The sequence below is a fragment of the Rufibacter psychrotolerans genome, from assembly GCF_016924645.1.
Classification (GTDB): domain Bacteria; phylum Bacteroidota; class Bacteroidia; order Cytophagales; family Hymenobacteraceae; genus Nibribacter; species Nibribacter psychrotolerans.
The window spans coordinates 1-57,671 of sequence record NZ_JAFFJV010000004.1 but is presented as its reverse complement, the minus strand read 5'-3'; the positions used below and the strand labels follow the sequence as shown (position 1 = coordinate 57,671).

Below are 57,671 nucleotides of genomic sequence, written 5' to 3'. Positions count from 1 at the left end.
CTGGAACAGAAACTCACGCTCTCAGAAAACCAGTTCGACTTTGGCGATGGCCTGGCCCAGAAACTGGAGAAGTTCTTCCTCACCAAGCTCACCCAGGCCCACGAGCGCTTTAAATTCGCCCACCCCACCTCCCTCCAGTTCAATGAGGTGTACAGCTACGCCGAAAACATCTTCGCCGACAAAGCCGCCTTCCATGAGAACACCCGCAGCATTGCCCGCCACCTGTTTGAGAGCACCACGCATCCCAAGATAAAACCCGGCGAGCTGTACGTGGCGCACTTCATCAATTGCGAGATTGAGGAGCGCGTGGTAGAGGCCGTGGGCATTTTCAAGACCGAGGTGAAGAGCGGCTATTTTGACGTGTCGCGCAAGAACCGCGATTTCACCATGGAGTACCTGGAGGGCATTGACTCCAACAAGTTTGACAAAGGCTGCATCATCTTCAACACCAAGCCCGAGGAGGGTTTCCTGGTGGCCATCATTGACAACCAGAACCGCGGCGAGGAGGCCCAGTACTGGCGCGAGAATTTCCTGGGCCTCACCCAGATCAACAATGAGTTCCACCAGACCAACCACGTGCTCAACCTGGCCAAGGAGTTTATCTCTGAGCGCCTGTCAGAGGAGTTTGAGGTGGAGAAAACCGACCAGATCGTGCTCCTGAACAAATCAGTGGAGTACTTCAACAAGCACGAGACCTATGACAAGGAGGAATTCGTGGCCGAGGTGTTCGGGCAACCCGACCTGATTGAGTCCTTCAACAACTACGACACCGAGTACCGCCAGAACTACGACATTGAACTGGAAGACAGCTTTGAGATCTCGCCGCAGGCTGTGAAGAAGCAGGCCCGCGTGTTCAAGAGCGTGCTCAAGCTGGACAAGAACTTCCACGTGTACATCCACGGCAACAAAGACATGATTGAGAAAGGCGTGGACGCCGATGGCCGCAAATTCTACAAGCTCTACTACGAAGACGAGGAATAAGCCCGTTTTAGGGCAGTTTTCCTGAAAAAGAACCAAAAACTAAAGTGGCTTGCTCTCCTTAAAAGCAAGCCACTCTTTTTATAGATAAGGTATCCAGATTTGGAGCCGTTTTTCAAGAAACCGGCCCAAAACCACCCCTGTTACGCCTGGTACCTCCGCAGCACCAGGGTGGCATTGTGCCCGCCAAACCCGAAGGTGTTGCTCATGGCAATGTCAATGGTTTTCGCCAGGGCCTTGTCGCGCACCAGCGGGAAGCTGGGGTTGATCTCGGGGTCCAGGGTTTCGCAGTTGATGGTGGGCGGCACCTTGTTCTCTTGGATGGCCAGGACGCAGGCAATGGCTTCGGCGGCCCCCGCAGCGCCCAGCAGGTGCCCGGTCATAGACTTGGTGGCGCTGATGGCCACCTTGCCAAAACTTTCCCCAAACAGACGTTCAATGGCCTTGGCCTCGCTTTCGTCGCCCAGCGGCGTGGAGGTGGCGTGCGGGTTCAGGTAATCCACGTCGTCGGCGGTGATGCCGGCTTCGTTCAGCGCATCCTGCATGCCCAGCAGCGCGCCGGCTCCCTCGGGGTGCGTGGCGGTAATGTGGTAGGCATCGGCGCTCACGCCCCCTCCTATCACCTCGGCCAGAATGGTAGCTCCCCGGCTGAGGGCGTGCTCCAGTTCCTCCAGCACCAGGGCGCCGGCTCCCTCACCCAGCACAAAGCCATCGCGGTTCTGGTCAAAGGGCCGCGATGCCGTGGCCGGTGAGGCATTGTTCTGCGACAAAGCCTTAATGGCGCTGAAGCCCCCAATGCCGGTTTCGGTCACCACCGCCTCCGAGCCGCCGGTCACAATGGCATCGGCTTTGCCCAGCCTAATGTAGTTGTAGGCGTCAATGATGGCGTGGCTGGAAGAAGCGCAGGCCGACACCGTGTTGAAGTTCACCCCCTGGAACCCGTGCTTGATGGAAATCATGCCCGAGCTGATGTCGCCGATGATCTTGGTGATGAAGAACGGATTGAACCGCGGGTTCATGTGGTTGGCCGCCAGGTTCAGCACCTCCTCCTGGAAGGAAATCATGCCGCCCATGCCGGTAGACCAGATCACGCCCACCCGCTGCCGATTCACCGTACTCTCCAGCAGGCCCGAGTGCGCCAGGGCCTCGTCGGCCACCACCAGGGCGTACTGGCAGAAAAGATCCGTCTTGCGGGCCGACTTCTTGTCAAAGTGTGCCAGCGGGTAATAGCCTTTCACCTCGCAGGCGAATTTGGTTTTGTACCGGGTGGTGTCAAAGCGGGTGATGTTGCCGGCTCCGCTCTGTCCTTCAAATAAGCCCTTCCGGTATTCGGCCAGGTTGTTGCCAATGGGGGTCAAGGCTCCCATGCCGGTAATGACTACGCGTTTTAATTGCATATACTTAGTAGTAAGTAAGTTTATTTTTCTCTTGAATTAAGTTTTCACCACCAGCTGGTTCCATAGCTGCTGAACGGTGGCAGCGTAAAAGCTTTCGCCGCCAATGCGGGACAACTGCAAGGCCCCGGATATGGCACTGAGGAACACCCCCGCCATTGCCCGCGCCGAGCCGTTGAAGTTGAACTCCCAGTTTTCCCGCCCCTCCTCTAAGGTACGCGCCAGCCACTCCAGGATTTGACTGGTCATTGCCAACACCTCCTGCTGCATGCCCGGCGGCAAAGCCGGAAAAGCCGCCGCCGAACTACCCACCAGGCACAGCCGAATACCGCGTTCCAGGTTTTGCCGGTAATACACGTCCATAAAGGCAGAGAGCCTTTCTTTAGCAGTTACCTGCTGCATGGACTCCTGCTGGCACCAGTCCAGAAAGCGCTGCCCTGCCCGCTCTATGATGGCCTTGCCCAGATCTTCCTTGGAGGGAAAATGGTAGTGCACTGCCGCGTTCTTGATGTTCAGCTCCGCCGAAAGGTGGGCGTAACTGAACTCGCCAAAACCTTTCTCCTGCATCAGGGCCTCGGCCAGGTCCAGAATCTTTTCTTTGGTGTCGGTACGGGTTGTCATAGGCGCTTTCCTTTTGCTCAAAGATACTTACTAACTGGTAAGTAAACTATAAGAGAGCTTTCTTTTCTCTCCATCTACTTCCGCAGCGCCCCATATCTATGCTAACATATTTAGTAAAACATAAAACAAGCTGGCCTCCCTTGTTTTCGGCCTCTTTTGCCGAAAAGTGCGCAAAGGTAGGAGAATTTATTGGGCTTCGCCTCAGCGGCCCCAGATAGCGTGCAAGAAAGCACCCAGTAGGCCAAAATTTCAGCGGAAAGGGCTTACCTTGGGGCACCGGACCAACCCTTACGCGTAATGCACCTTTTCATTTACTCAGAGCTGGACCAGCACCAGCAGGCTTATTTATTGGAACACCTCCCCACCGGCATCACTCCTTTTCTCTATTCGGCGGCGGACCCGCAGCAAGGCCGGGAGGCTTTTTCGGGCGCTGACCTGCTGTTGGGCAACCCTCCGGCCGATTGGTTTACCGGCGGAGCGCCTTCTTTGAAATTCTGGCAATTGGATTCGGCGGGGTTTGACCAGTACCAGCGGGTGCAGGTCAGCGCCACGGTGGCCAACATGGGCAACTTCTTCGCCGAGGCGTGCGCCGAGACCATGGTGGCCGGCATCCTGGCGCTCTACCGTGGGCTGCCCACTTTGGTGAAACTCCAGCAGGAGAAAGTCTGGCAGGGCAAGCAGGTGAGGTTCACCCTGGAGTTACTGAGCCGCAAATCGGTGGTTATTCTGGGTGCCGGTACCATTGGGCTGGCAGCCAAAAAGATGCTGGAGGGGTTTGGGGCCAATGTTCTGATGACTGCCCGGCACAACCCCACCGCCCAAATTCACTCCCGCGAAAAGCTCCTCCAGCACCTGCCCCACACCGACATTGTGATCAATACGCTGCCGGGCAACCTGCACCACTATGTCAACGCCGACTTCATTGGGCAGATGAAAAAAGGCAGCCTGTACGCGAACGTGGGCCGGGGCAACACCACCGATGAAACGGCCCTGATCAAGGCGCTGGAGGAAGGCCACCTGGGCGGCGCCGTGCTGGACGTTACCCAGGTAGAGCCTCTGCCCCAGGAAAGCCCGCTCTGGCAGATGGAAAACGTGCTGCTCACCCAGCACACCGGCGGCGGACAGGCCCACGAAGTGGAACGGAAGATAGACCGCTTTCTGGCCAACCTACAGAGGTTCAGCTCCGGACAGGAAATCAGGGACCAGGTAAGCTTATCTCAGGGCTACTAACCTGTGCCCGTTGACCCGCGCGGTGGCATGGAGTTAGGGGTAATAAGCTGGTTTGACCAAGGTGCAGCCCCGCCGTGTTTCGGCCCTATTTTTCTGAAAACAGCCTGAAAACTTAGGCAGGCCGCTGCGGCAAAGTGCGTTTCAGGGCAGTTTTCCTGGATTAAACGCAAAAACGCGGGCCTCTTGCCAGAAGCCCGCGTTTTTAGATAAAGGTATTGGGGAGGTTAGGCGATTGCCTCAACCGGCTGCACCGGCAGGGAAGAAATCTCCTCCCGGTCCTCGCTGGAGCGGTTGATGAAGGTACTGGCCAACGACAGGGCAATGGCAATGACCAGCGCCGGCCAGAAGCCTTTGATCTCAAAGTTGCGCACCAGCTTGTCGGCGATCTTCAGCACGATGGCCGATACGATCAGTTTCACCACAAACTCCAGCAGGAAGAACGTGACCAGGTTCAGGATAAAGGTGAGAATCCAGCCGATGAGCACACTCAGGATAGACACCAGCAGGGCCACCCAGAGGGCAGTCCAGAAGCTTTTAATGGTGACCTGCGGCAAGATGTACGCCATCAGCAGGATCACCCCCGCATTCACGAGCAGTTCAAGAATCCAACTCATTTTTTCATAGTTTTAGTGTACGATAGATCAGCGCCCGGTTAAGTCCGGGGTTGGTACATATACTGCCTTTTAGGGGGTTTGGTTAGAGCACTTGCGTAAAAGTATGGACCAGCCCTTCCTGCACCTGGCGCCAGTGCACGGGGTCTCCTTCCGAGAACTTCTGGTTCACCTCCAGCTCCAGGCCGGCATACTGTCTATTGGGGAAACGCCTGCGCAGGTAAGTTACAAACCCATCGGCGGTGCCTTTGTAGGGGTAGTTGTACCGGATCTTAAACCGGGGCAGCGCGAGCTCTAGCCGCTGCCGCCAGAGCGCCGCAAACAACTGCTCCCGTTCGCGGCGCGGGTCATAGAGCAGGCCCACATCGGCGGTGCGCACCTTCCCGTTCAGCTCAGGCGTGAAGCTGTGCACCGACAGATGCAGCACCGGGTACTCCTGCCCCACCCATTCCCTGATCTTGTCTTCTACCTGCTGGCGGAAAGGGTAATAATACTGCTCCAGCACCGCCTGGTGCTCACCGGCCGAAAGCGGCTGCATGAACTCTGAGAACAGCTTTGGGTGGTGCAGGGATCGGTTCAGCTCCACCACCAAACGACTGGTGGTGCTGTACACAGAAAAATCGGCGGTGTCTTTGAACCGGTGGAACAGCTCCAGAGCCCCCAGGTCGTACCCGCGGTGGGTGGCCAGCACGGCTTCTGCCCCCGCGAAAAGCGGGGCGTACTCCGGCGGAACCTGGTTGCCGCCGTGTTCACACGTGAGCAGTACTTTTAACCGCGGGGCATTCACGGGGCGAATAGTTTATTCTGCGCCAGGCACTCGGCCAGTTGCTGGTATACGGCTTTGATCTGTTCCGGGGAAGGGTCCGGTCCCAAAGCCCGCAGGAGGCGCTGCGCCAGCGGGCCTTCCCGCAGGATGGTTTCGATGGCCTGGGTAACCTCGGGCGTAAACACGAGGCTCTGCTGCACCCGCGCCCATAAGTGGGACCAGACTTCCTGCAGCGTGGCCTCGGGCTGCGGGTAGCCCAGCAGGTGCAGGTAGGCGGCGTGCCTGATTTCCGTTTCGGGGCCGTTTTTCAGGGAATCCAGGAAAACTGAGGCCAACTCCTCGGTAGAGGCTTTCTGCTGGTTTTCATAGCTGCTCCAGGTTTCAGCCACCAGCTGTCTGAGCACCTCGGTTACCAACGTTACTATAGCCACATCGGCCAGGGGGCACTCCTGGTTGTCGATGATCCGGATCTCGATGGCGCCCCGGCTGAACCGGGCAATGGCGCCGCGCGAGTTCAGGAACTCGTCCTGCAGGTCGCCCTGTGGGTCATGGGGGGCAATGGCCCGGAACATGGGTTGGAAGATCTCCGCCTCGTACTGCGCCTGGGAAAACACCGCCTCGGGCACCACCTGTCCGGCAATGAGCGGGATCTGCTGCTGGTTGGTGCGGTACACCTCCAGCCGGGTATCCAGCAGCCCAGTGGGTCGGCCATCCAGCACCGGCGAGGCGGCACTGAGCGCGGGGATGAGCGGCAGCACCAGCCGGATGGCCGCGTGCAGCCGGCCAAACTCCTGGTCTGACCCGAACGGCAGGTTCAGGTGCGTGCTCTGCAGGTTAGACCAGCCGTGCCCCTGACAGTTGAAGATGCGGTTGTAGGCCTCGTAAATCTCGCTGGCCTCGTGGGGCCACAGCCGGGTTTCCCGAAAAGGGTCCATAAACGGGTGGGCGCCGGTGGGCAGCAGCATGGCATGATGGGGCCGCAGCAACTCGTTCACCCGCTGCACCTCGGCGTGGAACAGGTGGGCCAAAGGAGCTAGCTCCGGAGCCGGTCCGTTGGTCTTCAGCTCCAGCACGTGCAGCACCAGCTCGTTGGACCAGGCCATGGGGCCCCGCTCCACGTCAGACGTGAGCTGGCCCGCCTCGGCGTTCAGGACCTCATCGGCGATGGGTTTCACCGCCAGGGTGTCGCGGTCCACGATCATGTACTCCATCTCCACCCCGAAGCCTTCAAACAACCTTAATCTTTTAGCCTGGCTCATGGGTTCTCAAATTTCTTCTGGTTGTCAATGCGTCGCTTTATGGACTTGAGAATGGTGTGGTACAGGTCTTTTTTCAGGATTTTGTCTTCCACGCCGTGGTCAATGTTGGGGTTGTCGTTCACTTCAATCACGTAGGCTTTGCCGTCAATTTCCTTCAGGTCTACGCCGTACAGGCCATCACCGATGAGGTTGGCCGCTTTAAGGGCGGTGTGCAGCACAAAAAACGGCACCTCCTCAAAGGGCACAGTTTCAAAGGTGCCGGTGATGTCTTTCTTCTTGCCTTCCCAGTTGTAGATCTGCCAGTGGTCTTTGGCCATAAAGTACTTGCAGGCGTACAGGGGCTGCTTGTCCAGCACGCCAATGCGCCAGTCAAACTCGGTGGGCCGGAACTCCTGCCCGATGATCAGGTCAGACTCCGCCAGCATTTCCTTCAGCTGCTCGGCCAGTTCCTCCTCGGTCTTTACCTTCACCACCCCTTGAGAGAAAGAGGAATCGGGCTTTTTGAGGACGCAGGGCAGGCCCAGTTCCCCCACCACCTTGCAGCAGTTGTCGCGGTGGATGATCATGGACTTGGGAATGTTCACCTTGGCCTTGGTCAGCAGCTCGGCCAGGTACACTTTGTTGGTACACCGCAGGATGGACACCGGGTCGTCAATCACCACCAGGCCCTCGGCGTGCGCCCGGCGGGCGAAGCGGTAGGTGTGGTGGTTCACCGAGGTGGTCTCCCGGATGAACAGGGCATCAAACTCTGACAGGCGGCGGTAATCTTCCTTGGTGATGAGCTCGGTATAGAACCCCAGCCCCTCGGCCGCTTCCATGAAGTTCTGGATGGCCCGGTCGTTGGAAGGTGGGTCACTGTCGGCGTGGTTCACCAGGATGGCCAGGTCGTAGATTTTCTTGTTGGTGCGCTGGCTGGAGAAGCGGTTGCGGGCAAAGTAGGCCTTGGCAAACCGGTAGAGGTCGCGCAGGTGGTGCTCGGGCACTTCGTTCACCGGTATGGGGTTGATGCTCTCCAGCACCCACTCTTTGTTGTACACAAACTGCGCCCTGAGCAGCGGCGCCTGGAACAGGTCATGCAGCTGCTTGCTGAGTTTTTCGTACTGTTTGGCTACATTTTGCCCAAAGTAAATGCTGAGCGTGAAGTTCTTGGACTTGAGCTTGGATAGACTTTTCTGGATGGTCTCGTTGATCTCATCGGTGATGGCCCGCACAATGGTCTGCGACTTCAGGTCCTGGATGGTGGTCACGTTGGGGATTGCCCGGTGGCCCCTGGCCTCGGCCAGCAGCGAGACGTAGTAGCCGCTGCTCTGGTATTTGTAAGACCGGCAAAGGTTGAAAATGCGGGCGCTCTTCAGTTCTGTGTAGGCGGGGTCCGTTAAGTACCGTTGCGCGTCTACCACTTCTACATCCTCTACATCAAGATCCCAGTCTTTGGGATTATTGACCACTACTAGTTTGCGCATGAAGGTTGATCGGTTCTTTTGGGTTGGTTTTGGTTGAAGGTGGTTGTATGGCCAGCAGGTTGGCGTCATAGGTGACAATGCCCAGCATAATGGCGTTGATGAGCCGGGAGACCGGCACGTTGTAATAGTTGTTGCCCACCAGCGGGTTCTCCTGGTAGGGGTCGGCCACAATTACGTGCTCCTTCTCCTGCTCGTTGTCAAAGCCCGCCAGCACCACAAAGTGACCCAGGGGCTCGCCACGCACATCGTCGTACACAGCCTCGCCTCGCTCATTGGTGCGCTCACGGGCGCAGTTGTAGAGGTAGGTGGCGCTCAGGCCCGTGAGCAGCGGAATGCCCCGGGAGAAATACTGGTCCAGCAGGCTAAGGGTTAAGTCTTTGTGCAGGATCTCACCCCCCAGCTCCAGAAACTCAATGTAGGCATGGGTGGCCACGTGCAGCTTGGCGTCTGATTTGTAGATCATCTGCTCGCGCAGGTTGGCAATCAGCTGCTCCTTGCCCAGCTTGAACCAGGTGGGGTCAAACACGTGCAGGTTGTAGGTGTAAATGCGCGCCCGGTACCCCCGGCGCAGGGCGTGGCAGCCCAGCAGCACCGCCAGCGTGCCGCCTTCCTCCAGGAAAGACACCTCGGCAATGACCTGCTCCAGCGGCACTTGGTCCTGGTAGTACTGGTAGACCGCGTGCAGGCTGGTGGGGCCGCAGGTGGAATCATCTGGTTGGGTGAGAATCTTGAGCGAATTGAGTAGCGTTACCGGAAGCACGTTTTATGGATCTTTTTGTGCCTCTTATACGTGGTTTCTGGCCGGAGTTACCTGCCTTTCTGGCCCCACCCCCCGGCAACAGGGGCAAACGGCGGGGCAGAACCGCGTCTGGCTGGCCTGCAGGCCCCTGCGGCTTGCCTTGTGAAAAGCCAATTAGTAACTTTAGACAGGGTTTATAGCAAGGAGCCCGATGATTTTTATACCTTTGGCGCAGAACCGCTGTTATTAAGTGATACTTAGCTAGAAAAACTTTTGAAGAAGGAGACTACCTATCGCGCAATAATTATAGATGACGATGAGTTAAGCCGGATGATTCTGGAGCGTCATATCAAGTCTACCCCCTCCCTTGAGTTGGTTCAAACCTTCAATTCCAGCGTGGAAGGATTGGCCTGGCTCCTGAAGAACGATGGCGTAGACCTGCTGTTTCTGGACGTGGAAATGCCCGAGATGACCGGGCTGGAGCTGCTGCGCACCCTGCCGCACAAGCCCCTCACCATCCTCATCACCTCGCACAAAGATTTCGCCATCCAGGCCTTTGAGCTGCAGGTGGCCGACTACCTGCTCAAGCCCGTAGACTTTACCCGCTTCACCCAGGCGGTGCTCAACGCCACCAAAAAATTGGGCATGAACGGGCACGCGGTGCCGGTGGCCGCCCCCCAGGTAAGCCAACCCGATGAGTTGTTTGTGAAGGTAGACAACAAAATCGTAAAGCTGAACCTGAACAGCATCTCGTTCATTGAGGCCCGCGGCGACTATGTGGTGATCAATACCGAGAACAAAAAGCACATTGTCTACACCACTATGAGCGCCATTGACCAGAAACTGCCCTCAGATCAGTTTCTGCGCATTCACCGCTCCTTCATCATCAACCTCAAGAAAATAGAGCTCATTGAAGACGACTCGGTGCTGATGCAGGACAAGTACATCCCCATTGGCGGCTCTTACCAGTCAAAGTTCTACAGCCGTATTAACAAACTTTAACAGACACGCCTTTTTCTATCACTCCCGTTTTTGGCCCTTTTCTTCAAAAGAAAGCCAGAAACGGGAGTTTTTTTTGTGACTTGGCGCAACTTAGTTGTTGAACAAGCGTTCAATCATTTAATAAATGAACAAACGTTCACTCAATGACTTCTAAGAGAACTTTACAACGGGAGGCCAGTGCGCAGGGAATGGTAGACGCGGCCCTCAGCTTGTTTGCCGAGCAGGGATATGACCGTACCTCTATCCGGCAGATTGCCGAACGGGCGGGCGTGTCGCTGGGACTGCTCTATAACTATTATAAAAGCAAAGAAGACCTGCTGAAAGATATTCTGGTAAAAGGCCGTCAGGACATCCTCACGTCGTTTGAGAAACCCGAGGGGCTTACCGGTTTTGCGTACCTGGAGCACTACATCCGCACCACGTTCCAGGTGCTGGAACAGAACAAGAACTTCTGGCGCCTTTACCATAGCCTCAAGCTACAGTCTGAGGTACTCAAAGCCCTTGAGCAGGAAGTGCAGGCAGAAAACCAGCTGGTGCTCCTCCAACTCACCCAGAACCTGGCGGCGGCGGGCTCCACCTCCCCTTCGGCCGAGGCCGTGCTCATGTTTGCCACCATTGACGGCATTGCCCAACATTATTTGATGCTCCCCAACTATCCATTACAAGACGTGATCATCCGGTATATTGTGCAACTGAAGAATCATCTGGCTTCTTAACCCATTACCGCATGCAACCTCCTACCTGGCTTGACCAAACGGCGTACCCTTTTAAACATAATGTTTTGCCCGTTCCCCAGGGCCACCTCCACTACGTGGACGAAGGCCATGGTGAGCCCATCTTGTTTGTGCACGGCACGCCCACCTGGTCGTTTCTGTGGCGGCACCAAATAAAAGAGCTCAGTACCTACTACAGATGCATTGCGGTTGACCACCTGGGTTTCGGGCTTTCGGCAAAGCCCCGGGCTTTCTCCTACTCCCTGGAAGCGCATCGCCAAAACCTGACGCAGCTGGTAGAGCATCTGCACCTGGACAAGGTAACGCTGGTGGTGCATGATTTTGGAGGGCCCATTGGTTTGGGCTGGGCCACGCAGAACCCAGACAAGGTGGCGCGGCTGGTGGTACTCAACTCCTGGATGTGGCCGCTCACCCATGTAAAACCCATGATGCAGGCAAGCAAACTCTTCGGCAGCCGGTTAGGGAAGTTCCTGTACGTGAACCTGAATTTCTCGCCCAGGTTTCTCCTGCCCAAAGCTTTTTATATGAAAGAGAGGCTCACCAGGCAGATTCACCAACACTACCTGGCCCCTTTCAAGGAAAGAAAAGAAAGATTGGGCACCTGGTACTTTGCGAAAGCCCTGGCCGGAGAGACCGGGTATTTTGAGGCCCTTTACCGCCAGAGAGACCTTTTTCTGGACACTCCTTCCCTGCTCATCTGGGGCCGGCAGGATAAACTGATTCCGGCCCATTTTCTGGAAAAGTGGCAGGAAACGCTTCCGTTATCGAAGGCTCTAAAACTAGAGACAGGGCACTTTGTTCAGGAGGAAGCGCCTGAGGCCGTGACTAACGCCATTCAGGAATTCCTGGAAGCCACCCGGTAGTCTCGCCCAGTGCCGTGCAATAGCGGCGGAGGCGGCCCCTAAGCCTCCTTGGCCGCTTCTTTTTTGAGGATGCCTTTCTCCAGGCTAGTGTCAATCAGGGCTTTGGCGAAGTCCCATAGCACGGTAGACCCTTTCTGGATGTGCTGGGTTTTACTGATGACTTTCTCATACGGCACGTTGTACTCCATCCAGGTGCCGCCGGCGTTGGAGACATTTTGCAGAATGGGCTCCAGGCGGTCAATGGATTTGGCGAACCTGGCTTCGGGAGTTTCGCCGGCTTCAAACTCCTCCCAAACGGCTATCAGCTCCTCCTTTTGGTGCTGGGGCAGCAAACCAAAAATGCGCTGGGCGGCCTTTCGTTCTGCCTCGGTGTTGGTGTGGTTCAGCACGGCATCAAACAGGAAGGTGTCCCCCGCGTCAATCTCCACCAGGTCATGCACCAGCAGCATCTTGATCACCTTCAGGATGTCTATCGGCTCATTGGCGTGTTGCGCCAGGACCAGGGCCATGATGGTCAGGTGCCAGCTGTGCTCGGCATCGTTCTCATGGCGGTCGCTGTTGAAGAGGCGCGTCTTACGGGTGATGTATTTGAGTTTGTCTACCTCGTGGATGAAGGCCATCTGCTGGAGGAGGGTGTCAAAATTTTCCATGTCAAAAGAGCTTTGCCGCGAAGGTAAGCAAGTTTGACACACCGGTAAACCCAAGGGCAACACGCTTCTCCTCAACTTCCCCTTGCTGTTCTGTTTTCCAGGGGTTTTATGAAAATTGGCCCGTTTTCAGAAAATCGCTGGAAAAGTGCGCACCAACCCAGCCGTAGGAATTTTGCTGATAAAGCACCTACCTCGGGTTTACCGAAAGCTGCCGGACACGTGAGTAGAAGAGCATCCGGCAGGCTTAGGTTAAAATCTAAAGTTAGCTGTTCTCTGCTTAAAGAACCAGGTGTACCACTTCGCCGTCTTGCGGTATGATCAACTGTTCCTTGCTGATGTTTGCTTCCTCGGCTACTTGGCGCAGGGAGGTTCTGGTGGTACGGCAATGGTCCAGGGCTTCCATGTGAACGGCGATGACTTTGGCGTTTCCGCTGTTCTGCACTAAGGTACGTGCCTGCTCCTCATCCATCAGGATAGGATGCTCTTCAAAGCCCGGGAAAACGGCGCCACCGGTATTGGCTACAATGTAATCTGGCCTGAACTTCTGAATGGCCAGCTCCACTTCCTCGGTCCAGATGCTGTCGCCTACCAGGTATATGGTGGGTTGGTCCTGGGCCTGTAACACAAAGCCAGAAACGGTACCCATTTTCTTCAGGATTTCGCCGCTGCCGTGTAAGCCGCCCGTTCTGTGAATGGTTAGGTTGTTCCAGGTGGTGTGGTCGCCTATGGTGGTGGCGTTTAGGAAGTTTGCCGCCTGGAAGAACTCTTCATCTGCGGGCTGGTTGAACAGTTGGACGGATTTGTCCAGCATCTCACTGGCAATGGGGTCAAAGTGGTCGGGGTGGGTATGGGTTACCAACACCAGGTCAATGTCTTTGATGATTTCCTCTGCCGGCAGGGGCAGTTCAACCATGGGGTTTCTCGCTTTTCCGGCCAGCGGGTCAAAGGCGCCCTGGGGGAAGAACATGGGGTCTACCAGAATGTGGTGCCCCGCGTACTGTATGCGTAAAGTAGCGTTTCTGATTAACTGAATAGTTGCACTGGTTGCCATATGCTCTTGATTATAAATGATTAACCAAGGGCAAAAGTAGCAGTGGGGCGGCGCAAAACGCCTACCATTTTTCTAAGCCGAGCTACCATTTTGATAACCGGCCAGAAACTCAGTGGTAGTCTGTCCCGTCTGCGCCTTGAAGAGCCGCATTAAATGGTTGGGTTCAGAGAAGTTAAGCTGGTGGGCTATCTCGGCCACGGAAAGGTTTGCATAAACCAAGAGGTTTTTGATTTCATACACCAGGCGTTGTTTGAGCATGTGCGCCGCCGTGACGTTGAACTGTGCCTTGACCGCCTTGTTCAGGGTGATTCTGCTAATGCCCAATGCCGCCGCGTATTCATTGATCCTTTGTTTTTGCCCGATGTGTTTCTCCAGCAGCCTTTTAAACTGATAGGCGTAATTATTACCGGGTTTCTGCAACGGAAGCAGGTGTTGTTGCGCGTACTCCCTATTTAACTTGAGCAACAGGTAGTACAGCAACGAACGGACCAGATGCTCGCTGTCGGGTTTTGAGTTGACCAGTTCAGCTTTAATTTCCTGTAAGGTGTCGCAGGCTTTCTGTAACCCGGCGCTGGTTTGGGAAATATAGAGCGGATGGTCCAGTTGATAGAAGTACAACAAGCGGTAGGTAAACAACTTATCGGCGAAGAAATCATTCAGGAAATCCTCCTGGAAAATCAGTACGGTGAAGTCCAGCCCGTCTGCTTCCAGTTTCCATTGTCTTTTCTGAAAGGGCGAAATAAATACCACCGTGTTGTTGGTGATGCTGATGGTACGCTCATTCAAGACCAGGTACCCTTTGGCTTGTTTAAAGAAAATGACCTCAAAAACATCGGTCGTGAACTGCTGCAGCAAGGAATACCGCTCCTGCACCTCAGTGCCCAGCAGCACATTGAGCAGAATACTTACGCCACACTGCGTTTTATCAAACAATAACGTTTTCACACCGATTTTGCTATTATGGCCCTGAAGCCTGCCTTACTCCCTGGGTTTATGCCGGCTTTCCAGCACCTGCACCACTTCCGCTAATGAAAGCCCAGAAGCTTCCAATAACACTAGCAGGTGGAAGAGCAGGTCCGCCGCTTCGCCTTTCATAGGTTCTGTATTGCCGGCTACAGCATCAATGACCACCTCTACCGCTTCTTCCCCTACTTTCTGGGCCATTTTGTTCAGGCCTTTGTTGAACAGGTGATTGGTGTAGGAACCTTCAATAGGGTTCTTCCTTCGGTCTTTTATGGTTTGCTCCAGTTGAGCGATGAACTGCAACGCTTGCTCGGTTGGCGTGAAGTTCTGGAAGCTTCTCAGATGATAAGAGTTGCTGTCGCCTTCCACATCAAAGCAGGTTTCGGTGTTGCGGTGACAGGCTGGTCCGGTCGGGTCTACCAAAATCAGAAGTGTATCCTGATCGCAGTCCAGCTCTATCTTCACCACCTTGAGCGTATTGCCCGAAGTTTCACCTTTGGTCCAGAGGCGGTTCTTGGAGCGGGAGAAGAACGTCACCAAGCTTGTCGACAGAGTTTGCTCAAATGCTTCCTCATTCATGTAACCCAGCATCAATACTTTACCGGTAGCGGCATTCTGGATGATGGCGGGCACCAGCCCCTCTCCTTTATTAAAATCTATGGTCATTTCTTTTTAGATGGAGACACAAGATGTAAGACGCAAGACATACGATTCTGATAATAGTCTTGTGTCTTATATCTTGTGTCTTGAGTCTCAAATACGAATATCTATCTTATTCTCCGCTAAGAACCTCTTCAGGCCGGGAATAGGTACTTCCTGGAAGTGGAAGATACTTGCTGCCAAGGCTGCGTCAGCACCTACTTCAAAAACATCTAAGAAGTGCTGCTCATTACCGGCACCGCCTGAAGCAATCACGGGCACAATTACGTTGCGGGAAATCTCACCCGTAATATCCAGCGCGAAGCCGTTCTTGGTGCCGTCGTTGCTCATGGAGGTGAGCAGGATTTCTCCGGCCCCACGTTCTACCACTTCCTTGGCCCAATCTAATGCCCAAAGATCAGTATCTACTGTTCCTGCCTTACTGAACACCTTCCAGCCCTCAGGGGTACTTTTTGTATCAATGGCCACAGTCACGCACTGGCTCCCGAAACGACTCGCCAGTTCAGTAATCAGTTCCGGACGATGGATTGCCGAGGAATTCACCGATACTTTATCAGCGCCGTTTTGCAACAGCACTTCCACGTCTTCCACGGCACTTATACCGCCACCCACTGTGAACGGGATATCAATGTAGCGGGCTACTTCGCGCACCAGTTCCACCAAAGTCTTCCGCTTTTCATTGGTGGCGGTGATGTCCAGAAAAACCAGTTCATCAGCGCCTTGTTTTGCGTACAAAGCAGCCAATTCTACCGGGTCACCGGCATCGCGGATATCTTCAAACCGCACGCCCTTTACGGTACGTCCGTTCTTGATATCCAGACAAGGAATAATTCTTTTTGTGAGCATTTTATCTGACTCAGGACGTAAGATGTAAGACTTCTTCTTACATCCTCACCTGTTTGTATTTTTAATATGTTTTTACCGCTGGCGCGAGCTTGCAGCTCGTGCCTTCTTTTGCAGGTTCTGACGTTATCTGGTATGCGTGCGGACACGAGCTGCAAGCTCGCGCCAGCGAATTGTCCTACTAGATAACCTCTTTCGCCAGGTCTTCCAGGGAAATGGTGCCTTCATAGATGGCTTTGCCGATGATAGCACCGTGTAAGCCTGCTTCGCGGAGATGACGTACTTCTTCAATGGTAGTTACGCCGCCGCTGGCGATGAACTGCAAGGTGGGAAACTGCTCCAGTAAACGCTGGTAAACCTCAATAGAAGAACCTTGCAGTTTGCCGTCTTTGCTCACATCAGTGCAGATGAACGTTTTTCCGCCTTTTTCTGAAAAAGAGGCTAAAAACGACTCCAGTGTTAATTCACTTTGTTCCGCCCAGGCATTGATAGCAATGCGGTTGTCTTTGAAATCAGCGCCTACAATGATGCGGTCTGCACCATACTCCTTCAGCCATGCTTCTACAGTTTGCGGCTCCCGTACGGCAATGCTGCCCGCGGTAATTTGCTTTGCACCGGCATCAAACGCCTGACGGATAGCTTCTGAGCTTTGCAAACCTCCACCGTAATCAATGTGCAGTTTTGTTTGGCTAGCGATACGCTCCAGCACCGGCAAGTTCACCGGTTGTTTGGCGCGCGCACCATCTAAGTCTACCAGGTGCAACCGACGTAAACCGAGGCCTTCAAACTGTTTTGCTACTTCTACCGGGTCTGTGTGGTACGTAGTCTGCTGTGAAAAATCACCTTCGGTGAGGCGAACGCACTGGCCGCCGATAAGGTCAATAGCCGGAATAATGTCCATGGCTTAGAGATTTAAGAAGTTCTGGAGAATGTGTGCTCCTGCCGGACCACTTTTCTCGGTATGAAACTGAACTGCGTAGAAGTTTTTGTACTGCAGGGCAGCACTGAAGGGCTCAGGGTAAGAGCTCTGCGCAATGGTATGTTCGGTTACTGGAGCATAGAAGCTATGCACGAAGTAAGCGTATTCTTCTTCCTGTATACCAGTAAATAAGTCACTCTTCAAGTGGTGCAGATTGTTCCAGCCCATGTGCGGCACTTTAATGGCTGCATCAAACTTTTTCACCGGCACCGGAATAATGCCCAGCATTTGGGTATCGCCTTCTTCAGAGTGCTGGCACAACAACTGCATGCCCAAGCAAACACCTAAGAATGGCTGGGTTAAGGTAGGCAGCAGCTGGTCCAGATTATTAACCTTAAGCGCACGCATCGCCGAGGAAGCCTCGCCCACACCCGGGAAAATCACCTTATCCGCAGATTGAATCTCTTCGGCATTGGAGGTAACGGTAGCGTGCGCGCCCAATCGCTCTAAGGCGAAAAGCACACTCTGCACGTTACCTGCTTTATAATCTACTATGACGATTTTCATTATAGAACGCCTTTGGTACTTGGAATCTCCATCTTGTTCACGTCACGCACTAATGCCATTTTAATAGCCTTAGCTACGGCTTTGAAGATAGCCTCTATTTTGTGATGCTCATTCTCGCCCTCGGCCTTGATGTTGAGGTTAGACTTAGATGTATCTGAGAAGGATTTGAAGAAGTGCATGAACATTTCGGTGGGCATGTCTCCTACTTTCTCACGAGAAAACTTGGCATCCCACACTAACCATGGACGACCTGAGAAGTCAATAGCAGCGTGCACCAGGGCATCATCCATCGGCAACAGGAAGCCATAGCGGTTAATGCCACGTTTGTCGCCAATGGCTTGAGCGAAGGCTTCACCTAGGGCCAGAGCAGTATCTTCAATGGTATGGTGCTCATCAATGTGCAAATCTCCTTTCACATGAATGCGCATGTCTACTCCGGAGTGGCGCGCCAGCTGGTCCAGCATGTGGTCAAAGAAGCCAACACCCGTCTGCATGTCTGACTTTCCTTCGCCGTCCAGGTTTATCTCTACACTGATTTGCGTTTCATTAGTGTTCCGCTGGATGGTGGCTTTACGGGCTGGCAAACGCAGGAAATTGTAAATGGCATCCCAATCTGTGCTGATGAAGGAAGCATCTTCATTGGCAATATCTTGTAACAAGATGCTTTTAGAACCTAAGTTCTTGGCCATCTGCACATCGGTGAGGCGGTCACCAATTACGTAAGAATTAGCCAGGTCATAGTCACCGGTCAGGTACTGGCCCAGCATGCCTAAGCGAGGCTTGCGGTTAGGGCTATTCTCATGCTCAAAGCTGCGGTCAATGTGGATGTGCGCGAATTTGATGCCCTCGCTTTCCAGAATCTCCAGCATCTTGTTCTGGTAAGGCCAGAAGGTGTCTTCAGGGTAAGAATCTGTGCCTAAACCGTCTTGGTTGGTAACCATCACGAACTCGTAATCCAGCTCTGTAAATATTTTGTAGAGGTTACGGATGACCTTCGGGTAGAAAGAGAACTTCTCAAAAGAGTCTACCTGATAATCGGTAGGTGGTTCAAGGAGAATGGTACCGTCGCGGTCTATAAATAAAACTTTTTTCATGGTTTACAGAGTGGCTTCTTGAGCGGAATAGGCGTTCAGTGATTCTAAAAGATTATCGTTTTCGGCTGGCGTGCCAATGGTGATGCGCAGGCAATTCGCACAACCTGGTTGAGTAGAACGGTTACGAACTACTACGCCACGCTCTAGTAAGTAGGCATAAAGTTCATTGGCGTTCGGCACCTGTACCAGCACGAAGTTGGCATCTGAAGGGTACACTTTTTCAATCAAAGGAAGCGATGCAAATGCATCCATTAAACGAGTGCGTTCTTGGATGATAACTTGCAGCATATCCTCTAGTTGTGCAGTTTTATCTAAAGCAGCACTTACCAGCTCCTGCGTGACCACGTTGATGTTGTAAGGAGGCTTAATCTTGTTCAGGTAGCCAATGATTTCTGGCGAAGCGAAAGCCATTCCTAAACGAAGACCAGCCATTCCCCAGGCTTTGGAAAGCGTCTGCATCACCATCAGGTTCGGAAACTCGTCTAAACGGGTAATCCAGCTAGGTGAATTTGTGAAGTCAATGTAGGCTTCATCTACCACTACCAGACCATTGAAAGAACGGATCAACTTTTCTACCGTGGCAAGCTCCAAAATATTTCCGGTCGGGTTATTAGGCGAGCAAAGGAAAAGGATTTTGGTGCGCTCGGTTTGTTTTTCGGCTATTTTCTCAAAAACAGGCTGAAATCGCTCATTTAGCGGCACCCGCTGTATGCCTATGTTGTGAATGTTAGCACTCACCTCATACATGCCGTAAGTAGGTGGCAATAACAACACCTCGTCACGACCTGGCTCACAAACCAGGCGCATCAACAAGTCAATAGCTTCGTCTGAACCGTTTCCTATGAAGATTTGCTCTGGTTTAACACCTTTCAGCTTTGACAGCTTCTCTTTGATGGTTTTCTGGTACGGGTCTGGGTAGCGGTTGTAATCTACGCCCCCTGCCAGACTGCCCAGGTTATTTTCGTTTGCGTCCAGATAGACGCTGGCTTCGCCTTCAAACTCATCACGCGCCGATGAATACGGCTTCAGTGACTTCAGGTGCGGACGAATGAAATTATCTATTGAAAACATTGGTCAATGTGCTAATTAAGTAATGTGCTGATGTGCTAATTCTCTTTTTAGCGCATCGTTTTACTACTGATTTATCCTCCTCTTCTTTTGTCATCCTGAAAGGATCTTGTGGGCGAACTAGAAAAGCTGTTATTCAGAAGCTACTGCCGTTCGCCACCGAGATCTTTCCAAGATGACAAAGATGGGTTACTTTTTCATCAATCTAACCGTCACCGCATTTTTGTGGGCATGCAGCCCTTCGGCCTCTGCCATGGTTTCTACGGCGGGGCCAATGCGCTCCAAACCCTCGCGAGTGAGTTGCTGGAAAGTAATCTTCTTCACGAAGCTATCTAGGGAAACACCGCTGTAGTTGCGTGCATATCCATTGGTAGGCAAGGTATGGTTAGTGCCTGATGCATAATCTCCTACCGACTCAGGACTAAAGTGCCCCATGAAGACCGAACCGGCCTGCGTTACTCCTTCCGCCAAAACTTCCGGCTCCACAACCGACAGAATCAAGTGCTCTGGCGCGTACAGGTTAGAGAAAGCTAACGCTTCGTCTAAAGAACGTACCACCACACCTAAGCTATTATCCAAGGCTTGCTGGGCCACCGTCTGCCGAGGCAGTTTTGCTACTTGTTCCGCCACGGCGGCTTGTACGTTTTGGAGCTGTTTTTCTGAATTTGTTACGAAAACAACTTGTGAATCAGGACCGTGCTCGGCCTGTGAAAGTAAGTCGGCGGCCACGAAGTCTGCATCGGCAGAATCATCAGCGATGATCAATACCTCTGAGGGACCCGCCGGCATGTCAATGGCTACGCCCATCTGGGTCACCATTTGTTTGGCGGCGGTCACATATTGATTTCCGGGTCCAAAGATTTTATCTACGGCTGGTACTGTCTCCGTCCCGAAAGCTAAAGCTGCAATAGCCTGCGCGCCGCCGGCTTTGAGAATGCGCTTGATGCCGAGTTTGTGGGCGGTGTAGAGAATGGTGGCGTTGATAGTACCATCCGAACTTGGCGGAGTGGCCAGAATGATTTCTTTGCAACCCGCAATCTGGGCAGGAATCCCCAACATGAGCAGCGTTGAGAACAAAGGAGCTGAACCGCCCGGTATGTACAAACCTACCTTCTGTATTCCCACAGGTTTTCTCCAGCAGGTTACTCCTGCCATGGTTTCAACCTGATGTACTGGTTCACGCTGCGCTTCATGAAAACGCTTTATGTTATTGTAAGCTAACCCTATAGCTTCCTTTAATTCTTCAGATACTTGCGGAATAGCGGCAGTAACTTCTTCTTCGGTGACCCAAACACTTGGCAACGTCGCTTTGTCGAACTTGGCTGCTAGTTCTATCAGAGCTGCATCTCCGCTTTGCTGTACCAGGTCAAAAGTTTGCTGCACACCTTCCCGCAACTGATCCAGCTTTTGTACTGGTCGCTGTGTTAAGGCTGCCCATTCCTCTTGTTTAGGATATAGATAGGTTTTCATACTTACCCAATCATCTTTTCGATAGGAACCACCAAAATACCCTCGGCACCGGCTTCTTTTAATTTCTGGATGATGTCCCAGAAATCATCTTCGTTCACCACTGAGTGTAGGGAGCTCCAACCTTCTTCGGCTAATGGTATAATAGTAGGTGACTTAATGCCTGGCAACAATGGCTTGATCTGAGGAATAGCTGAGTTGGGTGCGTTCAGAACCACGTATTTAGACTTCTGCGCTTTCTGCACTGCCTCCATCCTGAACAGCAACTGCTGCAACAGCCGGTTCTTTTCAGCATCCAGGTTCTTGTTGGCGATCAAAACTGCTTCTGATTTGAAAACCGTTTCAACCTCGCGCAGACCGTTGCTGATAAGCGTGGAGCCGGAACTTACAATGTCACACACCGCATCCGCCAGGCCAATGCTGGGAGCAATCTCTACGGAGCCGCTGATAGTATGAATATCGGCTTGTACGCCTTTAGAGGTTAAGAATTCCTGCAGCAGGTTGGGGTAAGAAGTGGCAATGTTCTTGCCCTGTAAAGAAGTGACATCGGTGTACGTGTCTCCTTTGGATACTGCCAAAGACAAACGGCACTTGCTGAAGCCTAGGGCTTTCACCGACAACTCCTGCAGACCTTCCTCAACCAGCACATTCTGGCCTACAATGCCAATGTCAGCGACACCGTCGGCTACGTAGCCGGGAATGTCATCGTCGCGGAGGAACAAGATTTCTAGGGGGAAATTGGTGGCTTCAGTCTTGAGTTTGGAAGAAGCACTGATGAAAGAGATGCCGCACTCCCGGATGAGTTTTAAGGAATCATCTGAAAGGCGCCCGGATTTTTGGATGGCTAACCGGATCATATTAGTAAATAATTGCTTTGCGAAGCGTGAAATCGGGAACAAAGATAGTGGCTGCCTCGCTTATCTCTGAGTAAAGCGACGGCTAAATGGGGCCCAGCCCCAGTACGGGCGATATAATGATAGTCTTCCTCCTAAGAGGAATGATGGAAATGATGGCAATGCACCCCGTGCACCGCGGCGGCGGCGTGAGAAAGGGAAATATTTTTGTAGGTGCTGCTCATAATGTAGTTCAAAGGTAGTACGTTCTCCTGAAAAACAAAGACCCGCTTGGCTTTATTTTTGTATTTGCGTTGTATGGATCTACCTATTATATTTGTATTTTACAATATAAACTCAGAATAGGTATATATACAGAAAAAATTCAGCATATCTAAGCTTCCCTTTTTTCTGCCACCAACAAAACAATGTTCTAAGATGGTTAAATACATAGTTGCTGTTTTCTTCTGCCTGCTCACGCTTCCGGTTTTGGCGCAAACCCAATTGAAATTGCCGCAGCCTAGCCCCAGAGCCAACCTCACCTACACCATTGGCATCACAGAAGTAACCATCAACTACGGGGCCCCGGGCGTTAAGAACCGCGAGGTTTGGGGCAAACTGGTACCGTACGGGCAGGTTTGGCGCGCCGGGGCTAACGAAGCCACCACCATCACGTTCAGCACCAACGTTTTTATTGCCCAGGAGATGATTCCGGCCGGCACCTACAGCCTGTACATCCTGCCGGTAGACTCCGCCAACTGGACCTTTATTCTGAGCAAGCAGAAAGGCTTGTGGGGCGCCGAGGGGTATGATCCCCAGCTGGACCAGGTGCGACTTTCGTTCGGACCGCAGCCTGCCCCGTTCCATGAGACGCTGCAGTACTCGGTCAAAGACATCTCCGCCAATGGCGGCAGGTTGACCTTGAACTGGGCCGACAAACAGCTGGTGGTCCCCATCCGAGTGGAAACGCATAAGCAGACCTTGAACCAGATCAAAGACTCGCTTTCCTCGGCGGCCGCAACAGATTGGTCGGTGTACGCGCAGGCGGTCAATTACCTGCTGCTGCAGAACGCAGACCATGAGCTGGCCCTGCAGTGGGTGAACAAGTCCATCAGCATTGAGGAGAACTTTTACAATACCTGGTTGAAGGCAAAGCTGCTGGCCCAGAAGAACGAGTACATGGAAGCCCTGGAGCTGAACAAGAAAGCGCAGAAGCTGGGCAAAAAAGCCAAAGAAAGCTACCAGGCCTACGCCGATGAGATTGAAGACGCCGCGGTGCTATGGAAAGAGAAACGGTTCGCGGTAAACTAGTTTAGCCCTTCCTTCCCGAAAACGCCCCGGAAACAGGAAAGCCGGTCTATCTTACTAGACCGGCTTTCCTGTTTCCGGGGCGCACGTTTTTAGGCCTTTTTTCTAAAATTTGGCAATAAACCTTAGGTTCACCAACCTGCCGGTAAGGTAGTTAGGCACCGCGTAGGTGATGCCCGTATAGTCGCGCACGTAATTATAGGAGATCACGTTATTGGCGGCAATCAGGTTCAGCACCTCCAGGCTCAACCAGAGGCTGTTCAGGCCTGCCCCGTTGGCTTCGGTGCCTTTTACCGTGAGCAGCTTAGAAAACCCAATGTCAACCCGCTTATAGGAAGGCCCCGGAAAGCTGCTTCTCAGGTTAATGTCGCCCGAGGGGCCGAAGGGCAAGCCTGTACTGAACACCGTGTTCAGGTACATGCGCAAGGTGGGATTGTTGGGCAGGTGGTCCTGGAAGAAGATCCCGAAGTTAAGTAACTGATCGGTGGGCCTTCTGATGTAGCCTTTGGCCGTTTTGCTCACCACCTGTCCCGTTTGCGGGTCACGGATAAGGGTAGAGTCGCCCTGCAGGTTTTCGCGGGTTCTCAGGAACCCGATGCTGAACCAGGATTCCTCGCCTTTAATAAACTCTCCGTTTACCCGCACATCTACGCCCACGGCATAAGCGGTGGCCTTTACCTGCGGCAGGTACCGAATGCGCATGTTGTCCTGCTCATACGGAATCACCGAAGGCAGGTACTTGTAATAGGCCTCGGCCGAAAGCTTGAAGGGCCGGCCCCATTTCTGAAACTTGTACTCGGTACCCGTAATAAAGTGCCAGGACTGCTGGTTCGCCGTGTGGGGGTACACTTCCCCCCTGGCCCCCCGCAGCTCGCGGTAAATAGGTGCCTGCACGTACAGGCCGGTGGCCACCTTGAACGACCAGTTGGGCAGACGGGCCACTTGCATGGCGTACTGCACCCGGGGGCTGACGGAGAATTGCTGGTTCATCGACCAGTAATGGAAGCGCAGGCCGTACGTGAGGGTTTTCAGGCTGTCTATGGTTACCTGGTGCTGGGCGAACCCCTGGTAACGCCAGGAAGCCAGATCCTGCTGCCCCCGTAAAAGGGTCAGGTCATACACGTAATCAGCCGAGTCCTGGAAGGAATATTCCTGCAGCACATCCTGGATGCTTTCCCGCCCGCCTTTGATGCCGGCGCTGAACTGGCTCCTGGCCGAGGCTGTCCAGGTGGTGCGGAGTTCCAGGGTCTGCATGGCGGCCCGCAGTTTGTTGCGGGAATATTCATAGCGGGTGCCCACGCCGCGCTCACCCGCGCACCGGTTGTACGGCGACACGCCCGGGGTGGGCATGACATCACAGAACCGGTAGCCCGCTTCCAGGTCCCGTATCTCACGCTCCTGGCTGTACAGGCCAGAAAGGATTACCTCAGTGCGCAGGCTGGGCGTCACGTCATGCTGTAGTTTCAGGCCGCCCTGGTACGTGGTGTAGCGCATCTGTTCCTGCCCGTCATACCCCACCAACAGGCGCATCATCTGAAACTGATTCCCAAAGGTAGTTTCCCGGGTCTCGGGCCTTACCTGGTAGTTGTTCTGAGCCACGTTGCCCAAAAAGCTGAGGGTAGTTCTGGGGGCCAACCCGGCAGCCCGGTTGGCTTTGGAAGACAAGTCATAGGTAAGAAAAGCCTGCACATCTGAGAATTTGGGCCGGTAGTCGCCCTGTACTTCCAGGCTGTTGAGCACGTAGGCGGCATTTTTATGACGCGCCCCCAGCAGGAAACCCATTCTTCCCCCTGCGGCAGTTCCCTCGGCGTGCAGGGAGCCGCCCGTCAAACTCCCCGATACCGTAGCGGCAAACTTGGAAGGCGTGCGGTACTGGATGTCCAGCACCGAGGAAAGTTTATCGCCGTACTTGGGTTGCCAGCCTCCGGAGGAAAACGTCACGTCTTCTACCAGGTCTGGGTTGACGAAGCTCAACCCCTCCTGCTGTCCGCTCACGTTCAGGAAAGGGCGGTACACCTCAATTCCGTTCACGTACACCAGGTTCTCGTCATAGCTCCCTCCCCGCACCGAGTAGCCCGAGGAAAGCTCGTTGTTACTGGTCACGCCGGGCAGGGTGAGCAGGATTTTGTTAAACTCCTGGAACGGGGCCGGCAGGGTCTGGGTCAGGCGCGGGTCTAAGCGGGTGATGCTAACCTCATCCTTGGTATCCAATTGGCTTTTGCCCCTGATCCGGACGGCCCTTAGTTGGGTATTGTCTTCCTGCAGTTCAATGGTCACAAACCGGGTTTCGCGGGGTACCAGTTCCACTTCCTGCCGGGCAGACTGGTACCCTATGTAGCTAATGGTGAGGGTGTAAGGTGTGTTGGCCTGAAGCTTCAGTGTAAACCTGCCGCGCGCGTCTGTGGCGGTGGAAAGGCTCTTGTCGGGGAGGGCGATGGTGGCACCCGCCAGGGGCCTTTGCTGCGAATCCTGCACAATGCCCTGCAAATAGGCTTGCTGGGCCATTGCCTGAAAGCTCAGCAGCAACAGCACCACTACGGCCCAACCTCCTATGCGCTTCCCCATGAAGATTTAGATTGAAATTGCTTTCAGGTTTTGGATGGTCTGGGTAGGATTGGCCGCGTTGAACACGAACGAACCCGCCACCAGCACATCGGCCCCGGCCATGAGCAACTCAGGGGCGTTCTCCTGGTTTACGCCACCATCTATCTCTATGAGGCAGTTAGAACCGGCGGCCTGAATTAGAGCTTTAAGGTCTTTGATTTTCTGGTACGTGCGCTTAATAAACGATTGTCCGCCAAACCCTGGGTTCACCGACATAAGGCATACCACCTCTATGTCCTGAATCACTTCTGAGAGCACCGTCACCGGCGTATGCGGATTGAGGGCTACCCCGGCTTTGGCACCCGTGGCCTTTATCTGTTGCAGGGTGCGGTGCAGGTGCGTACACGCTTCATAATGCACGGTGATAATGTCTGCCCCGCCAGCCCTGAACTGCTCAATGTACAGTTCAGGATGCTCAATCATGAGGTGCACGTCCAGGGGTTTCTGCGCCACTTTCTGGATGGCGTGCAGCACCGGAAACCCAAACGAGATATTCGGCACAAACCGGCCGTCCATCACGTCCACGTGAATCCAGTCGGCGGTGCTTTGGTTGAGCATTTCTACGTCTTTGTCTAATTGGCCAAAGTTGGCAGCCAATACGGAAGGGGCAATTAAATGGGGCATTATACTAGTGTTGATTGTTTTACAAAGCAACGCTTTCTGGGGGCAAAAAGCAATTCACCAAGGCTTATTGCAAGCCTTCCTGTTTCAGGGCCATTTTTCTGAAAACGTAGAGGAAACAGGCAAGCCCAGAAGGAGTTATGGAAAAATAAAAACCTCGCGCAAAAATGATTTCACGCGAGGTTTTCTTTGGTTAAAAGGAAAACTATTCCTGTACCAGGCCTGTGCTCTCCAAAATCTCGGTCCTGTCTGAACCAGAGACTATATAATCTACAGCATAAGGACATGTCTCTCCGGTAGAATCATCGCAGTAATCATACAATTGCTCTGACCTATAGACAGGCCCAGAATTTAAAGCCAAGACCTCGATACTTTTGTCAAAAACAACTTCGGTATCTTCATCAAGTTTGACTAAAGTCAACGTGTTATCATACGACAGCCCATCCTGAGAAAACGCCTTGCCCAGAGCGGCGTAGGTGAAATACACTGGATTTTCCTGATCCTGGAAGCCGTTGGCAACAAAGGAATAGCCGTTTTTGACTGGGAACACCATTTGCACGGTGGTTTGGTTGTTCTCCTGAATCTGCAGGTTATTGGCGCTAAGCGAAACCAGCCGCACTCCGCTGATGACCCAGTTTGCGCTGGCATCAGGGCGGCGGCTTAGCTCCACCCGGTACCACTCTTTCCCGGTCTGGTCTTTGACGATGGCATCAATCTCCTCCCTGGTCTGGTGGGTGGTGGTCTCTACCTTGGCGTTGTTGACGTACTTGTTCTCCGTGACATTGAAGATCCAGTATCTTCCTACTTCCAGCGGATAATATTGGTACCCGATGCTGTCTGGATCTCTGGAAATCTCATCGTCACCGCAGGAAGAAAGAAAACCGGCCACCACGGCCACCAGGAACAAGAGTTTTTTCATACTACTTCTAAAGCCAAATTAATCAACCATAAAGCTGGTTTCAATCCATCCGCCGCCAATCACGTCGTCGCCTTCGTAGAAGACGGCGGCCTGGCCCGGGGCGATGGCATTGACCCCGGCATGGAACTTCACCAACATTTTGTCGCCTACCTGTTCAATGGTGGCGGCGGTGCCCGGGTCATTGTAGCGCACCTTGGTCACGGTTTCGGTGGGCAGGCCGTGCAGGTTCTCGTACTTCACCATGCTCAGTTTGCCCACGTTCATGCCGTTCTTGGCCAGCTGCTCGTAGTTGCCCAGCACTACCCTATTCGTTTCTTTCTCAATTCTGGTTACAAACGCCGGGTAGCCCAAAGCCACGCCCAGGCCCTTGCGCTGCCCAATGGTGTAGAACGGGTAGCCTTCGTGCTTGCCTACCACGGTGCCGTCTTCCAGCACAAAGTCACCACCGGCTACTTCAGCCTGCAAGGTGGGTACCCTTCTTTTCAGGAAACCGCGGTAATCGTTGTCCGGGATAAAGCAGATCTCATAGGACTCGGCTTTCTTCACCAGCGCGTCAAAGCCGCGGTCCATGGCCATTTGGCGGATCTCGGTCTTGTGCAAGTGCCCCAGCGGGAAAATGGTGCGGCTCAGGCTCTCCTGCGAGATGCCCCACAGCGCGTACGACTGGTCTTTGTGATGGTCCTTGCCCTTGGAGATCACATACCGGCCGTTCTCTTCTCGCACGTTGGCGTAGTGCCCGGTGGCAATGAAATCACAGCCCAGTTTATCGGCGCGGCGCAGCAAGGCATCCCACTTAATGTGGGTGTTGCACAATACGCACGGGTTGGGCGTGCGGCCGGCAATGTACTCATCGGTGAAATGGTTGATGACGTAATCGCCGAACTCCTCACGGATGTCAATAATGTAATGCGGAAAGCCCAGCTGCACAGCAATGTCGCGGGCGTCGTTAATAGAATCCAGGCTGCAGCAGCCGGTTTCCTTTTTGCTTCCCCCGGAACTGGAGTAGTCCCAGGTTTTCATGGTCATGCCCACTACTTCGTATCCCTGCTCGTGGAGCAATACCGCTGCCACTGAGGAATCAATGCCGCCACTCATGGCCACCAATACTCTTCCTTTTTGACTCATTTTTTCTGAAATAAAACGGGATTCACAGTCCCGCCGAAAAACAATGCTGCAAATATAGCAAAAATCATGCGTTTTGCCCCTGCTGAGGCTCAGGCACTTAGTTGTATGCTCTATTCTAACCCTTCGGCCTAAAAATAAGTTTAATAGAGGGCCCCTGCTTAAAACTGCTTTTAATAGGCGCTTTTAGCCTAACGGTATAGGCAGTAAAAAGGAAAGGCATTACTTTTGGCCCCGGAACCACCCTTTTCAGGGCTGTTTTCTTACAAACAAGCAAAAAATAGAAATGGCACTAAATACAATTGTCCTTGTTAACCAGATCACCAATTTAAGCGATGCCCGGTATTGCGCGGGCATGGGCGTGGAGATGTTGGGCTTTGCCCTGCAACCCGACCATGAGCAGCACGTGTCGCCGGCTTCCTTCAAAGAAATCTCGGGTTGGGTTTCGGGGGTAAAGCTGGTGGGCGAGGTAAACGACCTGTCGGTGCAGGAACTGGAGGAACTGCTGCTGGAGTACAAAGTAGACATGCTGCAGCTGAACTCCCTTTACTTCATTGAGGAGCTGGACGATCTGCCCCTGCCCATTATCCTGCGCTTGCTCATTGACAAAGACACCGTGGAAGAGCGCATCATGAGCACCCTGGAAACCTACCACCACCACGTGGAATACTTCCTGATTGACTCAGAGGACTTCTCCTTCATTGACGAGACCAACCTGCGTTTCCTGCGCGATATTTCTAAAAAGTACCCCATCCTCCTGGGCTTCGGTCTCACCAAAGAAAACACCCGCCAGGCCCTGGATAAGATTCAGCCCGCCGGCATTGCCCTGAAAGGCGGCCAGGAAATCCGCCCCGGCTTCAAGAACTTTGATGAGCTGGAAGAAATCTTTGAACAGCTGGAGGATTAGGGTAATGTGCTAATGGTACAATGTGCTGATGTGCTAATTTTTCAAATTTGGAGATTTGAAGATGTGCAGATTGGGTAATGAGCTAATGGGGCAATGTGCTGATGTGCTGATTTTCCAAATTTGGAGATTTGAAGATGTGGAGATGTGAGGATTTAGCCAGCAGCATGTTGACGCATCTCCTGAGTTATACATTAGAAAGCTAAAGAGTCGTGGTTTGTTGTGGTTTTTTTTTTAAAAGCGCAAAAAAACAACAATATGTATTTTTTAAAAATCAAAGGTTTTTTTTTTGGTGTTTTTCTTTCAAAACAACCAAAAAACGACTCTTTAGCTTTCTGCTTAATCCTGAACCTGTTTAGGGTTTTTCTTTTCTATCTATAGAGCTGTCTGGCGCAAGCGTCCGCTTGTGCCGCCGTTTCAGGGCTATTTTTCAGATAACTGCCCAAAAACATGGACCTTTTGTACGCGCAAGGTACAAGCGGACGCTTGAACCAGGGAGAATAAGCAGCTTCTTTACAATGTACGAGATAAGCGATTTGAAAATTAGCACATCAGCACATTAGCCAATTAGCACATTAATCAATCTGCACATCTACAAATTTCCAAATCAGCCTACGGTATACTGCAGATACTTGATGGGCACCTCCTGCTCCAGGTAGGTTTTCTCGAAGGTGGTGTAGATGCCCATGGTGTGTTCCTGCAGGGTAGACTGGTATAAATCCCAGGTATGCAGAAAATTGGCCACGTTGCGTTCTTCCAGCACTTCCACCGAGTACTCAAACAAAGAGGCGCTGTCGGTTTTGAGGTGCAGTTTGCCGCCGGGTTTTAAGATGCGCTCGTACATCTCCAGGAACCGGGGCGAGGTGAGGCGGCGCTTAATGTCGCGCTTGCGGGGGCGCGGGTCTGGGAAGGTAATCCAGATCTCGTCTACCTCGCTCTCCCCGAAGTGCTGCTCCAGGGTTTCAATAAAGATCCGCAGGAACGCCACATTGGTCAGTCCCGCCTCCTCGGCCAGGGTGCTGCCCTTCCAGATGCGGTTGCCCTTGATGTCAATGCCGATGAAGTTTTTATCTGGGTAGCGCTGGGCCATGCCAATGGTGTACTCGCCCTTGCCGCAGCCTACTTCCAGAATAATTGGATTCTCGTTTTGAAAGAACTCGCTGTTCCAGCGGCCTTTCAGTTGTTCAAACAGTTCTTTGCCCGGCTCCACCACATTGCGGCGGGTAGCGTTAACGGCAAACTTTTCTAATTTCCCTCTGCCCATGAATTATAGTTCGGCGATTTCCGCCACCACAAAGGTACTACCGCCAATGAAAATTACCTCATCTTCGCGGGCAAAGGCTTTGGCGGCCAAGATTGCGTCTTCCACCGTTGGGTAAGCGTGTCCCTTGAGGCCGGCAAACTGGGCTTCTTCCCACAGCTGCTGCACCGGCAAAGCTCTGGGTATCTGAGCCTGGCAGAAATAATAGCGGTAGCGTACCGGCAACAGCCTAAGCACACTCTGGATGTCTTTGTCGTTCACGGCCCCAAAGACAAAGTGCACCTGCGGCGCCTTCAAGGCCATCAGTTGCTTCACCACTTCGCTGAGGCCGTCTACGTTGTGGCCGGTATCGCAGATGGTGAGCGGCTGTTGGCTCAGGACCTGCCAGCGGCCCTTTAACCCGGTAAGCGTCTGCACCTGGCGCAGGCCCTGGCGGAGGTGCTCTTCGGTAATGGTGAAGCCTTGTTGGGTCAGTTCCTCCACGGTGGCCAGTACGCCGGGCAAGTTGTTTCGTTGGTAATTGCCCAGCAGGGAAAGCTCCAGTTGGTCTAAGTACAGTTTCTCTCCCCTATACACCCGGTAAAAAGAGGCCATGCCGTTGCTTTCCAGAAACTCTACCCTGAACTGCTGATCGGCAAACCGGAGCGGGCTTTGCGTTTCCCGGGCCTTTTGCTCAAATATGACCGAAACCGCCGGTTGGGTGGTACTGATGACGGCCGGAACTCCTGCTTTGATGATCCCAGCTTTTTCGCCGGCGATCTCGGGCAGGGTGTTGCCCAGCAAGGATTGGTGGTCCAAGCCAATGTTGGTGATGAGCGAAACCAGCGGGGTGATGATGTTGGTGGAGTCCAGCCTGCCGCCCAAGCCTACCTCAATGATGGCGAGGTCTACCTCCTGCTCCACAAAGTGAACAAAGGCAAGGGCCACGGTCATCTCAAAGAAGGAAGGCTTCACGTGCTCAAACAGGGGCTGGTGCTGCGCCGTAAACCGGGCCACTTTATCCCGGGAGATCATTTCCCCGTTCACCCTGATGCGCTCAGTGAACTCCTTGAGGTGTGGCGAGGTGTACAGCCCGGTTTTGAACCCGGCCGCCTGCAAGATGGCCGCCAGCATGGAAGAAGAGCTTCCCTTGCCGTTGGTGCCCGCCACGTGCACGGTTTTGAACTTGTGCTGCGGATGGTCCAGGGCGGCGGTTAGGGCAAGAATGTTGTCCAGGCTCTTCTTAAAAGCAGCGTTGCCGATGCGGTGAAACATCGGCAACTGCTGGTATAGGTATTCTAAGGCTTGTTCGTATTGCACGAAGGTCTTCTTTAATTGGCTCTGATGATAAAGGTGATGGTTCCGGTGGCCCCGGCGCTGGAATTTGAGTTATTGATGCGGCTGAAGGAGGTTTTCCTTACTTCATTCTTGTACCAGTTCACCACCTGAGGGCTCACGTTGCTTTCTACCACTTCCAGACTCACCAACTCGCCGTCTCCGTCAATCTTGATGCGGAACACCACCCGTCCGCTTTCGTTTTCATAGGGGTCGGTGCGGGGTTCCAGGTCATAGCGCCAACCGGGCATGTTCAGAGAACCACCGCCGCTGCCGCCTTTTCCGGTTTTCTTGCCGGGGTACTTGCCAGCGGGATTTCCTTTGTCACCCACGTTGCCTTCATCGCCGTTGTTGTTCCCGGTGGGATTGTTGCTGCTCCCAGCCACTCCGTTGCCCGAGCCGGTCTTGGCTTTGCCCATGAGGGCGCGGGTTTCTACTTTCTTTACTTCTTCCTTTACTTTAGGCTGTTCCTCTACCTTGGGCTTGGGTTCTTCCTTCACGCTCACCGGCGACTCAGCGGTGGTGGTCACCACTTTCTCGGCTTTGGCCACTTCTACCGGCTGGGGTTGGGGCTGCGGCACCGGGGTTACCCTCTCGGCTTTGGCAGCCGGCCGGCTGTCTTCCTGGTTGGTGGAGGGGTTGGGCTCGGCCTTGCTGTGCACATCACCGCTGCCAGTCTCCGTGGTCCCGAACGACATCTCGATGCCTCCCAATTGGTCAAGGGGCGGATCTGGAGCCTGCCAGGCAAGCATGTAGAACAGCAAAAGGAACAAGAGCACATGCACCACAATGCTCACGCCCATGGCAATGCGCTTGTTCTTCTCTTCTTCCTGTTGGCTAGCGGCAATCATGCTGGTCTATTCGTTGGTAATGGTGGCAATGGAGATTTTGGCTTTCAGGTCGCTGGCAATGCCGCCCACCTTCACCAGGTACTCCACCGGTACACTCTTGTCTACATTCAGAACAACAACCCCCTGCCCTTCTTCGGTTCCCCCCAGGGCCTGGGTCAGATCGGTCCGGAGGGTTTCAAGGCTGGTGGGTTGGTCGTTTACGTAGTACTTCAGGTCTGAGGTAATGGTCACGCTTACTTTCTGCATCACAATGCTGCCCTTGGTGCTGGACGGTAAGTTCACCGGCAAGGCCGTGGGGGTCACAAAGTTGGAGGTAAGCATGAAGAAGATCAGGAGCAGAAAGATAATGTCTGTCATGGAAGACATGCTGAACTCTGCGCTGATCCTGTTTTTAGAACGTAAATTCATTAGACTTGGGGCTCCTGTAACAGATCAATAAACTCAATGGAGCTGTACTCCATGTCATGCACAATGCTGTCAATCTTTGACACCAGGAAGTTGTAGCCCACATACGCCGGCAGACCAATGATCAACCCTGCCGCCGTGGTTACCATCGCCTCATAGATACCTCCCGAAAGAAGTTTAGGACTAATGGAGCCTTCTGCCTGGGCAATGGCGATAAACGCGCCAATCATACCCGTAACGGTTCCCAGGAAGCCCAGCATGGGGGCGGCACCGGCCACCGTAGCCAACGCAGACAGGTTCTTCTCCAGGCGGGAAATCTCAATCTTGCCCACGTTCTCAATGGAGGCCTCAATGCTCTTCAAAGGCTGCCCAATGCGGGAAATGCCTTTCTCCAGCATGCGCGAAATGGGCGAGTTGGTTTGGGCACACAGCATGCGCGCTCCCTGTATGTCGCCGGCCAGCACCAGGCTCTTTAGGCGGCCCGTGAATTCAGTGGGGTTCTTTGATGCTTTCTTGATGGTGAGGTACCGTTCTACAAAAATATAGATGGCTACCAATGAGAGGGCCAGCAGCGGAAACATGGCCCAGCCCCCGGCAAGGGCCAGATCCCAGAGGGTGACTGATTCGGTGGTGGCTGTTTCAGCGGCTGCGGCGGCCGTGGTGTCTACTGGAGCAGGGGTAATCTGAAGAAGAAAAGCGATCATGTTAATAGTTATATACCCAAAGTTCATTGCTGATTTTAGAGCGCAACGCCGGTAGAGCTGCGAAAGCATCGGCCTCAGTAGCGAAATCTGCCACTGATACCCGCTGCCTTTTCTTGTCGTGGATGGAGGTGATGATCTTAGATTTAAACCCCTTTTTCAGAAGCTGCTTCTGGTTCATGGCCGCATACCCGTTAGAGGCATCAAACACGCCCATGATGATGTAGAAACGGCCCGTCTTCTGTTTAATTGTAGAGGTTGATTTCGCGACAGCGGCTTTTGCGGGAGTTTTTACCTCAGCGGTTTTCACCTCTTTGGTAGTAACGGCCGCAGCCTCAGCAGGCTTTTTCGCTTCGGGCGCTACGGCTACTTTCTCTTCAAGGGTTACTTCAGGTGCCGCTTCCGGGCTCTGTGCCGCCACGCCTGGTGTTTCGGGGCTACTTTTCGGGAAATTGGCCAAAACTGAGTCTTCGGCGGCTAGTTCCTCCTCAATGGAAGGCTCCCCCGGCAGGGTGGCCTTGTACTGCTCCGTTAACTGGGCTTGCTCAAAAGCATCTGACTCAGTGGTTTGCGCAGGCTCATCGGTAACCGGGGCGGAGTTCTGGGAAGTGGAAAGCAGCGATACCGGGTTTAGGGAACTCAGGGCCACGTCGTTCTTCAGGGAAATCAGGTAAATGCCGGCAAGGGAGAGGCCGCCAAGCACCAGGCTGGCGCCCACACGGTACAGCTTGCGGAACCTGCCGGTTTTCTTTTCCGGGGTTTGGGCAGGCTGGTCCTGGTAGTTGCCCCGCAGTACCAGCGTTTCTTTGCCGGCAATGGGTTTGGCCACCAACTCAGGTAGCCCGAAGGAGTTCTCCAGGAAGTTGTCGCTCTCCAGGTTCTCAAACACCACCTTGCGCTCGGCATTGTAGCGGAACACCCCCACGTCCTGCAGCTCAAAGCGGTGCTGGGTCAATAATTGGTGTTTTAGTTCCTGCACAAACTCTGCTACGGCAATCTGCGCCTGCGGCATGGGCCACTTCTGTTGTTGGGCCAGGGTGGAGATCAGCAACCCATCGTTCACCTTGAGCTGCTCATTGAAGGCAACCCGTTTGGAAGGCGGTGTAAACGTATGTTTCACCGGATGGATCTTTGCAGGCGCATAATGCGTGATTAGCCCCCCGAAATCTGGGATGATCACGCAGTCATACGCGTAAAGCAGGGATTTAATGTGGCTTTGAACCATACTTTTTTAGAATGAATAGGTAACCCCGCCAATGAAGGAAATTCCCTGGCTGGGATAATTCACAAAACGCTGGTACTTGCTGCCCAAAAGGTTGTTCCCCATCAGGAACGCCGAAAACTTAGGTGTGATGCGGTAGTCGCCCCTCAGGTTTAGGTCTACTATGCTATCGGTCTCTTGCAGCACCTTGGTACCGTCCGCGCGGGTTATCTCCCCGAACGAACTGCTAATATAGTAAAGTTCACTGTTCAAGAGAATCTTGTCTGAAAGATTATACGTGCCGAAGGCGCTCACCAGCATGTCTGGCCGGTGGAAAGGTTCACGCAATGAGGCAGTTGTGTACTTGTTGTTTTCAGCCTTCACCCCCAGCCGCAGCTTCTCAGATTGGTTGTAGGTTAACTGCCCGAAGAACTGGAACACCTTGGTAACGCCGTTGTCATACAACACGTCAAACTTGGACGAGTCAGCCACGGCGTTGTTGTAGAAGTACAGGTTGCGGTAGTTCTGCACGGCCACCCGGCCGGTAAACTGCAGGTATTTGCTGATGCTGCCGCTCACCCCGCCGTACACTTCCAAGCCTTTGTTCACGTCGGCAATCTGCAGGTTCTGGTTGAGCCAGGGATTTTCTTTGCTCAGGGAGTACAAGGTGGTGCGCTGTAAGTCTCCGCTGGCCCCGGCAAACAAGGTAAGTTTGTCTTTGATGACCTGGTAGTTGGCTTCCAGGGCTGGGTACAGGTTAAACTTACGGGCGTCATTGATGGTGTCGCCGGTATAGGCAATGGTGGCCCCAAGCACCAGCCCCAGTTTGTCCATTTGCAAGGCGTAAGCCGGCCGTACTTTGAACAAGCCCCGGCTGTAGGTGCTCTCTCCCTTAAGGCTGGTATAAGCCAGGTCCAGGTCAATCAGGACCTTAGACGCATCGCTCAGGTCATAACTGCTGGCCATGTTGCCGTACACGTGGGTTTCGCGGGCGTTGAAATCATCGCCGGTGTAGTTCAGGCCCACTTTGCCGTTGTAGTGAAACACATTCTTCAGGTCGGTGAGGTTGTTCAAGTGCCCCTCTACCCCAAAGCGGTTATATACCTGTTTGATAGCGTTCTTATCCACTTCAGCCACGTCCTTTCGGCCGTAGAAATTGTTCTGGTCCCGCTCGTACCGCACGCGTCCGCCCACGGTCACATGGCCCGCGTACAGCTCCCCGTTGGCCTGCACGTAGCTGCTGGCAGAACCCGAATGCTCCACCGGCCCGTGGGCCGAGGACAAGTGGCCCACCTGGGCCCCGAAGGAGTGTTTATCGCTGCGGTTGTTGTGGAAGTATCCTTTGGCATAGACCGAGCCGTAGTTGCCAATTCCGGCTTTCACGTAGTTCCCGTACAGCTTGGGCAGGTCTTCCTGCTGAATGGTTAACACCTTCACCGGCAGGTTGATGTAATGCTCCGGCAAACGGTATTCATTAAACCGGTAGGTTACCTTGCGGTCGCCCAGCTTTGGGGGCTGAATGAGGAATTTCTCAAAGTTCCGGTGGGCCTCTGGCAGCTCCAGAACCCGGTTCTTCTCTACTACAATCTCGGTGCTTTCTAATTTAGTGCCTTCGCCCCAACCCGTCTGCGCATGAGCGGCCGGAAGTAAGCCCAGCAAAAACAGAGCAGAGATGCCTGTCCATTTTGTTGTGTTTCTCATTTCTTAGTTGTTGTTAGGGGTGTTAGACGGTATCACGCTGTTTTCCAGCTCGCCCAGTTTGGTCCGGGCCTCGGTTTTGATCTCTTCCAGCGGAGAGTTCTCAATGATGGAGTTCAGGGTAGCCTTGGCCTGGAAGGCCTCGTTTTGGGCTATGTAGACATCAGCAATGAGCAGGAAGGTCTTGCCCAGCCACAGGTCATAGTCCCCAAAGGTGTTGCTGAATTCAAAAGCATGATCTAACGCCTCTTTGTACTTTTTCTGCTTGAAGTAGATCTCAGACAGCAGGTAGTGCGCCTCTGCCCCGTTCACGTCGGTAGCCGACGTAGACGCCGTCTGGAACTCCTTGGCGGCCTGATCTAAGCGGCCCAGCGCATAGCTGGCCTTGCCTCTGTACAGCAGCGCCGAGTTGTAGGCGTTGAGCGTGGCATTGCCGCGGGCAATCAGTTCATCGGCAATCAGAATGGTGTTGTTGAAGTCATTGGTGTAGTAGAAGCTCTTCATCAAGCCCATCAAGGCATTGGCCTGCTCCTTCTTGTTCACCGCCAGGTCACGCAGGCGGGAGTAGAAGTTGGCAGCCTCCGTATAGTTGCCGTTCTCGTACTCCATGTCAGCCACGCGCTGCACGGCCCGGCTCAGGTACTCCGACTTTCCTTCAATGGCCACTTCCTTCAGGCTGCGCAAGGCACTGGCCTTGTCGCCGCTGCGGTAGTATGAGTCACCCAGGAAGTAGCGGGCATTGGCCACCGAGGCACTGGCCGGATAGCTCTTCAGGAACGCCTCAAACTTAGGAATGGCCTGCTTGTACTTCTCATTGAAGTAAAGCGACTTGGCAGCCTCAAACTCAACGCTTTCGGTGGCATTGCTTTCTGGGTTGGCCGCTTTGTATTTCTCCAGATACGTATCCAGTTGCTCGGTCTGGTTGGCGGCCCCCAAGGCTTCCTGCAAGCTATACAAGGCATTGTTAGCGATGGGATTGGTAGGATACTGATCAATTACCCGCTTAAAGTCAGCAATGGCCTCATTCTGGCGACGGAGGTTCATGTAGGCTACTCCCCGCTTTTGCAGGGCATTGGGCACCAGGCTGCTGCCGCTGCGGTTGTCAATCAGGTCGCTGAACGAGGCAATGGCCGGGGCGTAGTTGGAGTTCTCAAAATCAATAATCCCCTTCTGGTACACGGCGTCATCGGCGTAGCGCGACCGGGGGAAAGATTTCAAGAGGGTGTTCAGGCTCTGTATCGCCTGGTCGCGGCGGTTGGTCAGGTTATAGACCACTCCTTTCTGGAAGTGCACGTAATCGGCGTCCGGTGTACGGGCGGCCAGGGCCTGGTCATAATAGTCCAGCGCCTGCGCGTAATCCTTGGTCACGTAGTAGCAGTCGGCCAGCCGGATCATGGCGTCGGTGTAGTTGGGGTTGCCGGCTTTGATGGTGTTGTCGTTCAGGTAGGCCTTGAAGTGCACCAGGGCTTTGTCGTACTGCTTCTCATTATAATAGGCGTAGCCGATGCCATAGCGCGACTTCACGTAAAACTCAGTGCGGCCCGAGTTGGGCGTCTGGAACACGGCGCCGTAGCTGTTGATGGCCTGGGGCCAGCGCTGCCCAATGGAGTAGGCTTCGCCCTTCAGGAAATTGCTGCCCGCCTGGATCTCTTTGTCATAGGGGAAGCCCAGTGATTTGTCCAGCATGGCCACGGCCTGCTGAAACAGCTGGTCGTTGTACAGTTTTACCGCCTGGTAATAGGTTACCCGCTGATAGGTCTCGTTGATGCGGTGGCTGCGTCTGGGCAGCTTCTCAATGTGCTGGATGGCCTCCAGGTAGTTGCTGGAGTTCAGGTACGCCTCGCTGAGCAGGTCGTCTACCTCGTCACTGAACCTTGAATCGGGGTAGTCTTTTCCGAACGAAGCCAGAGAGTTAATCACTTCTGAGAAGTTCCCCAAGTCATAATTGATCTGGGCGTACTTCACGGTGGCTCCCTCCTTTACATTCTTGTCAATGCTGAGTTTGCGGGCCTGGTCAAAGGCGCCCAGGGCAAACTGCTTGTTATTGTCTTTCAGGTAGCTCAACCCCAGGTGGTAGGAGGCATTCTGCCCCAGCGAGTCGGAGTGGAAGGCAACGGCTTTCAGGTTTTGGATGGCGCTCTTGAAATCGTTGTTCTTGTAGTCGGCGATTCCCATTTTGTACTGCACCGTCTTGTCCAGCGTCTTCTTGCCCTTGGCGTAGTTCCTGAAGTACTTGGAGGCCGACTGGAAATCATTGCTTTGGAAGTAGGCATCGCCCACCAGCAACTCAATCTCCTCGGGGTTCTGCACCCGCGGCGTCATGCCCAGCGACTTTTCGCCGTAGCTGATCACCTCCTGGAAGTTCTTCTCTTTATAGAGCACTTCGGTAAGCATGTACGGCACCGCGGTACGGTAATGCTCGTGCTGCTCGGCCACTTTCAGGTCCAGCTTGGCCCCAATGTAGTCTCCCTCGCGGTAGGCCAGGTACCCGGCGTAGTAGCTGGAGGCGTGCGAATACGCATGGGTGCCCCGCTTGTTGCGGTCAAACAGTTGCTTGGCTTTGGTGTAGTTCTTCTTGGTGAAATAAGAATACCCCAGTTTGAAGTCAGACTCGCGCAACTGGGCCTCATCCAACCGGTCGGCGGGGGCTTTCTCCAGGTACTCTATGGCCTTGTCGTAGTTCTTACTGTCAAAGAAGGACGTACCCAGCTCAAAGAACGCGGTGGCTGCCTTGGGGTGCGCCGGGTACCGTGAGGCGAACTGCAGCACCAGTTGCTCGGCATCGGGGTGGAACAGGTGCAGGCCACTGATGGCGTAGTAGTACTGCGCGTCGGCGGTTTTCTGCGGGTCATTGATGAGCCGGATGTACTCAGCGAAGGCCTGTTGGGCAGCCCCGTACTTGGCGCGGTCATACAACTCCAGTCCTTCCTGAAAGAAGCGCTCTTCTGAGCGGAAGGTCAAGGGCTGTTGCGCGTGCGCCACTTGAGCCCCTCCCAGCAAGGCGGTAGCCAAGGCTAACTTGTGCGGTAGTTTCATAGTTAATTAGGCTTTAGGCAGCCGGCAAATAGAAAGCAGTTTTGCGGTGTCACGACTAGCCTGTCCTTCAAATTTAGAAAAAAATGCGGGTAAGCGGCAGCTTAAATTATGGGGCCACCCACTTGGTGCAAACGTGTATATAGTAATTTTAGCATTTAAGCCCGCTACAAAAATTCTCGTTTTGGGCCCTATTTCCCGAAAGCGGCCCCAAAACAAGAATTAGCGCAGCACCGGTACCGGGTGCAGGATTTTAAAGACCAGCTCCTTCAGAATGGCCGCATCTGTGAGGGAGCCGCCTTCAATGCCCTTGCTCTGCAGATCTGCCAGGTGAATAAAGGTAATGATCTGGAGCACGCGCCGGTACGGGTACGCCCGTAGGGCCAGCAGGTACTCCTTGGCCAGGAACGCCCGGTTCCCCAGTTCCTTGGCTACCGTCTGCTCGGTAATCTGGGGCAACAGGTGCAGCGTCATCAGTTTGGTGAAAAACGAGAACAGCAAGACCAGGTTGGGGATGAGCGGATTGTCTTTGGGGTTTGACTCAAAGTAGTTGAGGATGCGGTTGGCCTTGAGCACGTCTTGCCGGATGAGCGCATTCTGCAGTTCAAAAATGTTGTATTCCTTGCTGATGCCGATGTTCTCCTGCACCAGGCCCTCGTCTATGGTTTGCCCGGGCTTCAGGTTGATGGCCAGTTTTTCTATTTCATTGGCCAAACGCGATAGGTCTGAGCCAATGTATTCGGCCAGCATCATCACCGCCTGCGGGGTGGCCAGCAGGTTCTTGCTTTTGATGTGTTGGGTGATCCAGCCGGGCACCTGGTTGTCATAGAGCTTCTTGGTGGTGAGGAACACGGCCTGCTTGCTCAGCAGTTTCCCCAGGCGCTTGCGGCCGTCCACGGTTTTGTGCTTGTGGCAGAACACCAGAATGGTAGAGGGCAGCGGGTTGGTGAGGTACGCCTCCAGCTGTTTGGCGGCGGGGTCTTTCTCGGGGTCGGCCTCCAGGTTGGGCAGGTTCTGGGCTTCCTTCACAATCACCACCTGCCGGTCAGACATCATGGGGAAGCGCTTGGCCTGCAGGAGCACGGTGGGCACATCGGTGTCTTTGCCGTACATCACCACCTGGTTAAAGCCCTTCTCCATGTCATTGAGCGCGTGGGCTTCAACATAGTCAGAGATCAGGTCAATGTAGTAAGGCTCATCGCCCTGCAGGAAATACACCGGGGCAAATTCCCGGTTCTTGAGTTGCTTCAGGATGTCTTCTGCGGTAAGCGCCATGGAAAGATCTGGGATGGGATGTTCAATGCTTCTGAACCCCAAAGGTACCCTTTTTTAGTTTTCAGTTGTTAGTTGTTCGTGATTAGTGTGCCCTGTTCAAGACCTCCAGATTTTCCGTTTTCAGGCACTTTTCACAAAAAGAGCATGAAATCACAAATGCAGGCAGCTTACTTTCCTGGGGCAGGAACTACCATTTTCATCTGGCAGCTTCCCCTAAAAACTAATCACGAACCACTGGCAAGTAACCCCCGCCCCTGCTATCTTTGGCGCACGTAAATTTGAAGCCACATGAATTTAATTGAAGAACTGCGTTGGCGCGGCATGTTGCAGGACACCATGCCCGGCACCGAAGACCAACTCAACGCAGGCATGACCACTGCCTATATTGGGTTTGACCCTACCGCCTCCTCTCTGCACATCGGTAATCTGGCCACCATCATGCTGCTGGTGCACCTGCAGCGGGCCGGCCACAAGCCCATCGCCCTGGTGGGCGGCGCCACGGGCATGATCGGGGACCCCTCGGGGAAATCGGCGGAGCGCAACCTGCTGTCTGAGGACGTGCTGCGGGCCAACCAGGAAGGCATCCAGAAGCAGTTGGAGAAATTCCTGCAGTTTGACGGCGTGGCCAATGCCGCCGAGATCGTGAACAACTACGATTGGTTCAAGGAGTTCTCGTTCCTGGACTTCCTGCGCCAGGTGGGCAAGCACCTCACGGTGAACTACATGATGAAGAAAGAGTCGGTGCAGAAGCGCATTACCGCCCAGGAAGGCGAGAACGGCGCCGAGGGCCTTTCCTTCACCGAGTTCTCCTACCAACTGCTGCAGGGTTACGACTACTACCACCTGTACAAGCACAAGAACGTGCGCCTGCAGATGGGCGGCTCTGACCAGTGGGGCAACATTACCTCGGGTACCGAGCTGATCCGCCGCATGGAAGGCGGCAAGGCCTATGCCCTGACCACGCCGCTGGTGACCAAAGCCGATGGCAGCAAGTTCGGGAAATCTGAGAGCGGCAACGTGTGGCTGGACCCCACCATGACCAGCCCGTATAAGTTCTACCAGTTCTGGCTCAACGTAGCCGATGAAGAGGCCGAAAACCTGGTAAAGCGCTTTACCCTGCTGCCGCAGGAAGAGATTGCCGCCCTGGTAGCCGAGCACCAACAGGCCCCCCACCTGCGCGTGATGCAGAAAGCTCTGGCCCGCGAGGTCACCACCACCGTGCACTCCAAAGAAGAGTACGAGAGCGCCGTGGAGGCATCGCAGATCCTGTTCGGGAAAGGCGACCTGGAGACCCTGCGCAATTTGCCAGAGCAAACCCTGCTGGCCGTGTTTGAAGGCGTGCCGCAGATTGAGGTTCCTAGAGATCAGTTGGCAAACGGAACCCAAGCCGTGGACTTCCTTTCTGAGCTTACCCAGAACCAGATCTTCGAGTCAAAGGGCGAAGCGAAAAAAATGATTCAGAACGGCGGCGTGAGCATTAACCGCCAGAAAGTAGCCAAGCCAGACGAGGCCCTTACCCAGGACCTGCTGCAGGGCAAGTACCTGGTGGTGCAGAAAGGCAAGAAAAACTACTACCTGGTAAAAGCGGTGGAGTAGGCTCATCTCCCTCCCATTTAGTTAAACAGAAAACCTCTGTTTTGGGCCGATTTTCTAGGAAACTGGCCCAAAACAGAGGTTTTTTTATATGTATGGTTCTATAGAAAAAGGTGGGCTTTGGGGCCCACCTTTTTCTATAATATCTTATTTCACAGCAACTTATTTTATTTGGCAGCGCTTTCGCTGTTCTTCATGTCCTGAACTTCCTTGCGGATATCCTGAGCCATGTTCTTCAGATCCTGCATGCCTTTTCTAACACGGGTACCGGCAGCTGAATTCTTCTTCTCGTAGAATTTCTCGAAGTCACTCTCCAGAGAAAGAACCAGATCCTTAAGTTTGGAAAAATTGTTCATTAGAGCTTGTTTTAATGGTTTAACATTTCGTTTAATGGCTCTAATATAGGAATTATAAAATAAGGTGCAAAAAAATAAGCAGTTGTATTATTTTATTAAAGAAGTCTGTTTCTAGACCGCTACCGAAGATTTAGTATAAAGTCCTTTATCTAACTTGGCAGAGATGGCCTCAAACGCGGCAATGGTTTCGGCCACGTCTTCCATGGTGTGCACGGCCGTAGGAATCAGGCGCAGCATGATCACATCTTTAGGCACCACCGGGTACACCACAATAGAGCAGAAAATGTTGTAGTTCTCGCGCAGGTCCAGCGTAAGTGCCGTAGCGTCAGGGATTTGGCCATTCAGCAGCACCGGCGTCACTGGCGACTGGGTAGTGCCAATGTTGAAGCCTTTCTCGCGCAAACCAGACTGCAGGGCGTTCACCACTTTCCAGAGGTTCTCCTTCAGTTCTGGCTTGGTGCGCAGCAGTTCAAGGCGCTTCAGGGCCCCTACCACCAGCGGCATAGGCAGCGACTTGGCGTAGGTCTGCGAGCGCATGTTGTAGCGCAGGTACTCAATTACCTGCTCATTGCTGGCCACAAACGCCCCAATGCTGGCCATAGACTTGGCGAAGGTGGAGAAATAGATGTCAATGCCGTCCTGCACGCCCAGGTGCTCGCCGGTACCAGCTCCGGTGGCGCCCATGGTACCAAAGCCGTGCGCATCGTCAATGAACAGGCGGAAGCTGTATTTCTCCTTCAGGGCTACCACTTCTTTCAGCTTGCCCAGGTTGCCGCTCATGCCAAACACCCCCTCGGTGATCACCAGAATGGCACCACCGGTTTCGTTGGTGAGGCGGGTGGCGCGCTGCAGTTGTTTCTCCAGGCTCTCCATGTCGTTGTGCTGGTACACAAAACGCTTGCCCTGGTGCAGACGCACTCCGTCAATGATACAGGCGTGCGACTCGGCATCGTACACAATCACGTCGTGGCGGTCTACCAGGGCATCAATGATAGACACCACGCCCTGATACCCGAAGTTGAGCAAAAAGGCATCTTCCTTCTGCACAAACTCGGCCAGTTCGCTTTCTAAACGCTCGTGGTTATTAGAGTTACCAGACATGATCCGGGCGCCCATTGGTAAAGCCATCCCGTACTCAGCGGCTGCCTCAGCATCTACTTTACGCACCTCGGGGTGGTTGGCCAGGCCTAAGTAGTTGTTCAAGCTCCAGGTAAGCACCTGCTTGCCTCTGAAGGTCATGCGGGGAGCAATTTCTCCTTCTAACTTAGGGAAAGTAAAATACCCGTGTGCATAATGGGAATGGCTGCCAAGCGGTCCACGGTTGGCTAATAACTTTTCAAATAAATCCACTTTAAATAGGGTTAAGGCGGTTAATGATGCGATGGGTGGTGCCCACCCAACTATAATCAAAAAATTAAGACCTAAAAGGTTGGCAAATTTACATTGATTGTAGTCAAATACAAAGGTAGTGCCAGTTAGATCAAAAAAATGACCTTTTAACTTTGGCCGGAATGCCCGTTCTTTGAAAAACCAACCGAACTGTATCCACCTACATGAGAAAAATCACCAAGCTTCTGGTTGCTAACCGGGGTGAGATTGCCCTCCGCGTCATGCGTTCTGCCCGTGAGATGGGCATCAAAACCGTGGCCATTTACTCTGAGGCCGACCGCCAGGCCCTGCACGTGCGCTACGCCGACGAGGCCGTGTGCGTGGGCCCACCCGCCTCCAGCGCCTCTTACCTGCGCATGGACGTGATTCTGGAGGTGTGCCAGCGCCTGGGCGTTGACGCCATTCACCCCGGCTACGGTTTCCTGTCTGAAAACGCCGAATTCGCCCAAAAGGTGCAGGAGGCCGGCATCACCTTTATTGGTCCATCGCCGGAGGCGATAGAACTGATGGGAAGCAAGCTAGCGGCCAAAGCGGCCGTGGCCCAGTACAACATTCCCATGGTACCCGGCACTGAGTACGCCATCACCGACGTGGAGGCTGCCAAGGAAATTGCCACCCAAGTAGGTTTCCCCATCCTCATCAAAGCCAGCGCAGGCGGTGGCGGCAAAGGCATGCGCGTGGTACAACACGTTTCTGAGTTTGAGGAGCAAATGCAGTTGGCCGTGAGCGAGGCCACCTCGGCCTTCGGGAACGGCTCGGTCTTTATTGAGAAATACATCGGGTCGCCGCGCCACATTGAGATACAGGTCCTGGGCGATACCCACGGCAACATTGTGCACCTGTTTGAGCGCGAGTGCTCCATCCAGCGCCGCCACCAGAAAGTGATTGAGGAAGCGCCCTCGGCGGTGCTTACACCCGAGCTGCGCGCCGCCATGGGCCGCTGCGCGGTAGACGTGGCCCGGGCCTGTGACTACGTGGGGGCCGGCACCGTGGAGTTCCTGTTAGATGAAAACATGAACTTCTACTTCCTGGAGATGAACACCCGTCTGCAGGTAGAGCACCCGGTCACCGAGCAGATTACCGGCCTGGACCTGGTGAAGGAACAGATCTTGATTGCCGAAGGTAACCCTCTCTCCTTTTCGCAGGAAGACCTTACCATCAACGGCCATGCCCTGGAGCTGCGCGTGTACGCCGAGGACCCGGCCAACAACTTCCTGCCAGACATTGGAACGCTCACCACCTACAAACGGCCCCAGGGCTTAGGCGTGCGGGTTGACGATGGCTTTGAGGAAGGCATGGAGATTCCCATCTACTATGACCCCATGATCGCCAAGCTGGTCACCTTTGGCAAGGACCGCCAGGAAGCCATTGAGAAAATGATCAGAGCCATTGAGGAGTACCAGATCACCGGCATTGAAACCACCCTGCCCTTCGGGAAGTTTGTGATGGAGCATGAGGCGTTCCGATCCGGTAACTTTGACACCAAGTTCATTGAGCGGTACTTCCAGAACCCTTCAGTGCTAAGCGCCGCCCCGCGCCAGGACGAGGAGGAAATTGCTGCCGTGCTGGCGACCCTGTTCGCAGGCCAGCTGAAGAAAGCAACCACCGCTCCTGCCGCACAGGGCGGTACCACCACAGGCATATCTGACTGGCGCAAGAACCGGTTAAAGTAATTCTGTTTTCAGGCTGTTTGCTGGAAAACAGCCTGAAAACAGGGGATTGTTTCTACATAGGAGAATCTAAACGACTCCTGCAGCGTTGGTTTGTTCTCAGATCATTTCAGACGTATCTCAGCCGAATTTGTGATCTTAGGCAGATGAGGTTGGGAGAACCTTTGCCTTTGCTCACAACATCTATGGCGCGGAAGTCACTTCCGTGACTTGCCGGGTAGTAAGTCACGGCAGTAACTTCCGCGCCATAGATGCGTTTAGAACTAATAGATAACTCCGTTTTAAGGCTGTTTCTCATATAACAACCTTAAAACGTACCCTAAAAGCAAGAGGCCCATCTCTGTAGATGGGCCTCTTGCTTTTAGGGTACTTACAGGATCGGAAGCACCAAGTTAGATGGCATAATTAACTTATCTATAAGGTCTTATGCAACTCTACCTACCTTCCCGTTTCAAATCAAATCAAACAGGTTCCTTACGCCGATAAACCGTTCCCGGGTGAAACCTTCGCCATAGGTCACCCCAATGGCGTGGCCGAACTCCAAGGCCCTGGCCTCCAGGAAGCGCATAAACTCCGGGGTTGAAATATAGGTGGCGGGTTCATCGCTGTCAGGGCTTTGCTGGCTGAAGAACTGGGTTTTAAACGCCCTTACCGCTTCTACCTTCTTTTCCCAGTAAGGGGTGATGTCCACCACCAGGTCGGGGGTAATCATGCGGTCCTGGATGTAATGGTACACGGCTTTGGGTCGCCAGGCCGCCTGCTCCTCTCCCTCTGGTCCCTGGGTTTTGATCTGCCGTAAGCCCGAGTAGAAACAAGCCTCTGAGACCAGGGCGCTGCCCCGCCCATGGTCTGGGTGGCGGTCATGTACGGCATTCATCAGGACAATCTCTGGCTGGTATTTGCGAATGGCCTGGATGACTTTGCGCTGGTGTTCCTCGTCGTTCCGGAAGAAACCATCGGCAAGGCCCAGGTTCTCGCGGGCATCCAACCCCAGGATTGCCGCGGAATCAGCCGCTTCCTGGGCGCGAGTTTCCACCGTGCCGCGGGTGCCTAGTTCGCCCCGGGTGAGGTCTACTATGCCAATCTTTTTCCCCTGGGACTTGTGGGCCAGGAGGGTGCCCACGCACCCCAGCTCTCCGTCATCCGGATGCGAGGCGAAGGCCAGTATGTCAAGCTTCATAATTCTTTATTTGATACGTAGGCTGCGGCCTATACGCAGGGTAGTTCTGGTGGTGATACGGTTTAAGCGGGTAATCTGGGAAACGGACACCCCGTACTTGCGGGCAATGGACCCCAATACCTCGCCGCTGCGCACCTTGTGGTAAACGGCTCTCCGGGCCCGGCTGGCGGCAGAGGAAGAAGTCTTCTTCTTCGCCCGGTTATAATAGTTAAAGAGCGCTGAGGTAATCTTGAAGCTCTCTCCTTTCAGCAGGTACTCGGGAAAGTCGTACAGTTCCTCGGGGTCAATGGGATTGCCCTCGTAGCGCACCTCATAGTGCAGGTGCGGCCCCGAGCTGCGCCCGGTGCTTCCGCCCCAGCCTATCAGCTCACCGGCTTTCACAAACTGCCCTACTTTGGCAACGGGTTTGCTCAGGTGCCCATACAGGGTTTCCAGGCCGTTCACGTGCCGCACCACCAGGTAATTCCCGTAGCCGCCGCCGTCCCACTTGGAAATACGCACCACCCCGTCAAAGGCGGTCTTCACCGAGTCTCCCGTGTCCAGGTCCAGGTCTGTGCCGTAATGCCAGCGGTAGCCCCTGAACCCGAAGTCTGAGGTAACCGGCGTCTTCACCAAGGGCATGTCATAGCCGTGCTTGGCGTCATACAGTTTCAGGGCAATGGTATCCTGAATCTGCCGGCCGTCTTTGCGGTAAGGGTTGATGTTGCGGGTATCCCAGATGGCATAGTAGGCGGCAATCTTCACCCATACGCTGTCATCCATCTGCACCTGCTCAGAAATCTCCACGATGCTCTGCTCGCCCAGGTCCAGCGAGCTGGTGTCTTCGCTCACAATGGAGAGCTTCTTGACCGGGGTAAACTCGGCCCGGTTGGGTTTGTCGCTGTCCTGTGAGGTCTCCTGTTTGATGATCACCGTATTGTCAGGCTTCACCTGCTTGATTTTGGGAGCCCGCCGCTTGAACAAGTCTCGGTTGGTTCTTTTTTTCTGAGCCTCTGCCACGTGCCCCGTAAAACCCAGGCAGGCGAGCAAAAGAAAGAAAAGCAGTTTTCTCAAAAACATTTAATCCAATTAATCACCGGAGCCAAAGTAGCTTGGGTTCGGCTTTAAAACTGAACAAGCCCCTATTTTATTGCCTGGGCAACGCATAGCGGCTTGTTCTCCCTTTTTTTAATGGTCCTCCAGCGAGGCCAGGTAGCGTTCTGCGTCCAGCGCGGCCATGCACCCGGTACCGGCCGCGGTCACCGCCTGACGGTACACGTTGTCCTGCACATCGCCGCAGGCAAACACGCCGTCAACGTTGGTTTTGGAAGTGCCCGGAATGGTCTTCAGGTAGCCGCTCTCGTCGTGCTCCAGGTAGGCCTGGAAGATCTTGGAGTTGGGCTCGTGGCCGATGGCCACAAAGAAGCCTTTCAACGCAATCTCGCTGGTCTCTCCGGTAACGGTGTTCTTCAGGCGTACGCCTTCCACCCCGTGCTCGCCCAGGATCTCGTCTGTGACGCTGTTCCAGAGAATCTCAATGTTAGGCGTGTTTTTCACGCGGTTCTGCATGATGGTAGAGGCCCGCATCTCGTCGCGGCGCACAATCATGTACACCTTAGAGCAAAGGTTAGACAGGTAATGCGCTTCTTCGCAGGCGGTGTCACCGGCGCCCACAATGGCCACTTCCTGGCCGCGGTAAAAGAAGCCGTCGCACACGGCGCAGGCAGAGACCCCGCTCCCGTTCAGGCGCGCCTCCGACTCCAGACCCAACCACTTGGCCGAAGCCCCGGTGGCAATGATCACGGTATCGGCCTCAATCTCTTTCTGCTCGTCAATGGTCACGCGGTGGGGTTTGCCCGAGAAATCAACCGAGGTGGCGATTCCATAGCGGATGTCGGCCCCGAAACGCTCGGCCTGCTGGCGGAAATCTTCCATCATCTGCGGACCGTTCACGCCCTGCGGGTATCCTGGGTAATTTTCTACGTCATTGGTAATGGTCAACTGACCACCCGGCTGCAAGCCCTGGTACATCACCGGCTTCAGGCCGGCACGTGAGGCGTAAATGGCGGCGGTATACCCGGCGGGGCCGGAACCTATAATGAGGCACTTTACGCGCTCCTTTTGGTTTTCCATATCTGGTAATAATTTGGGAGTGCAATATTACAAATTATTTTAAACACCGGCGGGGTAGTATACTGCCCCGGCCAACCTCCCGTTCCAGGCCCGGGTACCTTGTAAGTGAGCAACTGCACATAATGGGTTGTCTGCAGCCGGCCAGGCCAAAGGAAGGAAATCTGCGGAAGGTTATTGCGCTCCTCTAGTGTAACTCTGGTTAGACAAGCGGTAGTTCCCATGGTTTAACGGCTGCTGCACTTTTTTGACCTGTTTTCATGAAATCAGGCCCAAAACGCAACCCAAAGTAGTACTTAGGTAAACCAAGGCATAAAAAAAGCCTTGGCTTCTGCTGAAACCAAGGCCTTGAAAATACTATTTCTCCGTTATCCCAGGTAAGGCTTCAGGGCCTTGCTGCGGGACGTGTGGCGTAAGCGGCGGATGGCTTTCTCTTTGATCTGGCGCACGCGCTCACGAGTCAGGTTGAACTTCTCGCCAATCTCCTCCAGGGTAAGAGAGTGCTCTCCGTTCAGGCCGAAGTAAAGCGTGATCACATCGGCCTCGCGCTTGGTGAGGGTAGAAAGGGCACGCTGTACTTCCTTGCGCAGCGAGTCGTTCATGAGGCCGGTGTCCGGAGACTCTTCGTCTTCGTTTTCCAGCACGTCTAATAGACGGTTTTCCTCGCCCTGTACGAACGGCGCATCCACCGACACGTGACGGCCCGAGATCTTCAGGGTGTCTACCACTTCGGCGGTGGTCAGTTCCAGTACTTCGGCAATTTCTTCGGGAGACGGCTCGCGCTCAAACTTCTGCTCCAGTTCTGAAAAAGACTTGGAGATTTTGTTCAGGGAGCCCACGCGGTTGAGAGGAAGGCGCACAATCCGGGACTGTTCGGCCAAGGCCTGCAGAATTGACTGACGGATCCACCATACGGCGTACGAGATAAATTTAAAACCGCGGGTTTCGTCAAAACGCTTGGCGGCTTTGATCAAGCCCAGGTTTCCTTCATTGATCAAATCACCCAGGGAAAGTCCCTGGTTCTGGTATTGCTTGGCCACCGACACCACGAAGCGCAGGTTGGCTTTGGTTAATTTCTCGAGGGCGAACTGGTCGCCTTCTCTGATGCGCTGGGCAAGCGTTACTTCCTCGTCTGGGGTGAGCAAGTCCACCTTTCCAATCTCCTGCAGGTACTTATCCAGGGACTGGCTTTCACGGTTGGTAATCTGCTTGCTTATTTTCAGCTGTCTCATTGGAGTGTATATCTATCTTAGTAAATCTCTGTATTGGTTGGCTGAAGGGATAACCCCTTGCCGGCTCCAAAAGTTCTCTTCACGTGAAAACACCTGCTAACTCCTTGGTTTTGGGGCTTCTTTTCAGAAACAAGCCCCAAAACCCGGCCAACCCACCTGTGATGCAGGGGGAAAGCCGGGTCATGGAGAGGAATACGTTAGGCTTTTTTAGGAGCAGACTCCGGACGCTCAGGTTTTGGCAACAGGGCCTTGCGGGAAAGCTTGAACTTGCCGGTCTTAGGATCAACGTCCACCAGCTTCACTTTGATTTCCTCGCCTAGCTCCAACACGCCTTCCATGCTTTCCAGACGCTCCCACTTCACCTCAGAGATGTGCAGCAAGCCGTCTTTGCCAGGCATGAATTCCACAAAGGCGCCGTATGGCTGGATAGATTTTACTTTACCAACGTAGGTCTCGCCCACTTCTGGAACGGCCACAATGGCTTTGATCTTGGATACGGCCAGTTGCATGGCATCCTGGTTCGTGGCGAACACGTTTACGTATCCTTTGTCATTTTTCTCCTCAATCTGGATCACCGCCCCAGAATCGCGCTGGATCTGCTGAATCACTTTACCGCCTGGTCCAATGATGGCACCAATGAATTCTTTGTCAATGATGATGTTCTGAGAACGTGGGGTATGCGGCTTAAAGTCTGGGTTTGGCTGCGCGATGGTTTTGTTCATCTCGCCCAGGATGTGCAGACGGCCGTTTCTGGCTTGCGCCAGGGCCTGGCCCAGGATCTCAAAGGAAAGACCTTTTACCTTAATGTCCATCTGGCAAGCGGTGATTCCTTTGGCAGTACCGGTTACTTTAAAGTCCATGTCACCCAGGTGGTCTTCATCGCCCAGGATGTCAGAAAGAACGGCGAAGTTACCGGTCTCCTCGTCCATGATCAAGCCCATGGCAATCCCAGACACCGGAGCTTTGATCTGGATACCGGCATCCATCAGCGCCAGGGTACCGGCACAAACGGTTGCCATGGAAGAAGAACCGTTCGACTCCAGGATATCAGACACGATACGGATGGTGTAAGGATTCTCGTCTTCCGGCGGCAGCACTTTCTTCAAAGAACGCATGGCCAGGTTTCCGTGCCCAACTTCTCTCCGGCCGGTACCGCGCATTGGCTTGGCCTCACCGGTAGAGAACGGCGGGAAGTTGTAGTGCAGCATGAACTTGTTAAAGCCAGAGAACATGGCTCCGTCAATCATCTGCTCATCTAATTTGGTACCCAGGGTAACGGTAGTCAGGGACTGCGTCTCACCGCGGGTAAACACCGCTGACCCGTGGGCAGACGGCAGGTAGTTCACCTCAGACCAGATCGGGCGGATTTCATCCAGGGCCCGGCCATCCAGACGGCGGCGCTCTTTGAGGACAGCATCACGCACGGCTTCTTTCTCGGCGTCATGGAAGTATTTGCCAATGAGGGTAGCGTCATAGGTATGATCTTCGGGCAGGGAAGCCACAAATTCCTCTTTAATGGCTTTGAAGGCTTCTTTGCGCTGGGCTTTTACGTTGTTGCCGGAGGCAGCCACCTGATACGCCTTGTCATACACGGCTTTAAAGATCAGCTCCTTCAGCTCTGGGTCATTGGTCTCGTGGCTGTACTCGCGCTTGGTGGTGTTGCCCACTTCCTGTGCCAGTTCCACTTGGGCTTGCACCTGGCCTTTGATGGCTTCATGCGCCACCCGGATGGCCTCCAGCATGTCTTCTTCAGACACCTCGCTCATTTCACCTTCCACCATGGCCACGCTGTCGGCAGAGCCACCTACAATCAGGTCAATGTCGGCGCGGCTCAGGTCAGAAAGCAAGGGGTTGATCTGGTACTGGCCGTCAATGCGGGCCACGCGTACTTCAGAGATAGGACCGTTGAACGGAATATCAGACACTGAGATAGCGGCAGAAGCAGCCAGAGCGGCTAATGCGTCGGGCAGGATCTCAGAATCGGCAGAGATCAGGTTGATGATCACCTGGGTTTCTGCGTGGTAATCGTCTGGGAACATGGGGCGCAAAATGCGGTCCACCAGACGGCTGATCAGGATTTCATAGTCAGAAAGGCGGGCTTCCCTTTTCAAGAAACCGCCGGGGATTTTACCGGAGGAGGCAAATTTCTCCTGGTAGTCTACTGAAAGCGGCAGAAAGTCCACTCCTTCGCGGGCTTCCTTGTTAGAGACCACAGTGGCCAGCAGCATCGCGTTTCCGCATTTTACCACCACAGAGCCGTCGGCCTGCTTGGCCAGCTTGCCGGTTTCAATGGTAATGTCACGGCCGTTGGCCATGCGGATGGTTTTATTTATAGCGTTATATGACATCGTTCTTGATATAAGATGCAATCAAAGTAAAAGGCACCCACAGGCAGAGAGCCAAGGGCGCTAAGAAAGAAGGGAAAGCGGAGGCTGTAAAAAAGATTAGGGAATCCCGTTTATGAATTCCCTAATCTTCCTATAGATGTTATTTACGAATGCCTAATTCAGCGATAATAGCGCGGTAACGCGTAATGTCTGTTTTAGTAAGGTAATTCAGCAATCTTCTTCTCTTACCTACCAGCTTCAAAAGACCCAAACGCGTGGAGAAGTCTTTTTTGTTGGATTTAAGGTGCTCTGTCAGGTGGTTAATCCGGGCAGTAAACAAGGCGATTTGTGATTCAGCAGATCCGGTATCGGTGGCTGACTTAGCAAAACCGCTGGTTTGGAAGATTTCTTTTTTCGCTTCGGTAGTTAATTTCATTGCGTGTAACTGTACTTGTCTTTTTTTATCGCAGTTCAGATTATAAGGCGCAAAGTTAGCAAACAAACGCCAATATTCAAATTTTTACGTGATTATTGCGCTTTATTTCTTCTACACCCCTTTCATGCGCCGCAGGCGGGCCGTGAACTTGCGCCAGAAGTCAAACTCCAGCAAGTTGGAGTCATTGCGGGCCTGCACCAGGAAGAAAAGCCCCACCGGCAGCAGGATCATGTTGGCTGCCCACATGCCCAGGGCCACCGGCGCCACCCCTTCCCGGCCCCACTTCTCGCCCAGGATGCTGAGCACGTAGTACACAATAAAGAAGGCGATGGAAATGATCACCGGCATGCCCAACCCGCCCTTACGGATGATGGCCCCCAGCGGCGCCCCAATCAGGAACATGATAAAGCAGGCAAACGCCTGAGTGAACTTCCGGTGGATCTCAATCTCATAGTTGTTGCGCTCCCGCTGAATGGTACTCAGCCGCGAGGTGTATGAGCTGGTAAAGCTCTTCACGTTGCGGGCCGCGTTGGCGGCGGTCTGCACGTCCTGCAGGGTAATGGCGAGGGGCAGCTTGAGGGAGTCTGCCTTGATCTTTAGCGTGTCGGTGGCTTTGAGGGTAGGAAAGTACGAGTAGAAAGGCCGCACATTGGGCTCCAGCAACTCGGTCTCCTTGCCAATCTGCTTCTGCAGCGAATCGGTTACCTGAGTAAGCTGGTCAATGTTCTTCATCATTTTGTTGTCGGCGAACCACTGGGCGTTGGAGCGCGTCATCTGAAACGAAGAGAGATTGACCACAATCTTGTTCTTGGTGAAAGCCTGCCGCAGGTACCCGGTGTTCTGCCCGTAGGCGTTCGCGCTGCTGGGGCGCTCCTCGGCAAAGGTTTTCCCGTTGAACATCTCCAGCACCAGGTACTGGTCGTTGTATTGGGTGTACATCTTGCCTGAGTCGGCCAGCATGACCACCGCGTTGCCCTGCCCGTTGGAGTGATCATAGATCATGATGTCCTTAAGGGTTTGCCCGTCTTCAAACTTCTTGCCTACCCTGATGCTGCGGTTGGGCAAGCCGTTGTAGAAAGAGCCTTCCTTCAGGTCAAGGGAAGGTTTCTTCTGCCGGATGTCCCACATGAGGCTGTAGGCCCGCAGGTTGGCTTTGGGCACAATGGTGTTGTGGAAGAAGAACGCGGCCACCGTAAGGATTACGGCGAAGAAGAACACGGGCCGCAAGGCCCGCACCAAGGAGACGCCCGAGGTTTTGATGGCCGTTAGCTCATGGTGCTCCCCCAGGTTGCCGAAGGTCATGAGCGAAGAAAGCAGAATGGCCAGGGGAAAGGCCATGGGGGCCAGGTTTAGGCTGAAGTAAAACAGCAGCTCAGAGATCACGCCAGCCCCTAGGTCTTTCCCTACCAGATCATCCAGGTATTTAAGAATGATCTGGAGCAGCAGAATAAATTCAACTACGGCAAAGGTGAGTACAAAAGGCCCTATAAAGGACTTAAGAATAAGTTTATCTAATTTTTTCATGCATTGAAGCCGCTCCTGCCGTGCCGGTGCCAGGACCGGCACGGGTAGTATCCAGGAAAAGTGGCCAAATTTACGAAAAGCCCCGAAAAGGAGGCTATCCCCCGATGAGCTCCCGCAAGGTGAGCACCTGATTGTCCCAAAGCTCCGCCAATTGCTCCACGTCTCCTACATCGGTATAATCTACAATGCGCAAAAATTGTTCCTGGGTGAGCTCACTGGTCTCAATGGAGAAGTCAATGTAGCTGCAGTCATGCAGGGTGCCCTTGTTGGTGCCCGGAAAAGTGAACCGTACCGACTTGTTGGTGCGGTGGCTGGTCATCTCGGCAATGTGGTCCTGGTTGTCCCAGACAAGATTGTAGCGGCGCTCCCCCAGCTGAAGGGCGGCATCACACAGCCACTGTTGCAAGCCCGAGGCGGTACTCAGGTACGGGTAGAGCATTTTAGCCGAGGCGTTGAGCGGATACTCTCTAATAAACTTTATTTTACTCATAGACAATAAAGCATAAAGGTAAAGGGCGTAAGTAGTTTAGGTCGGGGAACGGTTATGCTTCTCAAGTAAAGGAAAATATTTTATACAAAAAAACTTGCGCGGTTATAAATCTTTCCCCTACATTTGCACCACAATTCGGCGGGGTAGCTCAGATGGTTAGAGCGTAGGATTCATAACCCTAAGGTCGGCAGTTCGATTCTGCTCCCCGCTACCACCCAAAAAGGCCTTTCAGCATCTTGCCTGGAGGCCTTTTTTGCTTTTCACCCCGTCTGATACGTCATACCTGGCACCCTCCCCTTCCTGCCTCTGGTATTAGACCCTGCCCAAGTTCTACCAGCTTGGGCGCTCCTGCTGTTGTAAGTTTCAGGGAAATCCCAGGCCATTTATGGTTTACTCTCCTCCACCCCGCCTGCGTTTTCGGCCTATTTTCCAGAAATTGCCTTAGAAACACACCCGTCACTAGTATGGGCTGCCCAGAGCGAAAACCTGCGGACCATGGATAGGCAGTAAAACCAGAAGTAGGATAGCTTTTTAACCAGATTGGCTGCTCAAGACCAACGTTTAGCAGAGCAAATTCAGATGCTACGCATGATCTTAGAAAAGAACAGCAATACGCATACAGCTTATCGTTCTGCGTTTTTAAGACAACTTGTTAAAATAACAGCAAAAACTTACCAGAAGTGGTTTCATTTACATAAAATCCAACTAAGTCATCCCTCAATGGATTAGGTATCTTTTGAAGCTATCCAATAAATATACAAAAAGCTTAAAATCCAGGAGCTGCTTGCGAATTAAGTTTATATAATTATTAAAATATAATTTTATACTTTTCTATTGTTTAACATAATCTGAAAGTATATCTTTGGTCATTCTTTCAAACAGCGAGCTTTCTATAATACGCTTTGCCCAAGTAGAGGATAGTAGGCTATGCAGGAGTATAGCACAGCTATTAAAATTGAAGCAACCTTTCTCTATCCATTAATCCGCACACCGGTATGATAGAGCGATTTCCTTCTTAATTCCCCCGCATTCTGGCTCTACCTTCTTAGAGATGAAGTGAAACATTGGCTTGCAATGCAATTTACTAGGTACCCTCTGATCAAAGTCCTGACCAGCAAAGCACCTAGATACAAGACCAATCCGCTTTATCGGTAAGGGAATTACTACTTGATGTCATCACAGCCTTTCTATTGATCCAGTACTGGTAAAACCAGTACCCACCCCGCCATGTCTGACACTTTCCTTCACAGGGTAAGTGTTCAGTGCTTTTCTCTAACTCATCCAATCAAACAACCACACATTAAATCAAGTATCATGGTTAATTCTTACAATTACACTTGTTGGACGGAGAACGTGCTAGTGAAACAATCACTAGGGCTATGGCGGTACGTCATGGCACTGCTCTGTTCCCTGCTTTTTTACTCAGGAACAGCTGTTGGACAAACTTTCCCAGCTCCTGACACCAAATGCGTTGCAAACGACATGCAGGTAATAAGTGCCACCTTGGGGGAACCTTGCGCCGATTGCGAAACAGGAGAGAATTTACTTGAAACTTTAGTGTTACAAGTTCAAAACACAACAGAATCTACCAGGCGTTCATTTACTTATTGGGCAACAGTAGAGATTACGAGTCCTTCTGGTGGAACACCTACCACCATGCAAATATATGGCTGTGAACCTGGTCCATGGGAAGGAGGCCAAATAAGGTCAGTGCCAGGACAACAAATTCCTTTTGAGTGTGGCTCAACCATAAGACTAACTAATGTATTTCTAGCTTGGACAGATGCTTCTGATACAGACAGAAATACCTGTGCCGAAATGTTGGCTAACCCCGACAAGATAAATCCAAAATGCAGCAGGCCTACTACAATACCTGTTACTACTCCATCCGGTCCACCTGTGCTGGTACCAACACATCCTACCTGTACCGTGGGAACCGGCAGCATCGCTATCACTTCACCTACAGCCGGGTTAACCTTCAGTTTAAATGGTGGGCCTTACGTATCCTACCCTAACGCTATTTTCAACAATTTAGCCCCAGGCACCTACACCGTAACATCAAAAAATGCTGCAGGTTGTATTTCACCTGCCTCCACAACTACCATTAACCCTCAGCCGCAGACCGCCGCCCAGCCGACCGTGAGCGTGACCCACCCGACCTGCGAGGTGGCCACGGGCAGCCTGACGGTGACCTCCCCGCTGGACGGCGGCGGGGTTGACTACGAGTACAGCCTCAACGGGGGCGCCTTCACCGACCAGGTGACCTTCTCCGCCCTGGCCGCCGGCAGCAGCTACAGCGTCACCGCCCGCGTGAAGGGGACCACCTGCGTGTCCGCCGCCCGCACCGGCACCATCGGAACCCAGCCGCAGACC

At 53.5% G+C, this 57,671-nt stretch carries 50 protein-coding genes, 1 tRNA gene and 1 pseudogene (1 of these 52 running past the window's edge); 11 read left to right on the top strand and 41 right to left on the bottom strand.

Annotation, left to right across the window (positions count from 1 at the left end):
* Positions 1-981, top strand: the 3' portion of a protein-coding gene (locus JT718_RS04710) for a nucleoid-associated protein (protein ID WP_205500720.1). The gene continues 60 nt to the left of window position 1, outside the view; only the last 981 of its 1,041 coding nucleotides appear in the window; its start codon lies off the left edge, out of view; its stop codon occupies positions 979-981.
* A gap of 140 nt (positions 982-1,121) precedes the next feature.
* On the opposite strand, the gene fabF is transcribed toward JT718_RS04710, so the two are convergent.
* Complete coding sequence (fabF, locus tag JT718_RS04705; RefSeq protein ID WP_205500719.1) at positions 1,122-2,375, bottom strand: beta-ketoacyl-ACP synthase II; 1,254 nt, start codon at positions 2,373-2,375, stop codon at positions 1,122-1,124.
* 36 nt (positions 2,376-2,411) lie between these two features.
* On the bottom strand, positions 2,412-2,993 hold the full coding sequence (locus JT718_RS04700; protein WP_205500718.1) for a TetR/AcrR family transcriptional regulator: 582 nt from the start codon (positions 2,991-2,993) through the stop codon (positions 2,412-2,414).
* Positions 2,994-3,290: 297 nt separating this feature from the next.
* Between JT718_RS04700 and JT718_RS04695 the strand changes: the two genes are divergently transcribed.
* The gene (locus tag JT718_RS04695) at positions 3,291-4,223 is read left to right on the top strand and encodes a D-2-hydroxyacid dehydrogenase (protein WP_205500717.1); all 933 of its coding nucleotides are present in this window, start codon (positions 3,291-3,293) and stop codon (positions 4,221-4,223) included.
* 224 nt (positions 4,224-4,447) lie between these two features.
* On the opposite strand, the gene JT718_RS04690 is transcribed toward JT718_RS04695, so the two are convergent.
* The 5 genes from JT718_RS04690 to JT718_RS04670 all read right to left on the bottom strand — a co-directional run bounded on the left by JT718_RS04690 (position 4,448) and on the right by JT718_RS04670 (position 9,082).
* On the bottom strand, positions 4,448-4,837 hold the full coding sequence (locus JT718_RS04690) for a phage holin family protein (RefSeq protein WP_205500716.1): 390 nt from the start codon (positions 4,835-4,837) through the stop codon (positions 4,448-4,450).
* Positions 4,838-4,919: 82 nt separating this feature from the next.
* The gene (locus JT718_RS04685; protein ID WP_205500715.1) at positions 4,920-5,621 is read right to left on the bottom strand and encodes an N-formylglutamate amidohydrolase; all 702 of its coding nucleotides are present in this window, start codon (positions 5,619-5,621) and stop codon (positions 4,920-4,922) included.
* The gene (locus tag JT718_RS04680; RefSeq protein ID WP_205500714.1) at positions 5,618-6,859 is read right to left on the bottom strand and encodes a carboxylate-amine ligase; all 1,242 of its coding nucleotides are present in this window, start codon (positions 6,857-6,859) and stop codon (positions 5,618-5,620) included. The genes JT718_RS04685 and JT718_RS04680 overlap by 4 nt, the downstream gene beginning before the upstream one ends.
* Complete coding sequence (locus tag JT718_RS04675) at positions 6,856-8,322, bottom strand: RimK family ATP-grasp domain-containing protein (protein WP_205500713.1); 1,467 nt, start codon at positions 8,320-8,322, stop codon at positions 6,856-6,858. The genes JT718_RS04680 and JT718_RS04675 overlap by 4 nt, the downstream gene beginning before the upstream one ends.
* The gene (locus JT718_RS04670) at positions 8,297-9,082 is read right to left on the bottom strand and encodes a C39 family peptidase (RefSeq protein ID WP_317195479.1); all 786 of its coding nucleotides are present in this window, start codon (positions 9,080-9,082) and stop codon (positions 8,297-8,299) included. Before JT718_RS04670 ends, JT718_RS04675 begins: the two co-directional genes overlap by 26 nt.
* Positions 9,083-9,334: 252 nt before the next feature.
* Between JT718_RS04670 and JT718_RS04665 the strand changes: the two genes are divergently transcribed.
* The 3 genes from JT718_RS04665 (at position 9,335) to JT718_RS04655 (ending at position 11,660) form a co-directional block, all read left to right on the top strand.
* Positions 9,335-10,063, top strand: a complete 729-nt coding sequence (locus JT718_RS04665) for a LytR/AlgR family response regulator transcription factor (RefSeq protein ID WP_205500712.1) — start codon at positions 9,335-9,337, stop codon at positions 10,061-10,063.
* 143 nt (positions 10,064-10,206) lie between these two features.
* Complete coding sequence (locus JT718_RS04660; RefSeq protein ID WP_205500711.1) at positions 10,207-10,779, top strand: TetR/AcrR family transcriptional regulator; 573 nt, start codon at positions 10,207-10,209, stop codon at positions 10,777-10,779.
* 65 nt (positions 10,780-10,844) lie between these two features.
* The gene (locus JT718_RS04655; protein WP_240336931.1) at positions 10,845-11,660 is read left to right on the top strand and encodes an alpha/beta fold hydrolase; all 816 of its coding nucleotides are present in this window, start codon (positions 10,845-10,847) and stop codon (positions 11,658-11,660) included.
* Between the two features lie 38 nt (positions 11,661-11,698).
* On the opposite strand, the gene JT718_RS04650 is transcribed toward JT718_RS04655, so the two are convergent.
* The 11 genes from JT718_RS04650 to hisG all read right to left on the bottom strand — a co-directional run bounded on the left by JT718_RS04650 (position 11,699) and on the right by hisG (position 21,799).
* A complete protein-coding gene (locus tag JT718_RS04650) occupies positions 11,699-12,310 on the bottom strand; it encodes an HD domain-containing protein (protein ID WP_205500709.1) in 612 nt (203 codons plus the stop codon).
* Between the two features lie 277 nt (positions 12,311-12,587).
* Positions 12,588-13,361 (bottom strand): MBL fold metallo-hydrolase, encoded by a 774-nt coding sequence (locus tag JT718_RS04645; protein WP_205500708.1) that lies wholly within the window; start codon positions 13,359-13,361, stop codon positions 12,588-12,590.
* A 72-nt stretch (positions 13,362-13,433) separates the two neighbouring features.
* Positions 13,434-14,306 (bottom strand): helix-turn-helix domain-containing protein, encoded by an 873-nt coding sequence (locus JT718_RS04640; RefSeq protein WP_317195478.1) that lies wholly within the window; start codon positions 14,304-14,306, stop codon positions 13,434-13,436.
* 33 nt (positions 14,307-14,339) lie between these two features.
* Positions 14,340-14,990 (bottom strand): bifunctional phosphoribosyl-AMP cyclohydrolase/phosphoribosyl-ATP diphosphatase HisIE, encoded by a 651-nt coding sequence (hisIE, locus tag JT718_RS04635; protein ID WP_205500707.1) that lies wholly within the window; start codon positions 14,988-14,990, stop codon positions 14,340-14,342.
* 87 nt (positions 14,991-15,077) lie between these two features.
* A complete protein-coding gene (gene hisF, locus JT718_RS04630; RefSeq protein ID WP_205500706.1) occupies positions 15,078-15,830 on the bottom strand; it encodes an imidazole glycerol phosphate synthase subunit HisF in 753 nt (250 codons plus the stop codon).
* Positions 15,831-16,008: 178 nt separating this feature from the next.
* Positions 16,009-16,728, bottom strand: coding sequence for a 1-(5-phosphoribosyl)-5-[(5-phosphoribosylamino)methylideneamino]imidazole-4-carboxamide isomerase (gene hisA / locus JT718_RS04625; RefSeq protein WP_205500705.1), 720 nt, complete (start codon positions 16,726-16,728; stop codon positions 16,009-16,011).
* A gap of 3 nt (positions 16,729-16,731) precedes the next feature.
* The gene (gene hisH / locus JT718_RS04620) at positions 16,732-17,313 is read right to left on the bottom strand and encodes an imidazole glycerol phosphate synthase subunit HisH (RefSeq protein ID WP_205500704.1); all 582 of its coding nucleotides are present in this window, start codon (positions 17,311-17,313) and stop codon (positions 16,732-16,734) included.
* Positions 17,313-18,407: a bifunctional histidinol-phosphatase/imidazoleglycerol-phosphate dehydratase HisB gene (gene hisB, locus JT718_RS04615; RefSeq protein WP_205500703.1), complete on the bottom strand. Its 1,095-nt coding sequence runs from the start codon at positions 18,405-18,407 to the stop codon at positions 17,313-17,315. The genes hisH and hisB overlap by 1 nt, the downstream gene beginning before the upstream one ends.
* Positions 18,408-18,410: 3 nt before the next feature.
* Positions 18,411-19,478 (bottom strand): histidinol-phosphate transaminase, encoded by a 1,068-nt coding sequence (gene hisC / locus JT718_RS04610; protein WP_205500702.1) that lies wholly within the window; start codon positions 19,476-19,478, stop codon positions 18,411-18,413.
* Between the two features lie 186 nt (positions 19,479-19,664).
* Complete coding sequence (gene hisD / locus JT718_RS04605; protein WP_205500701.1) at positions 19,665-20,945, bottom strand: histidinol dehydrogenase; 1,281 nt, start codon at positions 20,943-20,945, stop codon at positions 19,665-19,667.
* A 2-nt stretch (positions 20,946-20,947) separates the two neighbouring features.
* Complete coding sequence (gene hisG / locus JT718_RS04600; protein ID WP_205500700.1) at positions 20,948-21,799, bottom strand: ATP phosphoribosyltransferase; 852 nt, start codon at positions 21,797-21,799, stop codon at positions 20,948-20,950.
* A gap of 414 nt (positions 21,800-22,213) precedes the next feature.
* Between hisG and JT718_RS04595 the strand changes: the two genes are divergently transcribed.
* Positions 22,214-23,086 (top strand): DUF2911 domain-containing protein, encoded by an 873-nt coding sequence (locus tag JT718_RS04595; RefSeq protein ID WP_205500699.1) that lies wholly within the window; start codon positions 22,214-22,216, stop codon positions 23,084-23,086.
* A 102-nt stretch (positions 23,087-23,188) separates the two neighbouring features.
* Here JT718_RS04595 and JT718_RS04590 read toward each other — a convergent pair whose 3' ends face one another.
* The 4 genes from JT718_RS04590 to mnmA form a co-directional block, all read right to left on the bottom strand.
* Positions 23,189-25,648 carry a TonB-dependent receptor gene (locus JT718_RS04590; protein WP_205500698.1) on the bottom strand — a complete coding sequence of 820 codons (2,460 nt, stop codon included), beginning with the start codon at positions 25,646-25,648 and terminating at the stop codon, positions 23,189-23,191.
* Positions 25,649-25,654: 6 nt separating this feature from the next.
* Complete coding sequence (gene rpe, locus JT718_RS04585; RefSeq protein ID WP_205500697.1) at positions 25,655-26,311, bottom strand: ribulose-phosphate 3-epimerase; 657 nt, start codon at positions 26,309-26,311, stop codon at positions 25,655-25,657.
* A gap of 202 nt (positions 26,312-26,513) precedes the next feature.
* A complete protein-coding gene (locus JT718_RS04580) occupies positions 26,514-27,227 on the bottom strand; it encodes a hypothetical protein (RefSeq protein WP_205500696.1) in 714 nt (237 codons plus the stop codon).
* An 18-nt stretch (positions 27,228-27,245) separates the two neighbouring features.
* A complete protein-coding gene (mnmA, locus tag JT718_RS04575; protein ID WP_205500695.1) occupies positions 27,246-28,352 on the bottom strand; it encodes a tRNA 2-thiouridine(34) synthase MnmA in 1,107 nt (368 codons plus the stop codon).
* A 283-nt stretch (positions 28,353-28,635) separates the two neighbouring features.
* Here mnmA and trpF point away from each other — a divergent pair, with 283 nt between their 5' ends.
* A complete protein-coding gene (gene trpF / locus JT718_RS04570; protein ID WP_205500694.1) occupies positions 28,636-29,256 on the top strand; it encodes a phosphoribosylanthranilate isomerase in 621 nt (206 codons plus the stop codon).
* Positions 29,257-29,860: 604 nt separating this feature from the next.
* On the opposite strand, the gene trmB is transcribed toward trpF, so the two are convergent.
* From trmB to holA, 9 genes are all read right to left on the bottom strand, one after another.
* A complete protein-coding gene (gene trmB, locus JT718_RS04565) occupies positions 29,861-30,517 on the bottom strand; it encodes a tRNA (guanosine(46)-N7)-methyltransferase TrmB (protein ID WP_205500693.1) in 657 nt (218 codons plus the stop codon).
* A 3-nt stretch (positions 30,518-30,520) separates the two neighbouring features.
* Positions 30,521-31,813, bottom strand: a complete 1,293-nt coding sequence (locus JT718_RS04560; RefSeq protein ID WP_317195477.1) for a bifunctional folylpolyglutamate synthase/dihydrofolate synthase — start codon at positions 31,811-31,813, stop codon at positions 30,521-30,523.
* A gap of 11 nt (positions 31,814-31,824) precedes the next feature.
* Positions 31,825-32,679: a hypothetical protein gene (locus tag JT718_RS04555; RefSeq protein WP_205500692.1), complete on the bottom strand. Its 855-nt coding sequence runs from the start codon at positions 32,677-32,679 to the stop codon at positions 31,825-31,827.
* Positions 32,680-32,685: 6 nt separating this feature from the next.
* On the bottom strand, positions 32,686-33,087 hold the full coding sequence (locus JT718_RS04550) for an ExbD/TolR family protein (protein WP_205500691.1): 402 nt from the start codon (positions 33,085-33,087) through the stop codon (positions 32,686-32,688).
* Positions 33,087-33,788, bottom strand: a complete 702-nt coding sequence (locus JT718_RS04545) for a MotA/TolQ/ExbB proton channel family protein (RefSeq protein WP_205500690.1) — start codon at positions 33,786-33,788, stop codon at positions 33,087-33,089. Before JT718_RS04545 ends, JT718_RS04550 begins: the two co-directional genes overlap by 1 nt.
* Position 33,789: 1 nt before the next feature.
* Positions 33,790-35,010: an HU domain-containing protein gene (locus tag JT718_RS04540; protein ID WP_205500689.1), complete on the bottom strand. Its 1,221-nt coding sequence runs from the start codon at positions 35,008-35,010 to the stop codon at positions 33,790-33,792.
* A gap of 6 nt (positions 35,011-35,016) precedes the next feature.
* Positions 35,017-36,687 carry a porin family protein gene (locus tag JT718_RS04535; RefSeq protein WP_205500688.1) on the bottom strand — a complete coding sequence of 557 codons (1,671 nt, stop codon included), beginning with the start codon at positions 36,685-36,687 and terminating at the stop codon, positions 35,017-35,019.
* Between the two features lie 3 nt (positions 36,688-36,690).
* A complete protein-coding gene (locus JT718_RS04530) occupies positions 36,691-39,720 on the bottom strand; it encodes a tetratricopeptide repeat protein (RefSeq protein WP_205500687.1) in 3,030 nt (1,009 codons plus the stop codon).
* A 219-nt stretch (positions 39,721-39,939) separates the two neighbouring features.
* The gene (gene holA, locus JT718_RS04525) at positions 39,940-40,992 is read right to left on the bottom strand and encodes a DNA polymerase III subunit delta (RefSeq protein ID WP_205500686.1); all 1,053 of its coding nucleotides are present in this window, start codon (positions 40,990-40,992) and stop codon (positions 39,940-39,942) included.
* A 288-nt stretch (positions 40,993-41,280) separates the two neighbouring features.
* Here holA and tyrS point away from each other — a divergent pair, with 288 nt between their 5' ends.
* Positions 41,281-42,588, top strand: a complete 1,308-nt coding sequence (gene tyrS, locus JT718_RS04520) for a tyrosine--tRNA ligase (RefSeq protein ID WP_205500685.1) — start codon at positions 41,281-41,283, stop codon at positions 42,586-42,588.
* Between the two features lie 164 nt (positions 42,589-42,752).
* On the opposite strand, the gene JT718_RS04515 is transcribed toward tyrS, so the two are convergent.
* Positions 42,753-42,941: a BF3379 family histone-like protein gene (locus tag JT718_RS04515; protein ID WP_205500684.1), complete on the bottom strand. Its 189-nt coding sequence runs from the start codon at positions 42,939-42,941 to the stop codon at positions 42,753-42,755.
* Positions 42,942-43,052: 111 nt separating this feature from the next.
* On the bottom strand, positions 43,053-44,291 hold the full coding sequence (locus tag JT718_RS04510; RefSeq protein WP_205500683.1) for an aminotransferase class I/II-fold pyridoxal phosphate-dependent enzyme: 1,239 nt from the start codon (positions 44,289-44,291) through the stop codon (positions 43,053-43,055).
* Between the two features lie 203 nt (positions 44,292-44,494).
* Here JT718_RS04510 and accC point away from each other — a divergent pair, with 203 nt between their 5' ends.
* A complete protein-coding gene (accC, locus tag JT718_RS04505) occupies positions 44,495-46,003 on the top strand; it encodes an acetyl-CoA carboxylase biotin carboxylase subunit (RefSeq protein WP_205500682.1) in 1,509 nt (502 codons plus the stop codon).
* 448 nt (positions 46,004-46,451) lie between these two features.
* Here the strand turns inward: accC and bshB1 are convergent, their stop codons facing one another.
* The 8 genes from bshB1 to JT718_RS04465 form a co-directional block, all read right to left on the bottom strand.
* Positions 46,452-47,180 (bottom strand): bacillithiol biosynthesis deacetylase BshB1, encoded by a 729-nt coding sequence (gene bshB1, locus JT718_RS04500; RefSeq protein ID WP_205500681.1) that lies wholly within the window; start codon positions 47,178-47,180, stop codon positions 46,452-46,454.
* Between the two features lie 6 nt (positions 47,181-47,186).
* Complete coding sequence (locus JT718_RS04495) at positions 47,187-48,110, bottom strand: peptidoglycan DD-metalloendopeptidase family protein (protein ID WP_317195476.1); 924 nt, start codon at positions 48,108-48,110, stop codon at positions 47,187-47,189.
* A 237-nt stretch (positions 48,111-48,347) separates the two neighbouring features.
* The gene (gene trxB, locus JT718_RS04490) at positions 48,348-49,292 is read right to left on the bottom strand and encodes a thioredoxin-disulfide reductase (protein ID WP_205500680.1); all 945 of its coding nucleotides are present in this window, start codon (positions 49,290-49,292) and stop codon (positions 48,348-48,350) included.
* Positions 49,293-49,657: 365 nt separating this feature from the next.
* On the bottom strand, positions 49,658-50,521 hold the full coding sequence (locus JT718_RS04485) for a sigma-70 family RNA polymerase sigma factor (protein ID WP_048920485.1): 864 nt from the start codon (positions 50,519-50,521) through the stop codon (positions 49,658-49,660).
* A 197-nt stretch (positions 50,522-50,718) separates the two neighbouring features.
* Positions 50,719-52,869, bottom strand: coding sequence for a polyribonucleotide nucleotidyltransferase (pnp, locus tag JT718_RS04480; protein WP_205500679.1), 2,151 nt, complete (start codon positions 52,867-52,869; stop codon positions 50,719-50,721).
* A 139-nt stretch (positions 52,870-53,008) separates the two neighbouring features.
* Complete coding sequence (rpsO, locus tag JT718_RS04475) at positions 53,009-53,284, bottom strand: 30S ribosomal protein S15 (RefSeq protein ID WP_205500678.1); 276 nt, start codon at positions 53,282-53,284, stop codon at positions 53,009-53,011.
* Positions 53,285-53,395: 111 nt separating this feature from the next.
* Positions 53,396-54,808 carry an LptF/LptG family permease gene (locus JT718_RS04470; RefSeq protein ID WP_205500677.1) on the bottom strand — a complete coding sequence of 471 codons (1,413 nt, stop codon included), beginning with the start codon at positions 54,806-54,808 and terminating at the stop codon, positions 53,396-53,398.
* Between the two features lie 94 nt (positions 54,809-54,902).
* On the bottom strand, positions 54,903-55,298 hold the full coding sequence (locus JT718_RS04465; RefSeq protein WP_205500676.1) for an START-like domain-containing protein: 396 nt from the start codon (positions 55,296-55,298) through the stop codon (positions 54,903-54,905).
* 137 nt (positions 55,299-55,435) lie between these two features.
* Here JT718_RS04465 and JT718_RS04460 point away from each other — a divergent pair.
* Together JT718_RS04460 and JT718_RS04455 are read left to right on the top strand one after the other, a co-directional pair.
* Positions 55,436-55,512 (top strand) — tRNA-Met (locus JT718_RS04460).
* Positions 55,513-57,197: 1,685 nt separating this feature from the next.
* Positions 57,198-57,671: pseudogene (locus JT718_RS04455) on the top strand (hypothetical protein); the annotation flags it as partial.

Bases quoted from the DNA above. Each gene is read 5' to 3' on its own strand.
- JT718_RS04580 (WP_205500696.1), bottom strand. From the start codon at position 27,227: ATGAAAAAACTCTTGTTCCTGGTGGCCGTGGTGGCCGGTTTTCTTTCT.
- JT718_RS04645 (WP_205500708.1), bottom strand. From the start codon at position 13,361: ATGGCAACCAGTGCAACTATTCAGTTAATCAGAAACGCTACTTTACGC.
- accC (WP_205500682.1), top strand. From the start codon at position 44,495: ATGAGAAAAATCACCAAGCTTCTGGTTGCTAACCGGGGTGAGATTGCC.
- hisG (WP_205500700.1), bottom strand. From the start codon at position 21,799: ATGATCCGGTTAGCCATCCAAAAATCCGGGCGCCTTTCAGATGATTCC.
- hisA (WP_205500705.1), bottom strand. From the start codon at position 16,728: ATGGACATTATTCCGGCTATTGACCTTATCGGCGGCCAGTGCGTTCGC.
- trpF (WP_205500694.1), top strand. From the start codon at position 28,636: ATGGCACTAAATACAATTGTCCTTGTTAACCAGATCACCAATTTAAGC.
- JT718_RS04555 (WP_205500692.1), bottom strand. From the start codon at position 32,679: ATGATTGCCGCTAGCCAACAGGAAGAAGAGAAGAACAAGCGCATTGCC.
- JT718_RS04695 (WP_205500717.1), top strand. From the start codon at position 3,291: ATGCACCTTTTCATTTACTCAGAGCTGGACCAGCACCAGCAGGCTTAT.
- rpe (WP_205500697.1), bottom strand. From the start codon at position 26,311: ATGCCCCATTTAATTGCCCCTTCCGTATTGGCTGCCAACTTTGGCCAA.
- JT718_RS04470 (WP_205500677.1), bottom strand. From the start codon at position 54,808: ATGAAAAAATTAGATAAACTTATTCTTAAGTCCTTTATAGGGCCTTTT.
- JT718_RS04650 (WP_205500709.1), bottom strand. From the start codon at position 12,310: ATGGAAAATTTTGACACCCTCCTCCAGCAGATGGCCTTCATCCACGAG.
- fabF (WP_205500719.1), bottom strand. From the start codon at position 2,375: ATGCAATTAAAACGCGTAGTCATTACCGGCATGGGAGCCTTGACCCCC.
- JT718_RS04465 (WP_205500676.1), bottom strand. From the start codon at position 55,298: ATGAGTAAAATAAAGTTTATTAGAGAGTATCCGCTCAACGCCTCGGCT.
- JT718_RS04535 (WP_205500688.1), bottom strand. From the start codon at position 36,687: ATGAGAAACACAACAAAATGGACAGGCATCTCTGCTCTGTTTTTGCTG.
- JT718_RS04675 (WP_205500713.1), bottom strand. From the start codon at position 8,322: ATGCGCAAACTAGTAGTGGTCAATAATCCCAAAGACTGGGATCTTGAT.
- JT718_RS04540 (WP_205500689.1), bottom strand. From the start codon at position 35,010: ATGGTTCAAAGCCACATTAAATCCCTGCTTTACGCGTATGACTGCGTG.
- pnp (WP_205500679.1), bottom strand. From the start codon at position 52,869: ATGTCATATAACGCTATAAATAAAACCATCCGCATGGCCAACGGCCGT.
- hisC (WP_205500702.1), bottom strand. From the start codon at position 19,478: ATGTTTTCAATAGATAATTTCATTCGTCCGCACCTGAAGTCACTGAAG.
- JT718_RS04545 (WP_205500690.1), bottom strand. From the start codon at position 33,788: ATGATCGCTTTTCTTCTTCAGATTACCCCTGCTCCAGTAGACACCACG.
- JT718_RS04550 (WP_205500691.1), bottom strand. From the start codon at position 33,087: ATGAATTTACGTTCTAAAAACAGGATCAGCGCAGAGTTCAGCATGTCT.
- hisH (WP_205500704.1), bottom strand. From the start codon at position 17,313: ATGAAAATCGTCATAGTAGATTATAAAGCAGGTAACGTGCAGAGTGTG.
- tyrS (WP_205500685.1), top strand. From the start codon at position 41,281: ATGAATTTAATTGAAGAACTGCGTTGGCGCGGCATGTTGCAGGACACC.
- trxB (WP_205500680.1), bottom strand. From the start codon at position 49,292: ATGGAAAACCAAAAGGAGCGCGTAAAGTGCCTCATTATAGGTTCCGGC.
- JT718_RS04680 (WP_205500714.1), bottom strand. From the start codon at position 6,859: ATGAGCCAGGCTAAAAGATTAAGGTTGTTTGAAGGCTTCGGGGTGGAG.
- JT718_RS04595 (WP_205500699.1), top strand. From the start codon at position 22,214: ATGGTTAAATACATAGTTGCTGTTTTCTTCTGCCTGCTCACGCTTCCG.
- bshB1 (WP_205500681.1), bottom strand. From the start codon at position 47,180: ATGAAGCTTGACATACTGGCCTTCGCCTCGCATCCGGATGACGGAGAG.
- JT718_RS04530 (WP_205500687.1), bottom strand. From the start codon at position 39,720: ATGAAACTACCGCACAAGTTAGCCTTGGCTACCGCCTTGCTGGGAGGG.
- hisB (WP_205500703.1), bottom strand. From the start codon at position 18,407: ATGAAAAAAGTTTTATTTATAGACCGCGACGGTACCATTCTCCTTGAA.
- JT718_RS04700 (WP_205500718.1), bottom strand. From the start codon at position 2,993: ATGACAACCCGTACCGACACCAAAGAAAAGATTCTGGACCTGGCCGAG.
- hisF (WP_205500706.1), bottom strand. From the start codon at position 15,830: ATGCTCACAAAAAGAATTATTCCTTGTCTGGATATCAAGAACGGACGT.
- hisIE (WP_205500707.1), bottom strand. From the start codon at position 14,990: ATGACCATAGATTTTAATAAAGGAGAGGGGCTGGTGCCCGCCATCATC.
- rpsO (WP_205500678.1), bottom strand. From the start codon at position 53,284: ATGAAATTAACTACCGAAGCGAAAAAAGAAATCTTCCAAACCAGCGGT.
- JT718_RS04690 (WP_205500716.1), bottom strand. From the start codon at position 4,837: ATGAGTTGGATTCTTGAACTGCTCGTGAATGCGGGGGTGATCCTGCTG.
- JT718_RS04515 (WP_205500684.1), bottom strand. From the start codon at position 42,941: ATGAACAATTTTTCCAAACTTAAGGATCTGGTTCTTTCTCTGGAGAGT.
- trmB (WP_205500693.1), bottom strand. From the start codon at position 30,517: ATGGGCAGAGGGAAATTAGAAAAGTTTGCCGTTAACGCTACCCGCCGC.
- JT718_RS04660 (WP_205500711.1), top strand. From the start codon at position 10,207: ATGACTTCTAAGAGAACTTTACAACGGGAGGCCAGTGCGCAGGGAATG.
- hisD (WP_205500701.1), bottom strand. From the start codon at position 20,945: ATGAAAACCTATCTATATCCTAAACAAGAGGAATGGGCAGCCTTAACA.
- JT718_RS04590 (WP_205500698.1), bottom strand. From the start codon at position 25,648: ATGGGGAAGCGCATAGGAGGTTGGGCCGTAGTGGTGCTGTTGCTGCTG.
- holA (WP_205500686.1), bottom strand. From the start codon at position 40,992: ATGGCGCTTACCGCAGAAGACATCCTGAAGCAACTCAAGAACCGGGAA.
- mnmA (WP_205500695.1), bottom strand. From the start codon at position 28,352: ATGAGTCAAAAAGGAAGAGTATTGGTGGCCATGAGTGGCGGCATTGAT.
- JT718_RS04485 (WP_048920485.1), bottom strand. From the start codon at position 50,521: ATGAGACAGCTGAAAATAAGCAAGCAGATTACCAACCGTGAAAGCCAG.